Annotated in this window: 47 protein-coding genes (1 of these 47 running past the window's edge); 25 read left to right on the top strand and 22 right to left on the bottom strand. The window is 60.5% G+C overall.

Annotated elements, in window-relative coordinates; all coding sequences use genetic code 11:
* On the bottom strand, nt 1-677 hold the 5' portion of the coding sequence (locus tag BLU24_RS07655) for an iron-sulfur-binding ferredoxin reductase (RefSeq protein WP_093098890.1). 259 nt of this gene lie to the left of the window's left edge; the window shows 677 of its 936 coding nt (coding positions 1-677); its start codon is at nt 675-677; its stop codon lies beyond the left edge, outside the window.
* Nucleotides 670-1776 (bottom strand): GGDEF domain-containing protein, encoded by a 1107-nt coding sequence (locus BLU24_RS07650; RefSeq protein WP_093098887.1) that lies wholly within the window; start codon nt 1774-1776, stop codon nt 670-672. The genes BLU24_RS07655 and BLU24_RS07650 overlap by 8 nt, the downstream gene beginning before the upstream one ends.
* Nucleotides 1777-2211: 435 nt before the next feature.
* Here BLU24_RS07650 and BLU24_RS07645 point away from each other — a divergent pair, with 435 nt between their 5' ends.
* From BLU24_RS07645 to BLU24_RS07610, 8 genes are all read left to right on the top strand, one after another.
* The gene (locus BLU24_RS07645) at nt 2212-3735 is read left to right on the top strand and encodes a fumarate hydratase (RefSeq protein WP_090285728.1); all 1524 of its coding nucleotides are present in this window, start codon (nt 2212-2214) and stop codon (nt 3733-3735) included.
* A 200-nt stretch (nt 3736-3935) separates the two neighbouring features.
* Nucleotides 3936-8399 (top strand): SpvB/TcaC N-terminal domain-containing protein, encoded by a 4464-nt coding sequence (locus BLU24_RS07640; RefSeq protein ID WP_093098885.1) that lies wholly within the window; start codon nt 3936-3938, stop codon nt 8397-8399.
* Entirely contained in the window at nt 8396-11098 is a 2703-nt protein-coding gene (locus BLU24_RS07635; RefSeq protein WP_093098882.1) for an RHS repeat domain-containing protein, read from the top strand. The genes BLU24_RS07640 and BLU24_RS07635 overlap by 4 nt, the downstream gene beginning before the upstream one ends.
* A gap of 88 nt (nt 11099-11186) precedes the next feature.
* A complete protein-coding gene (locus BLU24_RS07630; protein WP_093098879.1) occupies nt 11187-12947 on the top strand; it encodes an ATP-binding protein in 1761 nt (586 codons plus the stop codon).
* Entirely contained in the window at nt 12947-14275 is a 1329-nt protein-coding gene (locus tag BLU24_RS07625) for a sigma-54-dependent transcriptional regulator (RefSeq protein WP_093098876.1), read from the top strand. Before BLU24_RS07630 ends, BLU24_RS07625 begins: the two co-directional genes overlap by 1 nt.
* 371 nt (nt 14276-14646) lie before the next feature.
* Nucleotides 14647-15966, top strand: coding sequence for an MFS transporter (locus tag BLU24_RS07620; RefSeq protein ID WP_090285740.1), 1320 nt, complete (start codon nt 14647-14649; stop codon nt 15964-15966).
* Between the two features lie 381 nt (nt 15967-16347).
* Nucleotides 16348-16581, top strand: coding sequence for a hypothetical protein (locus BLU24_RS07615; protein ID WP_093098873.1), 234 nt, complete (start codon nt 16348-16350; stop codon nt 16579-16581).
* A gap of 238 nt (nt 16582-16819) precedes the next feature.
* Nucleotides 16820-17449, top strand: coding sequence for a flavin reductase family protein (locus tag BLU24_RS07610; RefSeq protein WP_093098870.1), 630 nt, complete (start codon nt 16820-16822; stop codon nt 17447-17449).
* Nucleotides 17450-17453: 4 nt separating this feature from the next.
* On the opposite strand, the gene BLU24_RS07605 is transcribed toward BLU24_RS07610, so the two are convergent.
* A complete protein-coding gene (locus BLU24_RS07605; protein WP_016773447.1) occupies nt 17454-17696 on the bottom strand; it encodes a hypothetical protein in 243 nt (80 codons plus the stop codon).
* Nucleotides 17697-17739: 43 nt separating this feature from the next.
* On the bottom strand, nt 17740-18093 hold the full coding sequence (locus BLU24_RS07600) for an antibiotic biosynthesis monooxygenase family protein (protein WP_093098867.1): 354 nt from the start codon (nt 18091-18093) through the stop codon (nt 17740-17742).
* Nucleotides 18094-18429: 336 nt separating this feature from the next.
* On the opposite strand from BLU24_RS07600, the gene BLU24_RS07595 reads away from it, so the two are divergent.
* On the top strand, nt 18430-19359 hold the full coding sequence (locus tag BLU24_RS07595) for an AraC family transcriptional regulator (RefSeq protein WP_090285754.1): 930 nt from the start codon (nt 18430-18432) through the stop codon (nt 19357-19359).
* Between the two features lie 208 nt (nt 19360-19567).
* On the opposite strand, the gene BLU24_RS07590 is transcribed toward BLU24_RS07595, so the two are convergent.
* Nucleotides 19568-21016, bottom strand: coding sequence for an aldehyde dehydrogenase family protein (locus BLU24_RS07590; RefSeq protein WP_172833322.1), 1449 nt, complete (start codon nt 21014-21016; stop codon nt 19568-19570).
* Nucleotides 21016-22653, bottom strand: coding sequence for a 5-guanidino-2-oxopentanoate decarboxylase (locus tag BLU24_RS07585; RefSeq protein ID WP_093098860.1), 1638 nt, complete (start codon nt 22651-22653; stop codon nt 21016-21018). Before BLU24_RS07585 ends, BLU24_RS07590 begins: the two co-directional genes overlap by 1 nt.
* Nucleotides 22654-22879: 226 nt before the next feature.
* Between BLU24_RS07585 and BLU24_RS07580 the strand changes: the two genes are divergently transcribed.
* A complete protein-coding gene (locus tag BLU24_RS07580) occupies nt 22880-23761 on the top strand; it encodes a LysR substrate-binding domain-containing protein (RefSeq protein WP_093098857.1) in 882 nt (293 codons plus the stop codon).
* Between the two features lie 196 nt (nt 23762-23957).
* Here BLU24_RS07580 and BLU24_RS07575 read toward each other — a convergent pair whose 3' ends face one another.
* Nucleotides 23958-24572: an NAD(P)-dependent oxidoreductase gene (locus BLU24_RS07575; RefSeq protein WP_093098854.1), complete on the bottom strand. Its 615-nt coding sequence runs from the start codon at nt 24570-24572 to the stop codon at nt 23958-23960.
* Between the two features lie 45 nt (nt 24573-24617).
* On the bottom strand, nt 24618-25496 hold the full coding sequence (locus BLU24_RS07570; protein WP_093098851.1) for an MBL fold metallo-hydrolase: 879 nt from the start codon (nt 25494-25496) through the stop codon (nt 24618-24620).
* Nucleotides 25497-25610: 114 nt separating this feature from the next.
* Here BLU24_RS07570 and BLU24_RS07565 point away from each other — a divergent pair, with 114 nt between their 5' ends.
* A complete protein-coding gene (locus BLU24_RS07565; protein ID WP_231990199.1) occupies nt 25611-26516 on the top strand; it encodes a LysR family transcriptional regulator in 906 nt (301 codons plus the stop codon).
* Nucleotides 26517-26734: 218 nt separating this feature from the next.
* Nucleotides 26735-26911 carry a hypothetical protein gene (locus tag BLU24_RS27750; RefSeq protein WP_016773438.1) on the top strand — a complete coding sequence of 59 codons (177 nt, stop codon included), beginning with the start codon at nt 26735-26737 and terminating at the stop codon, nt 26909-26911.
* Between the two features lie 136 nt (nt 26912-27047).
* Here the strand turns inward: BLU24_RS27750 and BLU24_RS07560 are convergent, their stop codons facing one another.
* Entirely contained in the window at nt 27048-27932 is an 885-nt protein-coding gene (locus BLU24_RS07560; protein ID WP_090285771.1) for a helix-turn-helix domain-containing protein, read from the bottom strand.
* A 186-nt stretch (nt 27933-28118) separates the two neighbouring features.
* Here BLU24_RS07560 and pobA point away from each other — a divergent pair, with 186 nt between their 5' ends.
* Both pobA and BLU24_RS07550 read left to right on the top strand, forming a co-directional pair.
* Entirely contained in the window at nt 28119-29303 is a 1185-nt protein-coding gene (pobA, locus tag BLU24_RS07555; RefSeq protein WP_172833321.1) for a 4-hydroxybenzoate 3-monooxygenase, read from the top strand.
* Between the two features lie 76 nt (nt 29304-29379).
* Nucleotides 29380-30897 carry an MDR family MFS transporter gene (locus tag BLU24_RS07550; RefSeq protein WP_093098842.1) on the top strand — a complete coding sequence of 506 codons (1518 nt, stop codon included), beginning with the start codon at nt 29380-29382 and terminating at the stop codon, nt 30895-30897.
* Between the two features lie 125 nt (nt 30898-31022).
* Here BLU24_RS07550 and BLU24_RS07545 read toward each other — a convergent pair whose 3' ends face one another.
* The 4 genes from BLU24_RS07545 to BLU24_RS07530 form a co-directional block, all read right to left on the bottom strand.
* Nucleotides 31023-31871 (bottom strand): cache domain-containing protein, encoded by an 849-nt coding sequence (locus tag BLU24_RS07545; protein WP_093098839.1) that lies wholly within the window; start codon nt 31869-31871, stop codon nt 31023-31025.
* Nucleotides 31872-32000: 129 nt separating this feature from the next.
* Nucleotides 32001-32858 carry an ATPase gene (locus tag BLU24_RS07540; RefSeq protein WP_093098836.1) on the bottom strand — a complete coding sequence of 286 codons (858 nt, stop codon included), beginning with the start codon at nt 32856-32858 and terminating at the stop codon, nt 32001-32003.
* A gap of 116 nt (nt 32859-32974) precedes the next feature.
* The gene (locus BLU24_RS07535; RefSeq protein ID WP_093098833.1) at nt 32975-33967 is read right to left on the bottom strand and encodes an NAD-dependent epimerase/dehydratase family protein; all 993 of its coding nucleotides are present in this window, start codon (nt 33965-33967) and stop codon (nt 32975-32977) included.
* Between the two features lie 95 nt (nt 33968-34062).
* Nucleotides 34063-34950, bottom strand: a complete 888-nt coding sequence (locus BLU24_RS07530) for a LysR family transcriptional regulator ArgP (protein WP_093098830.1) — start codon at nt 34948-34950, stop codon at nt 34063-34065.
* 96 nt (nt 34951-35046) lie between these two features.
* Here BLU24_RS07530 and BLU24_RS07525 point away from each other — a divergent pair, with 96 nt between their 5' ends.
* From BLU24_RS07525 to BLU24_RS07480, 10 genes are all read left to right on the top strand, one after another.
* Nucleotides 35047-35448, top strand: a complete 402-nt coding sequence (locus BLU24_RS07525; protein WP_093098827.1) for an ACT domain-containing protein — start codon at nt 35047-35049, stop codon at nt 35446-35448.
* A 5-nt stretch (nt 35449-35453) separates the two neighbouring features.
* The gene (locus BLU24_RS07520) at nt 35454-36056 is read left to right on the top strand and encodes a LysE/ArgO family amino acid transporter (protein WP_093098825.1); all 603 of its coding nucleotides are present in this window, start codon (nt 35454-35456) and stop codon (nt 36054-36056) included.
* Between the two features lie 187 nt (nt 36057-36243).
* The gene (locus tag BLU24_RS07515) at nt 36244-36840 is read left to right on the top strand and encodes a superoxide dismutase (RefSeq protein WP_093098823.1); all 597 of its coding nucleotides are present in this window, start codon (nt 36244-36246) and stop codon (nt 36838-36840) included.
* A gap of 328 nt (nt 36841-37168) precedes the next feature.
* Entirely contained in the window at nt 37169-39220 is a 2052-nt protein-coding gene (locus BLU24_RS07510; RefSeq protein WP_090285796.1) for a putative bifunctional diguanylate cyclase/phosphodiesterase, read from the top strand.
* A gap of 184 nt (nt 39221-39404) precedes the next feature.
* Nucleotides 39405-40757 carry an imelysin family protein gene (locus tag BLU24_RS07505; RefSeq protein ID WP_090285797.1) on the top strand — a complete coding sequence of 451 codons (1353 nt, stop codon included), beginning with the start codon at nt 39405-39407 and terminating at the stop codon, nt 40755-40757.
* A 293-nt stretch (nt 40758-41050) separates the two neighbouring features.
* Complete coding sequence (locus tag BLU24_RS07500) at nt 41051-42478, top strand: di-heme oxidoreductase family protein (protein WP_093098821.1); 1428 nt, start codon at nt 41051-41053, stop codon at nt 42476-42478.
* 28 nt (nt 42479-42506) lie between these two features.
* Entirely contained in the window at nt 42507-43571 is a 1065-nt protein-coding gene (locus tag BLU24_RS07495) for an imelysin family protein (protein WP_093098819.1), read from the top strand.
* A 14-nt stretch (nt 43572-43585) separates the two neighbouring features.
* On the top strand, nt 43586-44686 hold the full coding sequence (locus BLU24_RS07490; protein WP_093098816.1) for a DUF1513 domain-containing protein: 1101 nt from the start codon (nt 43586-43588) through the stop codon (nt 44684-44686).
* A gap of 156 nt (nt 44687-44842) precedes the next feature.
* Nucleotides 44843-45991, top strand: coding sequence for an efflux RND transporter periplasmic adaptor subunit (locus BLU24_RS07485; protein ID WP_093098814.1), 1149 nt, complete (start codon nt 44843-44845; stop codon nt 45989-45991).
* A 13-nt stretch (nt 45992-46004) separates the two neighbouring features.
* Nucleotides 46005-49040, top strand: coding sequence for a multidrug efflux RND transporter permease subunit (locus BLU24_RS07480; RefSeq protein ID WP_093098811.1), 3036 nt, complete (start codon nt 46005-46007; stop codon nt 49038-49040).
* A gap of 156 nt (nt 49041-49196) precedes the next feature.
* Here BLU24_RS07480 and BLU24_RS07475 read toward each other — a convergent pair whose 3' ends face one another.
* The 5 genes from BLU24_RS07475 to colR form a co-directional block, all read right to left on the bottom strand.
* On the bottom strand, nt 49197-49424 hold the full coding sequence (locus BLU24_RS07475; protein ID WP_090285811.1) for a hypothetical protein: 228 nt from the start codon (nt 49422-49424) through the stop codon (nt 49197-49199).
* Between the two features lie 2 nt (nt 49425-49426).
* Entirely contained in the window at nt 49427-50143 is a 717-nt protein-coding gene (locus BLU24_RS07470) for a lipopolysaccharide kinase InaA family protein (RefSeq protein WP_093098808.1), read from the bottom strand.
* A 3-nt stretch (nt 50144-50146) separates the two neighbouring features.
* On the bottom strand, nt 50147-50815 hold the full coding sequence (locus BLU24_RS07465; protein ID WP_090285815.1) for a class I SAM-dependent methyltransferase: 669 nt from the start codon (nt 50813-50815) through the stop codon (nt 50147-50149).
* 152 nt (nt 50816-50967) lie between these two features.
* Nucleotides 50968-52251, bottom strand: a complete 1284-nt coding sequence (locus BLU24_RS07460) for a sensor histidine kinase (RefSeq protein ID WP_090285818.1) — start codon at nt 52249-52251, stop codon at nt 50968-50970.
* A complete protein-coding gene (colR, locus tag BLU24_RS07455; protein ID WP_064119015.1) occupies nt 52251-52922 on the bottom strand; it encodes a two-component system response regulator ColR in 672 nt (223 codons plus the stop codon). Before colR ends, BLU24_RS07460 begins: the two co-directional genes overlap by 1 nt.
* Nucleotides 52923-53143: 221 nt before the next feature.
* Here colR and BLU24_RS07450 point away from each other — a divergent pair, with 221 nt between their 5' ends.
* Nucleotides 53144-53887: a phosphatase PAP2 family protein gene (locus BLU24_RS07450; RefSeq protein ID WP_093098805.1), complete on the top strand. Its 744-nt coding sequence runs from the start codon at nt 53144-53146 to the stop codon at nt 53885-53887.
* A 201-nt stretch (nt 53888-54088) separates the two neighbouring features.
* Here BLU24_RS07450 and groL read toward each other — a convergent pair whose 3' ends face one another.
* The 4 genes from groL to BLU24_RS07430 form a co-directional block, all read right to left on the bottom strand.
* Nucleotides 54089-55735, bottom strand: a complete 1647-nt coding sequence (groL, locus tag BLU24_RS07445) for a chaperonin GroEL (RefSeq protein ID WP_090285825.1) — start codon at nt 55733-55735, stop codon at nt 54089-54091.
* Nucleotides 55736-55785: 50 nt separating this feature from the next.
* On the bottom strand, nt 55786-56079 hold the full coding sequence (locus BLU24_RS07440; protein WP_007916610.1) for a co-chaperone GroES: 294 nt from the start codon (nt 56077-56079) through the stop codon (nt 55786-55788).
* A gap of 259 nt (nt 56080-56338) precedes the next feature.
* Nucleotides 56339-56815 (bottom strand): FxsA family protein, encoded by a 477-nt coding sequence (locus BLU24_RS07435; RefSeq protein ID WP_090285827.1) that lies wholly within the window; start codon nt 56813-56815, stop codon nt 56339-56341.
* A gap of 72 nt (nt 56816-56887) precedes the next feature.
* Complete coding sequence (locus BLU24_RS07430) at nt 56888-57613, bottom strand: HugZ family pyridoxamine 5'-phosphate oxidase (RefSeq protein WP_093098802.1); 726 nt, start codon at nt 57611-57613, stop codon at nt 56888-56890.
* Nucleotides 57614-57671 lie beyond the last annotated feature (58 nt).

The raw sequence follows: 57671 nt of genomic DNA, 5'->3' as shown, positions 1-57671 counted from the left end.
TGAATGACGCGGATGGCGCCTTGGTGATCCTGCCGCAAGGCTTCGCGCAGCACACCGAACAACGGGCCCAGACCGGTGCCGGCGGCCAGCAGCCACAAAGGTCGGTCGTGCCAGTCCGGGTCGTAGTGCAAGGCGCCGCCGCGCAATTCGCCGAGGCGAAGCGGGTCGCCGATCTGAAGCTTTCGTGCAGCATCACTGAACTCGCCGGGCTGGCGGCAATCGAGGTGGAACTCGAGAAAACGGTCTTCCTGCGGCAGGCTGGCCAGCGAATAGGGCCGCGCAATCTGCCCGATCCACAACACCAGATGTTGCCCGGCGTTATAGCGCAGTGGCTGTTGCGCGGTCAGGCGCAGCCGCAGGACGCTATCGCTGAGCCAGTCCAGCGCTTCGACCTCGGCCGGGCGACCGTCGGTAATCGGGTCGAAGGTGTGTACCTCCATGTCCTCGATCACCTGACACTGGCAGGCCAGGCGCCAACCATCCTGACGCTGCTCGGCGCTCAAGGCGTCCGGGCGGTTATCGGCGGGCAGGCCTTGCACGCATTGCACCAGACAGGCGTGGCAACTGCCGGCGCGACAACTATAGGGCACGGCGACGCCGTTCTGGTTGAGCGCATCGAGCAGGTTGCTGCCCGCCGCCACCGACCAGTGCCGCTCACCGACGCGAAGTTCAGGCATCGACGTTCTCCCACGCTGCCGCACAGCGATTGCGCCCGTCGCGCTTGGCTCGGTAAAGCGCCTGATCGGCGCGCTGCAAGGCGTCGTCCAGATCATCGCCGAGGCCGAGCAGGGTCATGCCGGCCGACAGACTCAGATTGCGCACATTCAAGCCCACCAGTTCCACATCGGTAAAGGCGATACGCAGACGCTCGCAGCACGCGGTCAGCCGCTCGGCGTCACAATCGGGCAGCAACACGACGAATTCCTCACCACCATAACGCGCCAGCACATCGCCGTCGCGCAGACACGCCTGGGCGACACCGGCGAAGGCCTGCAGCACCTGATCGCCCGCTGCGTGGCCGTGCAGGTCGTTGATGCGTTTGAAATGGTCAAGGTCGATCAGCGCCAGGCCATGCACGACATCGCTGTCCATTGCATTAAGTTCGCGCGAGGCCAGGCGCAGGAAGTGCCGACGGTTGAACAGCCCGGTCAGCTCATCGGTGGCGACCAGATCCTCAAGCTGGCGCATCATCCCGCGCAGGGTGTCCTGATGCGCCTGCAAGGCAAACCGGCGCTGGCGCTGGCGTTGCCGCGAAACCTGAACGAAGCGCGCATACAGCACCAGCCACGCCAGCACCAGCGCCAGCACGCACACCTGCAACGCAGCAAGCGCCGGCTCGCGCAGGCGCAACTGGTAGCCGTCCCACAGGGTGATCGCACTGAAACTGAAGAACACCAGCAAGGCACAACGGACGAACGCTCGTCGACTGAGGTGGAACAGCCCGAACAACAGGATCATCACGTAAAACACCAGAAAGACGCCGCGCGCTTCGTCCAGATGGGCGATCAGCCAGGTCTGCCAGCCGAGCCCGAGCAGCACTTGCGCTTCGGTCAGGCTGGGGTCGGCGAAACGCAGGTTGCGCCCGCTCCAGAACAAGGCGAACAGCACCGCCTGGCTGATGACCACCAGGGCGCTGCCGATGCTCACGGCGTTGAGGGATTGCTCGTAGTGACCAGTAAAAAACGCCAGCCACAGCAGCAGTAAAGCCAATCCGTAGGTGGCTGCAGCGAGGGCGAAGCGTTTGAGCAAAAGACGTTGAATGGCGTTATGGGTCAATCGTTGACTCACCGTGCGATAAGAAGCTGACCGAGTGTCCTACTCTACAGACCGGTTGCCACTTTAGAGGCCCGGTCGCTAAATGACCACCGATTTTCGGGCCGGGAAAATGGCGTCAAAAGTGTGGCCCGCCTGGCCCAGACGGGCAGCTACAAGCCGCGAGCTTCAAGCGGCAAGCTAAAGCTGTCCGCGGACTGCTTCGACTTGCTGCTTGACGCTTGAAGCTTGAAGCTGCCGCCGAGAATGACCGCCGACGCGTGTACGCCCCTTTGATGCGCGGTATACTGCCGCGCCTTTTTAGCGTCGCGCCACAAAGGGACAGCTACAAGCCGCAAGCCTGAAGCGGCAAGCTCAAGCTGTCCGCGTAATGCTTAACTTGCCGCTCGAAGCTAGAAGCTTGTAGCTGCCCCATCGTGTTTTAGAGGAGCGCGACTCATGACCGTGATCAAGCAAGACGACCTGATTCAGAGCGTTGCCGACGCCCTGCAGTTCATTTCCTATTACCACCCCGTGGATTTCATCCAGGCGATGCACGAAGCCTACCTGCGCGAAGAATCGCCAGCGGCCCGTGATTCGATGGCGCAGATCCTGATCAACTCGCGCATGTGCGCCACCGGCCACCGCCCGATCTGCCAGGACACCGGTATCGTCACCGTGTTCGTCCGTGTCGGCATGGACGTGCGTTGGGATGGCGCCACCATGGGCCTGGACGACATGATCAACGAAGGCGTGCGTCGCGCCTACAACCTGCCGGAAAACGTCCTGCGCGCTTCGATCCTCGCTGACCCGGCAGGCGCGCGCAAGAACACCAGGGACAACACCCCGGCCGTGATTCACTACTCCATCGTCCCGGGCAACACCGTGGAAGTGGACGTGGCGGCCAAGGGCGGCGGTTCCGAGAACAAGTCGAAAATGGCCATGCTCAACCCGTCCGACTCGATCGTCGACTGGGTGCTCAAGACCGTTCCGACCATGGGCGCCGGCTGGTGCCCGCCGGGCATGCTCGGCATCGGCATCGGCGGCACCGCCGAGAAAGCCGCGGTGATGGCCAAGGAAGTGTTGATGGAATCCATCGACATTCATGAGCTGAAGGCCCGTGGCCCGCAGAACCGCATCGAAGAAATGCGTCTGGAGCTGTTCGAGAAGGTCAATCAGTTGGGTATCGGCGCCCAGGGCCTCGGTGGCCTGACCACCGTGCTCGACGTGAAGATCATGGATTACCCGACCCACGCCGCCTCCTTGCCGGTGTGCATGATCCCCAACTGCGCCGCCACCCGTCACGCGCACTTTGTGCTCGACGGTTCCGGCCCGGCCTCGCTGGAGGCGCCACCACTCGACGCCTACCCGGAAATCGTCTGGGAAGCCGGCCCGTCAGCCCGTCGCGTCAACCTCGACACCCTGACCCCGGAAGACGTGCAAAGCTGGAAACCGGGCGAAACCGTGCTGCTCAACGGCAAGATGCTCACCGGTCGCGATGCGGCGCACAAGCGCATGGTCGAGATGCTCAACAAAGGTGAAACCCTGCCGGTGGATCTCAAAGGTCGCTTCATCTACTACGTCGGCCCGGTCGATCCGGTCGGTGACGAAGTGGTCGGCCCGGCTGGCCCGACCACCGCGACGCGGATGGACAAGTTCACCCGCCAGATCCTCGAGCAGACCGGCCTGTTGGGCATGATCGGCAAATCCGAGCGCGGCCCGACCGCAATCGAGGCGATCAAGGACAACAAAGCCGTGTACCTGATGGCTGTCGGCGGCGCCGCTTACCTGGTCGCCCAAGCGATCAAGAAGTCGAAGGTGTTGGCGTTTGCCGAGCTGGGCATGGAGGCGATCTACGAGTTCGAGGTCAAGGACATGCCGGTCACCGTCGCGGTTGACAGCAAAGGCGAGTCGGTACACATCACCGGTCCTGCGATCTGGCAACAGAAGATCAGCGAAAGTCTGGCAGTCGAAGTGCAATAAGCGCTTTGCCTGAATGAAAACGGCCGGTTCATCCACAGTGATGACCCGGCCGTTTTTGCTTGTGTTTGCATTTGGCGATAAAAACGTGGGCCAAGCATACAAAACAGTCTTGCGCACCTGTCAGATCTGACAGGTCCGTTTACCGCTCACTCCTGTTAGCGTCTATCCATACGTCCTACCTAGCGCGAATGGATTCGACCATGGCCGATCAAGACCTCGAGATCACTGCTCCTTCCATCGCCCGAAGCTCATCGATCGCCACCATCGGCAAGAGCTGGAGCGCCGTTGGCCCGACCGGCACCACAGGTATCGAATTGCCCGTTCCGGCGTCGGCCGGGCGCGGGTGTGATCCGCACCTGACACTGTCGGGCAGCAGCCAGAGCGGTAACAGCGCATTTGGCCTCGGTTGGAATCTGGCGGGCCTGAGCCAGATCAGCCGACGCACCAACAGGGGCGTACCGCGCTACACCGGGCACGATGAAATCATCGGTCATGACGGTGAAGTCTGGATGCCGGAGCTGGATGACAACGGCAACCTGAAGTGGCGCAGCGAAAACAGTTACCTCGGCGTCCCTGTTGCCGAGCACAATGTGCTGTCTTACCGGGCGCAGATTGAGAGTGATTTCTCCCTGCGCGAATGCTGGCATCCGGTTGACGGGGGAGCGCCCTTCTGGCTGGTGCATGTGGCCGACGGCACGTTGCATGTCTACGGCAAAACCACCGCCTCACGCCGTACCGACCCCGACGACGAATCGCGCATCAGTAGCTGGCTGCTGTGTGAAAGCATGAACGCCCATGGCGAACACATCTGCTACGAGTACAAGCCGGACGATCAGCCTGACGAGCAAGACCCCATTCACGACTACCGCGCCCAGCGTTATCTGCGCCGGGTGTGTTACGGCAATGCCACGGCGAGCGACCGCCTCTATTGCTGGGACACCGAGCGGCCGACGGATCTGCCATGGCATTTTCAACTGGTGTTCGATTACGGCGAGCGCAGCACTTCGCTGACGGAGGTTCCGAGCTACGATGAAGTGAACCGCTGGCAGCTGCGACCTGATCCGTTTTTCACCTATGGTCAGGGTTTTGAATTGAGCACTCGCAGGCTGTGCCAGCAAGTGTTGATGTTTCATCACTTCCCCGAGGGCCTGGCGGCAGAGGCGAAACTTGCCCGTCGCCTGCTGCTGGAATATCGACCAATCCAAAAAATTGCGCAGAGCACCTACAGCCAGATCACCGCGGCGCTCTATCAGGCCTTCGATGCGCAAGGCAATGTCGAGCAATCACCGCCGGTAGAGTTCGAATACTCGCCCTTCGAGATCAACAAGACACCTGCACGCCTGTTGGAAAACGAGACTCAACCGGGCATCGAAGACAACGGGTTCTACCAATGCGTCGATCTGTATGGGGAGGGCGTGCCGGGCTTTCTCTGCCGCTACGACAACGCCTGGTACTACCGTGAACCGCTGCGCGCAGCGCCTGGCACTGAACTGATCGGTTACGGCCCCTGGGCTTTGCTGGACAAGATCCCGGTGGCAGATCGTAACCGCGCCGTGGCACAACTGCTTGATCTGACCGGCGACGGACGCCTGGACCTGATCACCGCCCGATCGGGTTACTGCGGGTTCCATGCGCTGAATGCGCAGCGACAATTCGAACTGTTCAGCGCGTTCGATAAGTATTCCGTGGAACACCAGAATCTGGGCTTGATCATGGGCGATTTTTGCGGCGACGGCCTGATGTCAGCGGCCACCATCAGCCCCGACCGTGTGCGTCTCTATGCCAGCCTGCGGGAAAAAGGCTTCGCTGCCGCACAAGAAATACCCCATGAATACGATGACGACCGTCTGCCGGTTTTCAGCAACTCGCAAACCGAACTGGTGCTTCTGGGTAACCTGCTCGGCAGCGACATGCCTGAGCTGTGCCGCATCCGCCATGACGAGGTCCGCTGCTGGCCGAATCTTGGTCACGGTAAATTCGGTAAAGGTCGCAAGATCAGTGCCCTGCCATTCACCTATGAAGAATTCGACGCCTCGCGAGTGCGTCTGGCCGACCTCAATGGTTCCGGCGCGCCGGCGTTGATCTATCTGCAATCCGAAGGATTCGACATTTACCTGAACCACGGCGGCAATGGTCTGCAACAGACTCCCGTCAGCGTTCCGTGGCCCGAAGAGGTGCGCTATGACCGTTCGTGCCAGGTCAGTTTCGCCGATCTGCAAGGCCTTGGTTGCGCCAGCCTGATTCTGACGGTACCGCATATCAAGCCTCGGCATTGGCGCTACGATTTTGTTGCAGCCAAGCCCTATCTGCTGGTCAACAGTAACAACAACATGGGTTGCTCCAGCAGCGTGACTTATCGCAGCTCGGCTCAGGAATGGCTGGATGAAAAGGAGCGGCTGCTGGCGCTTGAGCGTGCACCGGTATGTCATCTGCCGTTTCCGCTGGCCGTAGTAAAAAAGCAGGAGCAGTACGACGAGATCACCGGCAACCGCTTGACCCAGTCATTTACCTGGTGCGAAGGGTTTTACGACGGCATCGGACGGGAATTTCGCGGGTTCGGCTATTCACAGCGACTTGACTGCGAGATTGGAACCGATCCTTCAGAGCCTGGCTTCAACGAGCCGATGCAAACATGCACCTGGTTTCACAACGGGCAGGAAATGAATCGCTCCGGCGACGATTATTTCAGCGCGGACGTGGACGCCTGCCCGTTGGGCGAAACCCTGTTCAGTCGTTACCACCCCGAAGGTGAAATCGATGAGCCCGTCACTCCCGAAGACTCCGAGACTCGCTATCGAATTGCGCAGGCATTGGTCGGCTCGGTTGCCCGAACAGAGACCTTTGCCTACCGGCCAGATGCACAAGTCTCTGATGCAGCCGCCCTCTACTCGGTAGAGGAAAAGCGCTATCTGATTCGCGAGGTGCGGCCGAAGGGCCAATATGCAGCAGCTGTTCTGCTGCCCTTTCAGGTCGAAGCAATCAGTTATCAGTACGATGGTTTTATCAATGACCCGCTGTGCCGCCACGATGTCACCCTGCGCTGGGATGCTTATGGCGCCGCGACTCACGCATTTACCGTGAACTATGCGCGCAGGTTGACCGCCCAGAGCCCGCCCCCCTTCTCCGAAGACCATCTGAATCAGTGGTGGCGCGACGCCCAAGACGAGGAGCAGCATTACTTTTGTCTGCGTGAAACCTGTACGCGTCCGATCAACCTGACTGAGCCACAGCAATGGCGATTGGGCTCGCCGTATCAGGAACGGACCAATGCGTTTAAATTGGCCAAAGGTACGCGCCCCGGCGAGCTGACCCCGGCACAGGTATCTTTCGAATCGTTGAGAGAGCTTGAGGATTCGCCAGAATGGGCCATCGAACGCGTACTGACTTCCCAATCGATACAGCGCTACGTGGACACAGAGGGTATTGAACTGGAGGACGGCGTCGCCGGATTCGAAGCTCTGTTGCATTCTTTGGAACTTGCCTTACTGGACAAGACCGCGCTGGACGCTTACAGCATTGTGCCGGATCTGGACATCCGCGAGGCCCTCCGCGCAATTGGTTACTCACCCATGCCGCTGCTGTTCGAAGCGATGCTGCGCGAGGAACAAAACCTTTGGTCGTCGCGGTTCAATCTGGCTCGGTACGGCGATTTGCAAGCGTTCTACAAAGTGCTCGATTTCAACGAAACGCCAAGCCATGGCGTGACCAAAGCCGAATACGATCCACACTACCTGACCGTCGTGCGCATGGAATTGCCCGACGGTTGTGCCGTCCAGGTCGCAGAGTTCGATTACCACGCCCTCAAACCCAAGCGGATCACGGACGCCAATGACAACACTGAAGAAGTCATCTACGAGCCTTCCGGTCAGCCGCTGGTCATCAGCTTTCACGGTACCGAGAATGGCAAACCTGCCGGCTTCGACAAGCTGACCGATGACTGGACCTTGCCGGCCCCCAGTCCGGAACACGCCATTCTGTATCCGGAAGATACCGTAGGACACGCAGCGAGTACCCTGCACAAAAACCTGTTCAGCTGGATGGGCCTGATACCTGCCTCCACGCTTCAGGCCCGGGCGATCAAGCAAGGCGACCTTTTGCCTGGCGGGCAAATCCGTGCCAGCGCACGTCGCCGGCTTGGGCAAAACCACGTCCTGACGCCTGAAGACCAGCAATTGCGCGCAGCCATTGAACTGGCTTACCGAGAACCGGTACACATCGTGATGCTCACCGCCGACCGCTACCCCTACGACACCGTCAAGGCACAGATCCAGATCGTCAAAACCTGCTTCGATGGCTTTGCTCGGGTATTGCAAACCCAGCAAAAGGTCGGCCCGGGGCTGGCTTATGTGGTGGCTGAGGATGGTGAACTGCTCATCGAAGAAGGTGAGCAACCGACGCAGACACGATGGCGTATCAGTGAACGCGTCGAATACAACAACAAAGGTCTGCCGCAGCGCCAATACCGGCCGTTTTTCGCCAACACCCACCGCTACGTCAATGATCAATCGCTGCGCCAGCTCGGGTTGTTCGATCAATTGTTCCATGACGCGCTGGGGCGCCCGGTCAAGCTGGTCAACGCCAAAGGCTACTTTTACCGCCAGACTCGTCACCCTTGGTATCTCATCAGTGAGGATTTCAACGACACCGCGGAAGAACTGTCATGAACAGTCACGTCCATCATCGTACGCCAACCCTGACAGCCACCGACAGTCGTGGGCTGACTGTGCGGCGGGTCGACTACTGGCGCAAGAATGCCGATGACCTGCCAATGACCCGGATCACGCGCATGAAACAGGATCTGGCCGGACGCAGCGTTGCCCAATGGGATCCACGTCTTGCCGGCCCCTGTCTGGCGACTGTCTACTCATTGGCGGATCAGCCATTGAGAACAGACAGCGTCGATGCCGGTATGCGTTTGAGCCTGCCGGGGCTGGCAGGTCAGACCTTGCAGCGCTGGGATGATCGCGGTGCGGTCTGGCTCATGACTTACGACCGGCAACTGCGCCTGCTGAGTGTAAACAACACAGCCACCCCCCAGGACGATGAAGTATTCGAATATGCCGATGCCTCGGCGGATGCCGGCAACAACCTGCGCGGACGACATCAGCGACTGACTGATCCCTCAGGCTGCATGGAAGTGCACAGTTACAGCCTCGCCGGACACTCCCAGCGAGAAACCCGAACCTTTCACGATGAGAAATCGTTCACCAGCCAACGCACCTTTGATCCGCTGGGTGCGGTCACAGTGCTGACGGATGCCGGCCAGCATCAACAGACGATGCTTTATGATCTGGCCGGGCAACTCAAAGCCACCTCTCTGATCCTGAAAAACGGGCTCGAACGGGGGGTGCTTATCGACGCGCAATACAACGCCGGCGGACAGCTTGTCACGCAACAAAATGGCAACGGCGTCAGCGTTCATTGGGATTACGACCCGGCCAATGCCCTCCTCGTCAGGCAATGGGCACGCAAAGGCAGCGAACCGTTCATTCAGGACCTTGAGTACAGCTACGATCCGATGGGAATGATCACCCGGATCTTCGATGCCGCCGTCAAGCCGGTTTTTTTCGCCAATCAGCGCTGCGACGGCACGCGTACCTTCACCTACGATTCGCTGTATCAACTGAGCAGCGCTACCGGTTGCAGTGCCGCCGCACTGCCACAACCGGTCCGTGCGCAATCCTGCGACCCCGCAGACCTGCGTAACTACCTCCAGAACTACGAATATGACCACGGCGGCAATCTGATCAAAATCATTCAAGTGCGCGAGGGGGCAAGCCATACCCGACATATCGTGATCGATCCCCACAGCAATCGAGGCATATCGCAGGAAGCCGACGATCCCCCTCCGGACTTCAGCCGGTTGTTTGATCCGCACGGCAACCTGCTGGAACGATTGCCAGGCCAGCCGTTGCGGTGGAACAGCCGCGATGAGTTGCAATCGGTGGTCATGATCTCGCGTTCCGACGATCGGGAAGACGCGGAGAAATGCTGGTACAGCGAGGGCATGAGAGTGTGCAAACGCTACGAACACTACGGCAACAACACCAGCCACTTTCACCAGGTACGTTACCTGCCGGGGCTGGATATCTCCAGCAAGGACAATGGTGAAGAGCTGCATGCCATCACCGTCACCACCGGGGCGGGCACTGTGCGCTGTCTTTACTGGGAAAACGATCCGGCAAGCATTGGCACTACGCAATTGCGATACGGCCTGAACGATCACCTGAATTCATGCCTGATCGAACTTGATCAACTCGGGCAGATGATCAGCCACGAGCAATTCTTTCCATTCGGCGCGACTGCCTGTTTCCTGTCGCTCACCGATATAGAGGTCGATTACAAAACCATCCGCTACAGCGGCAAGGAACTGGATCGCAGCGGGCTCTACTATTATGGCGAGCGCTATTATGCGCCGTGGCTGGGTCGCTGGACGCAACCGGACCGACACGGAATCGCAGATGGCTTGAATCTGTATTGCATGACCCATAACAACCCGATCAACTTTGTCGACCAACAAGGGGCGACCACGACGCAGGCACAAACCAGCAGTGCTTCACAAACCAGCATTGCCATCTCCACTCCCGGCTCCTCGCGCCGATCGTCTTCGGCAGGAGTCGGAACACCAGGCCTGGTACCCGATCCCCAGGCCAATCCCCCCGGGCGCCTTCCCCCTGACCCCGAACTTACATGGAGCGAGCGGGCCAAGGCGGCAGCGCTGTCATTCGCCAACTCCAGGGTTGGGCTAACGCTGGTGCCTGCGGGCGGAATGTCCGTACCCAACGCATTGATTATCAGCTCCGTTTTGGCTATCACCGTGGAAATCGTACGAGACGCCACAATGTTCAACCCCAACTGGTCTCCCCCCGCCACATGGGACCCAGGTAGCGATGGACAATTGCCGCCCCGCGATGTAACGCAGGCTGCCCACAGCTTTTACAGCATTGTCACCAACGTCGCCAATTTGGTAGCGGTCGCTGCCGGCACGATTCTAGGGCCAGTGGTGGGCGGATACATTGATGAGTGGAGAAGCCCCAAGCTCCAGGCAGAAAATGAAAAGCGGGGTGGGAAATTGATGAACGCCGCAGAACACCGGATCAACGATTACCAGCTAAAGGCCAACCCGACGACAAAGGCACTGGACGCTTTGCGTACGCAGGTACTGGAGGCGGAAGAGCTGGCCGGGGTCACCTGGCGAAGCATGGGCATGCTCGAAAAAATTGGGCGGATGCGGCCACCACCCGTAGATAGTCCCAACTCGTCCCCCAGAAGTTCGACGTCTTCCGGTAGTACACCGTCCAGCGTGCGTAGGCGAAACAATGTCGTTCGTAGCCGCTCGAATTCGCGGGCAGCGTCCGTTTAGAAAGAGGTAACGCGCTACGGTGCTTATCGTTTCAGGCCGGGGCCATGCTATGGTCTCGGCCTGACTTTCCTGACCGTTTGCGCCCAGCATGCTGCCGACTTCCCGTACCCTGCGTCTGTCGTTGTATTCCCTGTTGATCATCACTGGCACGGTCGTGGCCGCGACCTTTGCGATGCGCCATGCCGAGCGTCAGGCACTGGAAGAAGACGCCGCGCGCGCCAACCAGCAACTGGGGTTGTACGCCAACTCACTGCACACCCTGATCGATCGCTATCGCGCCCTGCCCGCCGTGCTGGCGCTGGACCCGCAACTGCGTGCGGCACTGGCCGGCCCGGTCGATGCCGACGAACAAGCAGCGCTGAACCTGAAACTGGAAAAGATCAACGGTGCGGCACAATCCTCGACCCTGGAATTGCTCGATCGCAGCGGTCTGGCTGTGGCGGCGAGCAACTGGCGGTTGCCCAGCAGTTACGTCGGCCATAACTACGGTTTTCGCCCGTACTTCAGCCAGACCCGTACCCAAGGCAGCGGGCGGTTTTATGCGGTGGGCGTGACCAGCGGGATTCCCGGATATTTTCTCTCCAGCGCGGTGCTAGGCGAGAAGGACGAGTTTCTCGGCGCAATGGTGGTCAAGCTGGAATTCCCCGAGCTGGAGCGCGAGTGGCGCCAGGGCAGCGACACGCTGTTGGTCAGCGATGCACGCGGGATCATTTTCATCGCCAATCAGCCGGGCTGGCGCTATCGCGCGCTGCGACCGTTGAGTGCCAGCGACATGGCCGAAATCAAGGCCACGCGGCAGTACGACAAACAGACGTTGCTGCCGCTGACACACCTGGCGCTGCGCCGTTTCGATGACAACAGCGACCTGCGCCGCGTCGAAGGCCCGGATGGCACGGCCGATTATCTGTGGGAGTCGCTGCCGCTGACCGCCGAAGGCTGGACCCTGCACTTGCTGCGCCGTCCGCAAGTGGCGTTCGAAGATCTGCGCAATGCCGGGCTGGCCGCTGCCGGGGTGTGGCTGGCGGTGGTGTTTCTGTTGCTGTTCCTCAATCAGCGCTGGCGGCTGTCGAAAGTCCGCCAGCGCAACCGCGAAGAACTGGAACGGTTGGTGGAGGAGCGCACCCGCGATCTGCGCACCGCCCAGGAAGGTCTGGTGCAATCGGCCAAACTCGCCGCGCTCGGGCAGATGTCCGCAGCACTCGCCCATGAAATCAATCAACCGCTTACCGCTCAGCGCATGCAACTGGCGACGCTGCGCCTGCTGCTCGAACATGGTCGCGTCGACGATGCCTACAAAGCGCTGAAACCGGTGGACGACATGCTCACGCGCATGGCCGCGCTCACCGGCCACCTCAAGACGTTCGCGCGCAAGAGCCCCAGCGGCTTACGCGAACGTCTCGACCTGGCGACGGTGGTCGATCAAGCCTTGCAATTGCTCGATGCGCGGCTGCGAGACGAACAGGTCAGCCTGGTGCTGCACCTGACCCGCCCGGCGTGGGTGCGCGGTGATGCGATTCGCCTCGAACAGGTGTTGATCAATTTGCTGCGCAACGCACTGGATGCGATGCACGGCAAACCCTGCAAGCGACTGGAAATCCGTCTGCAGGCCGATGAGCAACTCTGGCACCTGAGCGTCAGCGACAATGGCGGCGGGATTGCCGAAGAACATCTGGCGCAGATATTCGACCCGTTCTTCACCACCAAACCTGTAGGTGATGGCCTGGGCCTTGGCCTGGCGGTATCGTTCGCCATCGTGCATGAATCCGGCGGGCGCCTGAGCGCCGAGAATGGCGACGCTGGCGCGGTGTTCAGCCTGACCTTACCGATCGATCAGGAGGCACACATCTGATGCTCAATTCGGTGATGGTGGTCGACGATGAAAGCAGCATTCGCAGCGCCGTCAAACAGTGGCTGAGCCTGTCCGGGTTCGAGGTGCAGCTGTTCAGCCGCGCCGAAGAATGCCTCGCCGCCCTGCCCGCGCATTTTGCCGGGGTGATCCTCAGCGACGTGCGCATGCCCGGCATGGGTGGCTTGGCGTTATTGGCCGACGTTCAGAAACGCGATGCCGATCTGCCGGTGATTCTGCTCACTGGCCACGGCGATGTGCCGATGGCCGTCGAGGCCATGCGCGACGGTGCCTATGACTTTCTGGAAAAACCCTTCAGCCCGGAGAGCCTGCTGGGCAGCTTGCGCCGTGCGCTGGACAAACGCCGTCTGGTACTGGAGAACCGCGCCCTGCATACGCAGGCCGACAATCGCGCCAGACTCGATGCGACCTTGCTCGGTGTCTCCCGTGGTTTGCAGACCTTGCGCCGGCAAGTGCTGGATCTGGCGGCGCTGCCGGTCAATGTGCTGATCCGTGGCGAAACCGGCAGCGGCAAGGAACTGGTTGCGCGCTGCCTGCATGATTTCGGCCCGCGCGCCGGCAAACCTTTCGTGGCGCTGAACTGCGCGGCGATTCCCGAGCAACTGTTCGAAGCCGAGTTGTTCGGCCATGAGAGCGGCGCCTTCACCGGTGCGTCCGGCAAGCGCATCGGCAAACTCGAATATGCCGATGGCGGCACGCTGTTTCTCGACGAGATCGAAAGCATGCCCCTGGCCCAGCAGGTGAAGCTGCTGCGGGTGTTGCAGGAGCAGAAGCTGGAACGGCTCGGCTCGAACCAGAGCATCCGCGTTGATTTGCGTATCGTCGCGGCGACCAAACCCGATCTGCTCGACGAGGCCCGTGCCGGGCGCTTTCGCGAAGATCTGGCCTATCGCCTGAACGTTGCCGAACTGCGCTTGCCGCCCTTGCGCGAGCGCCGCGAAGACATTCCGCTGCTGTTCGACACCTTCGCCCGCCAAGCCGCCGAGCGCCTTGGTCGCACCTTTGCGCCGTTGAGCGGCGCGCAGCTGAGTCACCTGCTCAGCCATGACTGGCCGGGTAACGTGCGCGAACTGGCCAACGTTGCCGAACGGCAAGTGCTGGGGCTGGACGAGCCGGTGCCGGGCGTCGAGCCGGGGCAATCGCTGGCGGCCCAGCAGGAAGCGTTCGAGGCGCAGTGCCTGCGAGCGGCACTGACGCGGCACAAAGGTGACGTGAAAGCGGTGCTTGAAGAGCTGCAACTGCCGCGCCGCACGTTCAATGAAAAGATGCAGCGACATGGGCTGAGTCGGGAGATGTTTCTGGCCGAATGATTTTCTGTGGGGCTGAGAACCATTCCCCTCACCCCAGCCCTCTCTCCCAAGGGGGCGAGGGGAAAGGGAGCCGATCTCCATGCTATTCAGAATATGTATTCCACTCGGTATCTCAGGTCGAAACACTTCAAATAAGCCACTCGGTCGGTCCCCTCTCCCTCAGGGAGAGGGCTAGGGTGAGGGGTTCTTGATCTTTACGCCGATAAGCGGAAATCCGCTCATCGATTCGAATTATTCGGCAACATCCCGCTCACCCGCTCCCGCCACCCCCTCTAATCCGGCCCTCGCCCCGTTGGCACAGCTCCTGCTATAGCCCCGGCAGGCTGCGTTTCGACGCGCTCCACAAAAACAATTAAACGAAGGATCCTTCAATGGATAACTCCAACGCCCTGCCACTTGGGTCGGCGGCTGCGCCGGTCAAAACGAGAACCACCGCCAGCCGGATCAAATCGATCTTCAGCGGTTCCGTCGGCAACATGGTCGAGTGGTACGACTGGTACGTGTATGCCGCCTTCTCGCTGTACTTCGCGAAAACCTTCTTTCCCGCCGGTTCCACCACTGCGCAATTGATGAACACTGCAGCGATCTTCGCCGTCGGCTTTCTGATGCGTCCGATCGGTGGCTGGCTGATGGGCATGTACGCCGATAAGGTCGGCCGCAAGAAGGCCCTGATGGCCTCGGTGTACCTGATGTGCTTCGGCTCGCTGCTGATCGCGCTGAGCCCGAACTACGAAACCATCGGCATCGGCGCGCCGATCCTGCTGGTGTTCGCCCGTCTGCTGCAAGGCCTGTCGGTCGGTGGCGAATACGGCACCTCGGCCACTTACCTCTCGGAAATGGCCACCAAAGAACGTCGCGGCTTCTTCTCCAGCTTCCAGTACGTGACCCTGATCTCCGGCCAGCTCATCGCGCTGGGCGTGCTGATCGTGCTGCAAAACACGCTGACCACTGAACAGCTGTATGCGTGGGGCTGGCGCATCCCGTTCGCCATCGGCGCGTTGTGTGCCGTGGTTGCCCTCTACCTGCGTCGCGGCATGGAAGAAACCGAGTCGTTCACCAAGAAAGAGAAGTCCAAAGAAAGCGCCATGCGCACCTTGATGCGCCATCCCAAAGAGCTGTTGACCGTGGTCGGCCTGACCATGGGCGGCACCCTGGCGTTCTACACCTACACCACCTACATGCAGAAGTATCTGGTCAACACGGTGGGCATGAGCATTTCCGACTCGACCACCATTTCCGCCGCCACGCTGTTTCTGTTCATGTGCCTGCAACCGATCATCGGTGGCCTGTCGGACAAGATCGGTCGTCGTCCGATCCTGATCGCGTTTGGTGTCCTGGGGACGATCTTCACCGTGCCGATCCTGATGACCCTGCACACCATCCAGACCTGGTGGGGCGCGTTCTTCCTGATCATGGCAGCGTTGATCATCGTCAGCGGCTACACCTCGATCAACGCGGTGGTCAAAGCCGAACTGTTCCCGACCGAGATCCGCGCCCTGGGTGTCGGCCTGCCGTACGCATTGACCGTGTCGATCTTCGGCGGCACCGCCGAATACATCGCGCTGTGGTTCAAGAGCATCGGCATGGAAACCGGTTACTACTGGTACGTGACCGCGTGCATTGCCGTGTCGTTGCTGGTGTACATCACCATGAAGGACACCCAGAAGCATTCGCGCATCGTCACTGATTGATCGGCTTCACAGCGCCACTGCAACGGTGGCTTTGCTGGCCCTTCGCGAGCAGGCTCGCTCCTACACTGGATCGGTAGTCGACACCAATCCCTTGTAGGAGTGAGCCTGCTCGCGATAGGGCTCCACGATCTACAGGCTTAAGAATCAAGCTCCCCCTGAAATCGATTAATCGCTAATTAATCCCGCCACCACATCCTGCCCCTACCTGATCGATGACATGCGCGACGCTCTCTCCTGCGACGAAAGCGAAAAACATGCGCCGCTCTTAACATCAAATTAATCGATGGTTTTTAGCATTAATTTGCGCTCATCAATCAAATTAATTGTCGTAGCATAAAACCCATGCAGGACACACACGCCAACCCATCCGGAGTAACCGCCATGAAAACCCGACTGATGCTCGCCCTGACCCTGTCCGTACTGGCTGCCAACACCTTCGCTGCCGATGGTTCGGACAGAACCAAATCCGCCGACTTCATTTCCGGCGCCACCGCAGCCGTCGAAACCAGCCACTCCGGCACCTATGCCGCTGACGGTTTCGATAAAACCAACATCGGCAAAACCATCGCCGCCGATGGCTTCGACAAAACCGGTACTGCAGACGCAATCAGCTGATTATCAGCAGTTCTCACACAGCCCGGCCTCGACCGGGCTTGCTCATTTCCGGGTATTGCAAACACACCCTGTGTGCGAGCCTGCTCGCGAAAGCTATAAGCAAGCCGATGCATCTGGTGACTGATACACCGCTATCGCCAGCAGGCTAACTCCCACAGGGATTTGCATCTGGCTGGAAATCTGCGACGTGGGCTTGCACTATGTAGCGCTCGAAAAACACTTCGCAGGACCGCCCGCCATGCCCGATGACATCCACTTCTACGAACCCGCCAACGGCCACGGCCTGCCCCACGATCCGTTCAACGCCATCGTCGGTCCGCGGCCCATCGGCTGGATTTCCTCGCAGAATGCCGAAGGTCAGCTCAACCTGGCGCCGTACAGTTTCTTCAATGCGTTCAACTACATTCCGCCGATCATTGGCTTTTCCAGCGTCGGTCGCAAAGACAGCCTGAACAACATCGAGCAGACCGGCGAATTCGCCTGGAACCTCGCCACGCGTCCATTGGCCGAGCAGATGAACCAGAGCTGCGCGATGGTCGCGCCTGAGGTGAACGAGTTCGAACTGGCGGGGTTGACGACCGTAGCGTCGAAGGTGATCGCCGTGCCGCGCGTGGCGGAAAGTCCGGTGTCCTTCGAGTGCAAGGTCACGCAGATCATTCAGCTGCAGCGCGCCGATGGCGAAACGGTGCCGAGCTGGCTGATCCTCGGCGAAGTGGTCGCCGTGCACATCGCCAAGTGGTTGCTGAAAGACGGCATCTACGACACCGCCGCAGCGCAACCGATTCTGCGCGGCGGCGGGCCGGCGGACTATTTCCAGTTGGGGCCGGAGGCGCTGTTCAAAATGTGGCGTCCGGGCGCGGGCAAGTAAGCGCTTACCAGATCAACTCGGCGTCATCAGTGACGCCCTTGAGTTTGTCCAGCTCATTGATCGCGGCGTCGTCGGCGGCAATGGCACCGGGGAACACTTGCTCATCGAGCAGTTTGTGAAAGCGTGGCGCACCGCCATCGACCAGGGCCTTGACCGCGATTGCCGCGTAATAACCCTTGTTGCCGCCCAACTCGACGGGGACCACTGCGGAAACCGCTTCGAAGCGTTCGAACTCTTTACGTGCCATGTCACACATCCCGGCTCAGACAGATAAGCCGGCCATTAAACCCTCAACCGACGAGTTTGTGTACCGGCGCCGGGCACTGGCGCAGGGCTTGTGCAGCCGAGACGTCGCGGAAGGTGTGAAAATCGAGGCTGTTGACCACCAGGTCTTGCACCAGCTCGGCGAAGACTTCCATCGATGGGCTGTTGAAATAGGCGGTCATCATCGGCTGACTGCTCCAGAACCCGGACACCAGCCACAGCTCTGGATCGCACTGCGATTGTTGCAAGGAAAAACTCAGGCAACCGGGTGCCGATCGTGAGACTTCGATCAACGCGCTCAGGCGCACACCGAGTTCCGCCGAACGCCCGGCTTGAGCACGAACGAAGGCCATATGACTGACAGGCATCTGCTTGGACATGATCAACCCTCCATGAAATCGCGTAGCAGCCAGGGACGGGCTGCGACTGAAGCAAAGATTAAGCGCCGAGCCATTTGCGCCGTTAGTCGATTCCTGTCGACGAGTTGCCCAATCCTGCGTGGCCGCGCGCTGCACCTGTAACAAGCTGTAAATCCGTGTCACAGGCTTGGCATACGGTGTATCAAGCAAGTTTGCCGGGCTGCGTCCTGCTGTGGCTGGGCAGCCAGGCAAGCGCCGGCAGAATCAGGCAAGCATTTGACAGAATGTATCTACCGCTCGCGCTTGCACAAACTTATGCTCTGCTGCATTCCACCTCACCTGCCGAGGATGCCGTGCATGACGTCATTCGATCGTTTTCAAGCCGAACCCACTGCTGACATGGAAAAACAGCGCGCGGAGCTGGCGGCGATCATCCGCCGCAACACCAGCGACGATGGCAGCTACCAGACCGCCATTGGCTCGCTGTTCATGTCTCGTCACACCAAATCCCACGACTTCGCCCCGGTGCTTGCGCAACCGGCGCTGTGCATCATGGCGCAGGGGCGCAAAGAGGTGCGGCTGGCCGACGAATTCTTCAATTACGACCCGCTGAATTATCTGGTGGTATCGGTTTCGATGCCGCTGAGCGGGCGCGTGGTCAATGTCTCGCCGGACGAACCGATCCTCGCCGTGCGCCTGGATATCGACCCGACCGAAATCACCGCGCTGATCGCCGATGCCGGCCCGATGGGCGTACCGACCCGCCCGACCGGACGTGGCCTGTACGTAGAGCGCATCGACAGTTCGATGCTCGACGCGGTGCTGCGTCTGGCCCGACTGCTCGATGCACCGAAAGACATCGCCATGCTCGCGCCGCTGATTCGTCGCGAGATTCTCTACCGTCTATTGCGCAGCCCGCAGGGCCATCGCTTGTACGAAATCGCGATTGCCAACAGCCAGAGCCATCGCATCAGCCAAGCGATCAAATGGCTCAACGGCAACTTCGAGCAGCCGCTGCGCATCGATGACCTGGCCAAAGAAGTGAACCTCAGCGTCTCGACCTTGCATCACCGTTTCAAGGCGATGACGGCGATGAGTCCGTTGCAGTATCAGAAGCAGTTGCGTTTGCAGGAAGCGCGGCGCTTGATGTTGACTGAAGGGCTGGAGGCGTCGGCGGCGGGGTATCGCGTGGGCTATGAAAGCCCGTCGCAATTCAGCCGCGAGTACAGCCGACTGTTTGGCGCGCCGCCGTTGCGGGATCTGGCGCGGTTGCGGCTTTCGGTGTGAACCTTCAAAAGCCCTCATCGGAACGCCGCCCGCCTAGCCCTCTCCCAGGGGGAGAGGGGACTGATTGGGGGGTATTGCAGATGTACACCGACCTGAAAGTATTTTGGCGCATCCATAATCGACCCGGTTTTTCAGGTCGATGTATAGCGCCAGACACCTGCGTCGGCTCCCTCTCCCCCCGGGAGAGGGCTGGGGTGAGGGTAGGCTCCTACACCGCCCGGACCACGTGCTTGATCTCCTGAAACGCCGCCAACCCCCACGGTCCCAACTCCCGGCCGATGCTGCTCTGCTTGTAACCACCCCACGCCGTCTGCGGGAAAATCACCTGCGGCGCGTTGAGCCACACCAGCCCGGCCTGCAAGGCGTTGGCCACCCGTTCGGCGGCCTCGGCGTTACGCGTCACCACACTGGCGACCAAGCCGAACGGGCTGTCGTTGGCCAGCGCAATCGCCTCGTCTTCGCTGCTGAAACTGCGCACGCACAACACCGGGCCGAAAATCTCTTCGCACCACAGCGCACTGTCGAGGGGCACTTCGGTGAACACCGTCGGCTGCAAAAAAAACCCGCGCGGCAGGTGCGCCGGACGATTGCCACCGCATACCAGCTTGGCTCCGGCGCTGAGGCCGCGATCGATGTGCCCGAGCACGCGCTGGTATTGCGCCTGATTGACCAGCGCGCCCATTTCCACATCCGCCTCGAACGGGTCGGCCACGCGAATCGCTTGCGCACGCTGCTGCAAACGCTCGAGAAATTCATCGGCCAGTTCATCGGCGACCAGCACGCGACTGGTGGCCGAGCACATCTGCCCGGCATTAAAGAAACCGCCACCACAGGCCAGCTCCACCGCCAGCTCCAGATCAGCGTCTTCGAGCACCAGCAGCGAAGATTTTCCGCCCAGCTCCAGGCTCACGCCCTTCACCGTTTCCGCCGCGCGTTGCATTACCTGCACGCCGACCGCGTTGCTGCCAGTAAACGAGATTTTGGCAATGCGCGGATCCGCTGACAGCGGCGCGCCGACGGCCAGGCCGGTGCCGCAAACCAGATTGAATACGCCGTTGGGCAAGCCGGACTCGGCGATGATCGCCGCCAGCTCCAGCTCCGGCAGCGGCGTGACCTCCGAGGGTTTGAGCACCACGCAGCAACCGGCAGCCAGCGCCGGGGCGAGTTTCCAGGCGGTGGTGACCATGGGGAAATTCCACGGCACGATCAGCCCGACCACACCGCACGGCTCGCGGCGCAGACGTGCACTGAAATCATCGCTGGGCAGCGGCACATTGGTGTCGCGCTGCGCGTCGAGGCCTTCGGCCAGATCGGCGTAGTACTCGAAGGTAGCGATGACATCGTCGACGTCGATGGCTGCTTCGAACAGCGGTTTGCCGTTGTTGCTCGATTGCAGGTTCATCAAGTGTTCACGCCCGTCGCGCACGCCATTGGCAATATTGCGCAGGATCGCCGCGCGCTCGGCGCCAGTGGTTTGCGACCAGTCCTTGAATGCCGCTACCGCCGCGGTAACGGCGTGATCGACCGCGAGTTCGTCACCGCCGTTGACCGTGGTCAGCAGCGCTTCGGTTGCCGGGTTGATCACGCGTAAGTGCTCGCGGCCGGCGGACCATTGGCCGTTGATGTAGAGACCGTCGAGTGTGGTTGGAAAATTGATCATTGGGCCACCGCCTGCATCCACTGGTTCTGGTCGATTTCGATCACGGTCGGGCCTTGCCGGTCGGTAGCCGTACGCAGCGCACTGCGCAATTGCGCTACCGAGCTGATCGCTTCGGCGGCACAGCCGAGGGCTTTGGCCACCCCGATGAAGTCCGGCGTGTAGATGTCGACACCGACCGGCTCGATGGCGCGGTTGACCATGTATTTCTTGATCTCTTCGTAGCCCTGGTTATTCCACAGCAGGACGATCACCGGCGTACGCGCTTCGACGGCGCTAGCCAGTTCCGGCAGGGTGAATTGCAGACCGCCGTCGCCGATCAGACACACCACTGAGGGGCGGATGCCTTTCTCAAGTGGCCCACCGAGCCAGGCACCAATGGCCGCCGGCAAGGCGTAACCAAGAGTCCCGTAACCAGTTGACGAGTTGAACCAGCGTCGCGGGCGTTCAGGGTTGAAGGTGAGGTTGCCGGTGTATACCGGTTGCGTCGAATCGCCGACGAATACCGCGTCAGGCAATTCCTCCAGCACGGTTTCAAGGAAACGCGTCTGCGCCAGGGTCGCTGTGTCCCAGCTCGCGGCCAGATCATTACGAAGACGCGCTGCGCGGACCAGGCCCCAATCGTTGCGGCGCTCGGCCAACGCTTTGTGCGACAAGGCGCTGAGCAAAGCCTGCGCGGCATTGCGCGAGTCGGCGACCAGCGCAACGTACGGCGGATAGTTACGCACGGTCTGATCGGCATCAATGTCGATGCGCAGCAGCTTGCCGGGAATCTCGAAACCGCCGGCGAAGGTCACATCGTAATCGGTCTCGGCCAGTTCGGTGCCGATCGCCAGCACCACATCGGCATCGGCGACCAGCGCGCGGGTGGCGATCAGGCTTTGCGTCGAACCGATCAACAGCGGATGCGTTGAAGGCAGCAGGCCTTTGGCGTTGATGGTCAGCGCCACCGGTGCGTCGAGCAATTCGGCCAGCTTGCCGAGTTCGGCAGCGGCGTCGATGGCGCCGCCACCGGCCAGGATCAGCGGCCGTTGCGCCGTGGCCAGCAGCTCGGTCATGCGGCTGACGGCGGCCGGCGCGGCACCGGCGCGATCGATGTGCACCGGCGCGCTGGCGAGCAGTTCGTCGGCGTCTTCGACCAGCACGTCCAGCGGAATTTCAATGTGCACCGGACGCGGACGCCCGGCCTGGAACAAGGCGAATGCGCGCGCCAGCACCCCCGGCAATTCCGAGGCCGACATCAAGGTGTGAGAGAACGCAGCAACGCCAGCGACCAGTGCGCTCTGGTTCGGCAATTCATGCAGTTTGCCGCGTCCACCGCCCAACTGGTGGCGACTCTGCACGCTGGAGATCACCAGCATCGGGATCGAGTCGGCGTAGGCCTGGCCCATCGCCGTGGTGATGTTGGTCATGCCCGGGCCGGTGATGATGAAACACACCCCCGGTTTGCCGCTGGTGCGTGCATAGCCGTCGGCCATGAAACCGGCGCCCTGCTCATGCCGTGGGGTGACATGGTTGATGCTCGAACGGGCCAGCCCGCGATACAGCTCCACGGTATGCACGCCGGGAATGCCGAACACCTGCTCGACTCCGTAACCTTCGAGTAACTTGACCAGTATTTCGCCACACGTCGCCATGTCGATTGCCCTTGTTGTTCGCTGAAAACACGGTCCCTTGTAGGAGTGAGCCTGCTCGCGATAGCGTTGTGTCAGCTAACAACTGTGTGACGGACACACCGCTATCGCGAGCAGGCTCACTCCTACAGAAAGCCGTTACTGGGGCTCATTGAACGGTCGGCCGCTAGCGGCAACAATCGATTAAAAGTCATACTAGCCATGTCCTCACGTCATACCTTGGATCCACATGAAACGACTGCCTCCCCTGCCCGCGCTGCATACGTTTTTGATCACGGCGCAGTGCTGCAACTTCACCCGCGCCGCCGAGCAGTTGCACATTACTCAGGGTGCGGTGAGCCGGCAGATCGCCGGGCTGGAAGAACAGCTCGGTTATCCGTTGTTCATCCGTCTGGCCCGTGGGCTGACGCTGACGGCCGAAGGACGTGAATGGCTGCCGCAGGTGGAGAAAGTCTTCGGGCTCATCAGCGAAGCGACCGAGCAGATCGGGCTAAAGCATCAGACTTTGCAACTCAAGGCACCGAGCTGCGTGATGCGCTGGCTGCTGCCGCGCCTGCTGCAGTGGCAAAAAGAACGTCCGGACGTGCCGGTGAAACTGACGGCCTCGCTGCAACACGGTGTTGATTTTCAGCGCGAGCAGTTCGATGCCGCCGTGATCTATGGCCCGCCACCGGACCATTCGCCGGGCGCCCTGCACTTGTTCGACGAACAACTGACACCGGTCTGCTCGCCGCATCTGCTCAACGGTTCACCCGCGCTGAATGCACCGTCGGATCTTCAGAAGCATCTGTTGTTGCACCCCACTCACGACATTCACGACTGGTCGGTGTGGCTCGATGCGGCGGGTTTGCTGTTGAGCAACTTGGGCAGCGGCCAGCATTTCGAGACGCTGGATCAGGCGATGTCGATGGCCTCGCATGGCACGGGCGTGGCGATCGGGGACTGGTCGCTGATCGGCGATGACTTGCGTGCCGAGCGACTGGTGATGCCATTTGAGTTGAAGGTCAAGACGGGGCTGGCGTATTACGTGGTGCTGCCTGCCGGCGCGCAGCCGTCGCCGCAATTGGAAGAGTTGATGCTTTGGCTGGTTGAGCAGGCGCATTTGCGGTGAGGCCTTTTTCCCTCACCCGGGCCCTCTCCCAGAGGGAGAGGGGACTGATTGGGGGATGCTCTAAGAATACGCCGACGTGAAATTACTGTGTTGAATCCATAATCGACTCGCTCGCTCAGGTCGATGTACAACGCCAGACAACTCGGTTGGCTCCCTCTCCCTTGGGAGAGGGCTGGGGTGAGGGGAAAGGGTTCAGTCAATAACCCACAGTAAACCGCTGACGCACATGCTCCGGCGTTTCCAACTCATCGATCAACGCAATCGCATAATCGGCAAAACTGATCCAGCTACGCCCTTCGCTACTCACCAGCAAATGATCCTTGCCGACACGAAACGTGCCCGTGCGCTCACCTTCCACAAACTCCGCCGACGGCGACAGGAACGTCCAGTCCAGATCACTCTCCTGACGCAACGCCTCAAGAAATGCCGCCCCGGCGCTGGCTTCGGTTTTGTACTCGGCCGGAAACCCCGCGCTGTCGATCACCCGCGTGTCATCCGGCAACAACAGCGAACCGGCACCGCCGACCACCAGCAGGCGTTTCACCCCAGCGCTTTTCAGCGGCCCGACAATCGCAGTCGCTGGCACGGTGGCGAAATGCGCGGCAGTGATCACCGCATCGTGACCGGCCACTGCGTCCTGCAGCGCCGTCGCATCGAGCACATCGACATTCTTGCTGACCACACCGGCACGGCTGCCGATCTTCGACGTATCGCGGGCGATGGCGGTAACGCTGTGCCCACGGCGCAGGGCTTCTTCCAGCAATTGGCTGCCGGCACGGCCGGTGGCACCGATGATTGCGATTTTGCTCATGATGTTCTCCAGTTGGCTTGAGAGTGCTGCGTATGCGGATTCGGCTTACCAGGCCATTTCGCCTTTGGCGACTTTGGCGCTGAGTTCCAGCGAACTTTCTTCGCCGAGCGACGGGTAGCGTTTCTTCATCCCGGCGATCAGTGCCGCTGAGTCTTTGGCCTTGGCGGTTTCGGCATCGAATGCCTTGATGTAGTCGGCGGTGAACTTGACGCTGGCCAGCGAACGGCTGCTGTCGCCCAGGTAATGGCCCGGGATAACCGTGGCCGGTTTCAGGCTTTCGATTGAATCCAGCGTGTCCAGCCAATCAGCGTGGGATTGCGCGGTCTGGGTGTCGGCCATCCACACATGAATGTTCTCGGCGACCACCACGCCGCCGACCACCGCTTTCAACGATGGAATCCAGACGAAGCTGCGATCCGGTTGTTTGCCTTGCAGGCCGATCACCTGCAGTTTCTGCCCTTCAAGCATCAGGCTGTCGCCCTTGAGCACCCCCGGCACGATGGTTTTCGCCGGGACGTCGTCGCCCATTTTTGGGCCCCAGAAAGCCAGTTTGCCGGCGACGGTCTGGTTGATGTGATCGACGGTCGGCTGCGAGGCCAGCACCTTGGCCTGCGGGAAGGCCTGGGTCAGCGTGTCGAGGCCGAAGTAGTAATCCGGGTCGCCATGGCTGATGTAAATCGTGGTCAGTTGCTTGCCACTGGCGCGGATCTTTTCCACCACCTGTTGCGCCTGGGATTTACCGAACTGTGCGTCGACGAGAATGGCTTCTTTTTCGCCGCTGACCAGCACCGAGGTCACCGGAAAAATCGCCTGGGTGCCCGGATTGTAGACGTCGAGAGTCAGGTTGGCCGCCGCTGCGTGCGCGGCGAAACCGAGGGCTGCGGTGGCGAGTACAACGCGTTTGAGTGTGGTGAAGCCGATCATTTGTTGCTCCGCTGTGCGAATGCCGTGGCTGGCGATGGGACAGAGCTTAGTTGCCTGACTCAGTACAAAAAATGCGATGCTTGAACATAGTTTGTTTCTGAAAGCGGGCAAATCATGGATCGGCTACAAGCAATGCGGGTATTCGTCAGTGTGGTCGATCTGGGCAGCCAGTCGGCGGCGGCCGATCATCTGGACCTGTCGCGGCCGGTGGTGTCGCGCTATCTGGCGGAGCTGGAAGACTGGGTCGGCGCGCGCCTGATGCACCGCACCACGCGCAAATTGAGCCTGACCGCCGCCGGCAACGAGATCCTGCCGCGCTGTCGGCAAATGCTTGAACTGTCGAGCGACATGCAGGCCGCCGTCAGCGAACCTGACGCCGCGCCGCGCGGGCTGCTGCGGATCAGCGTGAGCACCTCGTTTGGTCAGGCGCAACTGGCCGACGCGATGGCGGTCTACGTCCAGCGCTATCCGGGGGTGAGCATCGATCTGCAAATGCTCGATCGCACGGTGAACCTCGTGGATGAGCGCATCGACCTGGCGATTCGCACCAGCAACGATCTCGACCCCAACCTCATCGCCCGGCGCCTGACTGTGTGCCGTTCGGTGGTCTGCGCGGCGCCGGCTTATCTGCAGGAGCACCCGGCGCCTGTGCAGGTCGAGGAGTTGAGTCGGCACAACTGCCTGACCCATTCGTATTTCGGCAAAAGCCTGTGGCATTTCGAAGAGGATGGCGAAGCGGTTTCGGTGCCGGTGCAAGGCAACATCAGCGCCAACGAGGCCAGCACCCTGCTGCGCGCGACACTGGCCGGCGCCGGAGTGGCGATGCTGCCGACCTATCAGGCAGGGGTGCATATTCACAGCGGCGAACTGGTGCGCCTGCTGCCCCACGCCGAACCACGGCAAATGAACATCTATGCCGTGTACGCCTCACGCAAACACATGCCGGCGGCACTGCGCAGCCTGCTGGATTTCCTGGTGGAACGCTTCCCCGAAAATCCGCAATGGGACACTGGCTTGTAAACCCGATTCCCTGTAGGAGTGAGCCTGCTCGAAATAGCGGACTGTCATCTGATGAATGAGTGACTGATTCACCGCTATCGCGAGCAGGCGAAGGCCTACAGGGGATATCAGTGTTCTGAATGACGGGGTAAAACCTCAGGCGCACTCGCTGGCAACTCCGCGCCGCTGACCTATGCTGAAAGTAATACCGCAGGGTATGTCGTTCAGAGGTCATCGCCATGAACATCAAAACAAAAAGATACGCCGCTATTTTCATCACCTGCGCCGCCACGCTGGCGCTGTACGGCACCGCGGCCTGGCGGGTCGAACAGTTGCGTCAACTGCCGCGCGAGTACGCGAGCTGCAATTACGAGCGCTGCATACCGCACAATGCGACGCTCAATGCATTGCGCTGATGGGTCGGGCTTGAATTGAGCCCCTGCGGGAGCTGGCTTGCCAGCGATTGCAGGCTGACATTCAGCATTGCAGGCGCCTGATCCGCCCCTATCGCTGGCAACCCAGCTCCCACAGGGTCTGGTGATGTTGGCAGGATTACTGCTCGGCCTTCAGCCGATCACGAAACGCTTTCGGGGATATCCCCACTCGGCGCCGGAACAGGCGTGTGAAGTTGGTCGGGTCGGAAAACCCCAACAGCTCCGACATCTCGTAAATGGTCATGCTGGTGTAGGTCAGCAAGCGTTTGGCTTCGAGTAACTGGCGCTCGTGCATGATCTGCAACGCCGGTTGCCCGGCCAGTTCGCGGCAGGTGCCGTTGAGGTGCGAGACGGAAATGCCCAGGCGATGGGCCAGATCCTCGACCTTTACATGCTGGCGATAGGTTTCCTCGACCAACTGAATAAAGCCATTGAGGTATTCGCGCTGACGTTGCGGCCGTTGACTGGCTTTGTGACGCACGATCGCCTGGCGACTGACCCAGACCATGATCACGCTGACCAGCGAATGCATGAGCATTTCCCGCGCGGGTTGATGGCTGTTGTACTCGGCCTGCAAGGCGCTGAACAGACTGTTGAGGTAGTCGCCGTCCGCACCGGCCGGGTAATGCTCGGCGCTGGCCAGCGCGTGCACCGAATCGCCCAGTTGTGCCTGCAAATGGTTAATCAGCGGTGTGGCGAGGGTAACGATGAAGCCCTCGACGTCCTCGGAAAAACGAAAGCCGTGCACCGACAGCGGTGGCAGGACCTGGATCGCCGGGGTTTGCAATTGCGTGCGCTGGCCCTCGATTTCAAGCTCTGCCTGACCTTTGAAAACGAATAGCAACTGGCACAGATCGGCGTGGCGATGGGGTTTGATTTCCCACTCGTGTTCGCGACTGCGTGAGGAAATGGTTTCACAGTGCAGCAAGTCAGGGGTCGGCCAGTCCAGGCTTTCACCGTAGAGCTTGAACACGGGAATCGAAGGCAGCTCAGGCTTGTTCATCACTTCAATCCAGGCCTCGGGGTTGTGGGCGATAATCGCACCGATTGGCAGAATGTACAGGTATCGGCTCAGTTTTCACCTTCAATTGACAGACCCGCAAGGGAAAAATGCAAGCACTCGATCCATAAAAAACCCTCACCGGCGTTTGCCGCGTGACGCTTGCGAGCCATAAAAACAATGAAAACGCTGAAAACCCAAATCGCGATCATCGGCGCCGGCCCGTCCGGTTTGCTCCTCGGCCAGTTGCTGCACAACGCTGGCATCGACACCCTTATTCTCGAACGGCAAACACCCGACTATGTGCTCGGGCGCATCCGCGCCGGCGTGCTTGAGCAAGGCATGGTAGAGCTGTTGCGTCAGGCCGGGGTGAGTCAGCGCATGGACGCCGAAGGACTGGTCCATGGCGGTTTCGAACTGGCCCTCGACGGACGCCAGGTGCACATCGACCTGCACGCTTTGACCGGTGGCAAAACCGTGATGATCTACGGCCAGACCGAAGTTACCCGCGACCTGATGGCCGCTCGTCGGGAGGCAGGCGCGCCGACGATTTATCAGGCGAGCAATGTCGTTCCGCACGGCATGAAAAGCGACGAAGCGTTCGTCACTTTTGAAAAGGATGGCGAAACCTGGCGCGTCGATTGCGACTACATCGCCGGTTGCGACGGTTTCCACGGGGTCGCCCGACAATCGATTCCGGCCGATTGCCTGAAGGTCTTCGAGCGGGTTTATCCGTTCGGCTGGCTGGGCATTCTTGCCGACACCCCGCCGGTACACGACGAGCTGGTTTACGCCCGTCACGAACGTGGTTTTGCCTTGTGCAGCATGCGTTCGCAAACGCGCACACGCTATTACGTGCAGGTACCGGCTGATGACAACGTTGAGGACTGGAGCGACGAGCGCTTCTGGGACGAGTTGAAAAGCCGCTTGCCCAGCGCACTGGCGGAGAAACTGGTGACCGGTCCGTCAATCGAAAAAAGCATCGCGCCGCTGCGCAGTTTTGTTGTCGAGCCGATGCAGTACGGGCGCATGTTTCTCGTCGGCGACGCCGCGCACATCGTCCCGCCTACTGGCGCCAAAGGCTTGAACCTGGCGGCCAGCGATGTCAGCACGCTGTTCAATATTCTGCTGAAGGTTTACCGCGACGGGCGCACCGAATTGCTGGAAAAGTACTCAGAGATCTGCCTGCGCCGCGTATGGAAGGCCGAGCGTTTTTCCTGGTGGATGACTTCGATGCTGCACCGCTTCGACGATCACGACGCGTTCAATCAGCGCATCAGCGCTGCGGAACTGGACTACTTCGTCGACTCTGAAGCCGGACGAAAAACCATCGCAGAAAATTACGTCGGGCTTGCGTACGAGGCTATCGAATAGCTTCCTACCGACTTACACTGGCGAGCATTCCCGCTCGCCATGTCCGTGCGGGTCCATCACTGCCCGCAGGTTTTCCGTGACCACTCTGAACCCGCCAGAAACACCCAAACCGGCCATTCGCAGCGTGCTGGTCGCCTTGATGATGGCGATCTTTCTCGGCGCGCTCGACCAGACCATCGTTGCCGTATCGATGCCGGCCATCTCCGCGCAATTCAAGGACGTCAGCCTGCTGGCCTGGGTGATTTCCGGTTACATGGTGGCGATGACCGTGGCGGTGCCGATCTACGGCAAGCTCGGCGATCTGTACGGGCGGCGCAAACTGATGCTGTTTGGCATGGGTTTGTTCACCCTGGCTTCATTGTTTTGCGGCATGGCGCAGAGCATGGAGCAACTGGTGCTGGCGCGCATTCTTCAGGGCATCGGCGCCGGCGGGATGATTTCGGTGAGTCAGGCGATCATCGGCGACATCGTGCCGCCGCGTGAACGGGGTCGTTATCAGGGCTATTTCAGCAGCATGTATGCAGTGGCGAGTGTTGCCGGGCCGGTGCTCGGCGGCTACATGACCGAATACCTGTCGTGGCGCTGGGTGTTTCTGATCAACCTGCCGCTGGGCCTGGGTGCCTGGTGGGTGGCACGGCGCAACCTGCGCGGTTTGCCGATACCGCAGCGCAAACCGGTGATCGACTACCTCGGTACGGTGCTGATGATCATCGGTCTGACCGCCCTGCTGCTGGGGATCACCGAGGTCGGTCAGGGGCATTCGTGGCGCAGCAGCGAAGTGCTCGGTCTGCTTGCTTGTGCGGTGTTGGTGCTGGCGGCGTTCGTCTGGCATGAACGGCGCGCGCGTGAGCCGTTGCTGCCGATGCACCTGTTCGCCAACCGCAGCGCCCTGCTGTGCTGGTGCACGATTTTTTTCACCAGTTTCCAGGCCATTTCGCTGATCGTACTGATGCCGCTGCGCTTTCAAACTGTCACCGGTGCCGGCGCCGACAGTGCCGCGCTGCACTTGTTGCCGCTGGCGATGGGGCTACCGATCGGCGCGTATTTCGCTGGCCGCCGCACCTCGATCACCGGCCGCTACAAACCGCAGATCCTGACCGGAGCGATATTGATGCCGATCTCGATACTCGGCATGGCGTTCAGCCCACCGGAAGCGACGCTGCTCAGCGGCGTGTTCATGTTGCTCAGCGGCATTGCCGGCGGCATGCAATTCCCGACCTCGCTGGTCGGCACGCAGAATTCGGTCGAACAACGCGACATCGGCGTGGCCACCAGCACCACCAACCTGTTCCGCTCCCTCGGCGGCGCGGTGGGGGTGGCGTTGATGTCGGCGCTGCTGCTGGCGCTGTTGCAACACTCGAGTTTCGCCCACCTGGCAAGCAGTTCACTGCTCAGCGAGGGGCATTCGGGCAATGTCCTGCTCGATGGCCTCAACGCTGCTCCGGGGGATGCGCAGCATGCCTTGCGCGCAGAGCTGTTGGTGACGTTCCGGCATTTGCTGTGGGTGAGTACGGCAGTGTCGTTGCTTGGGCTCGCGGCAGCGATTGCCATGCCGAACAACCTGCTGCGCGGGCGCGAACACGGCGCGAAATAACTGTCACCTGCCAAACCTGTGGGAGCGAGCCTGCTCGCGAAGACGTCGTGTCAGCCGACATCAGATTTAATGACACACCGCTTTCGCGAGCAGGCTCGCTCCCACAAGGGGGGGCGGTGTTTCGGTCAGGGGCTGTAGTAACCCACTGCGACGAGGAAATGCCCGACCTTTTTCAGGTAGGCGTGTTTGTCCTCGACCTTGCCGGTCACCGGGTTTTTCCAGCGGTATTCGTATTCGCCTTCATCCTGCTTGCCGATCAGCGCCAGAATCGGTTCGCCCACCGGTTTGCCTTCCGGGTCCTTGACCTTGGTGAAGTCGGTGTTGATCAGGCGCAGGTTGGTGCCATGCGCCACGTAGCGGCGGGTGTTGAGGTCAACCACGAACACATACAGGTCATCCTGCAGATAACCGCCCTTGAGCGAATTGACCGCGGTCAGCGTGCCCTTTTCGTCCTTGCCGAGGTCCGTCGCGGCTTTATCCAGCAGCGCTTTGGCCTGCTCGGCCGAAGCGCGCGGCAAGTAATAACCCACCGCCAGAATCCGCTGGCCGACGCGCTGATAAAACACGTGCTTGCGCTCGACCTTGCCGTCAGCCCAGTTCTGCCAACGGTACTCGGCCTGCTGGACGCCATTGCCCTCCGGGACTTTCAGGGCGTCCTTGAAGGCTTTTTGCAAATCCGGACCAAGTACTTCGCTGACGTCGCGGCCGATCAATGCCGCTGAAGGCCCGCCGCTGGCCAGCATCACACCCTTGGTATCGACCACAAAGACGTAGCGATCCTTGTCGACGAACTCACCCTGTCGGCTGAACGCGGCGAACGCCTTGTCGCCGTTGTCGTGGTAGTAAGCCAGGGCTTTTTCCAGCAGGGCGACGGCAGCCTGACTGTCATCCTTGCCACCGGTCGCGGCGCTGGCCTGGCTGAGACCGGCCAACAGCATCACGCCAAGCCAGGCCAGTTTATGCAAAAACCCCATAGCGCATCCCTCGTTCTTGTTGGTGTTTCAAGAGCGTAGACGGCCTGGGCTGATGTAGGGATATTCAGAGGGTTTCTGAACGTTACGCGGTGGCTGTGATAAGGCATGCCCCACCACAGCCATCGACTATCAAGGTCGCGCGTTGATCTGCTGTTGCAGGTTCTGGATCTGCGCCTGCAGCGTGTTGAGGTTGCGCGTCATCTGCGCGCGGAAGGCGTCGAACTCAGCGGTGTTGCCGCCACCCTGTGGGGTTGCCGGGCGATTGTCCTGCTCGCTTTTGAGCACGACGATTTCCTGCTCGAGTCGATCGATGGCGGCGCTCGGGTTGCCCTGTTTCTTCAAGGCCACGATATCGGCGCCGAGGCTCTTGAACTGCGCATCGAACGCTTTCAATTCCGCGTCGAGCTTGCTGGTGTCAGCCGGTGTGCTTTTCAGCGTGGTCAGTTCCGTGCTCAAGGTCTTCACCTGCGCCTGCAACTGGCTGTTGGCGTTCTGCAGCTCGCTGGTCTGTGCGGTCATCTGCGCCAGACGCTTGTCCAGATCGCTGGCCTGCCCGGCGACGCCTTGCTGCTGTTTGCTCTGATCGAGCAACTTGCCTTCCAGTTGCTTGATTTGCAGCTTCAGCGCTTCGCTGTCGCTGCTGACGTTGGACTGGCTGGCCACAACCTTGCCGGAAATGTCCTGCAGGCGCCCGGCCGCTTCTTCGCTGATCCGCGCGAAGCTTTCCTGAGTCGCGACCAACTGCTGCTCCATCAACGAGATCTGCTGGAAACTCCACCAGGCCAGACCGATAAAGGCAAAGAACAAGGCGCCGACCAACGCCCACAAAGGACCGGTGCTGGCTGCCTTGACCTTGACCACCGGGGGCGTGCGCGAGTGCACGGAGGTGCGGGCGGTGGTTGGAATGTCATCGTCGTCGAAGGGGTCGGCGCGCAGGCTGGGCACGTTATCGAAATCGTCGTCGTGAGCATCGTTACGCATGGACATTGAGGCAACCTTTGAGAAACGCGGTGATGGCTAAATGCTGCGAAGTATAACCGCCGCAGCCGCAGGCATTGACCCCCATCCGGGTGTGCGGTTCATTGCCAGCCGACCGAATGGTTTCAACGAATGTCCTGAGCCTTCCACCAGGCGCAGAACTCGTCGAGGGCCGACCACAGGCTGACTTTCGGATCGTAGTCCAGATAATGCCGGGCGCGGCTGATGTCGAGGGTGAAATTTTTGTTCATAACTTGCATGCCCAGCCGCGACAGCGTCGGCTCCGGACGCCCCGGCCAGAGTTTGCAGGCGCCTTCGTTAAGCGCGGCAACGCTGTAGGCCAGCGCGTAGGAGCGATACTTGCGCACCTGCGGCACGTCCATGTTGCGCATCACGTAGTTGACCACGTCCCACAGCGGCACTGGCGTGCCGTTGCTGATGTTGTAGGCCTTGCCCAGCGCCGAACCCGCCGCCAGCAAACCGCTGAGCATGGCTTCGTTAAGGTTGTGCACGCTGGTGAAATCGACCTTGTTCAGGCCATTGCCGATGATCGCCAGACGGCCCTTGCGCTGCATGTTGAGCAGGCGTGGAAAGATGCTCATGTCGCCAGCCCCGGTGACGAAACGCGGGCGCAACGCGATGGTTTCCAGGCCGAATTCCTGAGCGCCGAAGACCTTCTGCTCGGCCAGATACTTGGTCGCCGCGTACGGATGCCGAAAGCGCTTCGGCACTTGTTCTTCGGTCAGACCGAGATGGTCGCGGCCATCGAAATAGATCGACGGCGATGACAGGTGCACCAAACGCCGGACCCGCTGCTTGAGGCAGGCCTCAACGACATTTTCGGTGACCTGCACGTTGCCCTGATGGAAATCCTGATAACGCCCCCACACACCGACCGCACCGGCGCAATGGACTACGGCTTCCACATCCGCGCATAGCTCGCGGGCCAGTTCGGCATCAGTCAGATCGCCGGGCACGAACTCGGCGCCACGGCGCACCAGATGCTCGACGCTCTCGGCCCGGCGCCCGTTGACGCGCACCTCCAGGCCCTGCTCCAGGGCGAAACGCGCAAAGCGTCCGCCAATGAAGCCGCTTGCGCCGGTAACCAAAATCTTCATCAAAAACTCCACAGATACAGCTGCAAGCTACAAGCCATTAGCTGCAAGTTAAAACGCTGCGCTTGCCGCTTGCAGCTTGACGCTCGCAGCTGCTTCTAAGCCACTAGCCATTGCGGTGACGAGCGCAGTAATTGCTCGGTGAGCAGGTTGAGCAATTGCCCGCCGTTGCGCCAATGATGCCAGTACAGCGGCACATCGATGGGTTTATCTGGCAACAACTCGCGCAATACGCCGCTGCGCAACTGTTCGCGCACTTGCAACTCCGGCACCAGTCCCCAGCCGATTCCGGCTTCGGCCAGGCGAATGAAACCTTCCGAAGACGGACACAAATGGTGTTCGAAACCACCATCGACGCCCAGCGATGCGAGATAGCGATGCTGCAGAAAATCGTCCGGCCCGAACACCAGTGCCGGCGTGCGCGGCAGTTGTTCGGCGCGCACACCCTGGGGGAAATGCCGTTCGATGAAGGCCGGGCTGGCCAAAGCGCGGTAACGCATCGCCCCGAGCAACACACTGCGCGCGCCGGCCACCGGTCGCTCGCTGGCGCAAAGGCAGGCTGCCACTTCACCGGCGCGCATGCGTTTGAGGCCGACCGTCTGGTCTTCTACGATCAGGTCGAGGAGTAAATGCTGGGCAGCGCAGAAATCCCCCACCGCTTGCCCCCACCAGGTGGCGAGACTGTCGGCGTTGAGCGCGATGCGCAGACGATCCGGCAGCCCCTCTTCGTCCAGCGCCGGGACGACGCTTTGCAGGTCGCGCTCCAGCAAACGCACCTGTTGCACATGGTTGAGCAAGCGTCGGCCGATCTCGGTTGGCGCCGGCGGTGTGCCGCGAATCAGCACCGGCTGGCCGACCCGTGCTTCGAGCAGTTTGATCCGCTGCGAGATCGCCGACTGCGACAAACCCAGTACCTGCGCGGCCCGGTCAAAACCGGCCTGTTCAACCACGGCGGCCAGGGCAGACAGCAATTTATAGTCGAACATCAGTTTTCCTAATGAGCGATCAGCAATATTGGTTTTTCTTATACATCGCTCGACCGGAGAATAGCCAGCAAGCACTCTTTCCCAAGGATCACGTTCATGGCCGGCGAAACTTCACTCACCACTTTATTGCGCAGCATGAGCCCGCAACTCAACGCCGGCGAATACGTGTTCTGCACCCTGTCCGATGGCGTGCTGCCGAGCGATCTTGAGATTGTTGGCAGCTTTCGCGAGCAGGAAGGCCTGACGGTGATCGTGCAGCGTGCCCATGCCGAACAGGCCGGTTTGCACTTCGACTATGTGGCGGCGTGGATCACTCTCAACGTGCACTCCGCGCTGGAAGCGGTCGGTCTCACCGCCGCGTTCGCCACGGCGTTGGGCCAGGCCGGGATCAGTTGCAACGTGATTGCCGGCTACTACCACGACCATTTGTTCGTCGGCCAGGCCGACGCCGAACGCGCCATGCAAGTGCTGCGCGATCTCGCAGCCAACGCGGAGTAAACGTTATGTGGCAAAGCTATGTGAACGGCCTGCTGGTGGCCCTCGGGCTGATCATGGCGATCGGCACCCAGAACGCCTTCGTATTGGCGCAGAGCCTGCGCCGTGAACATCATTTGCCGGTCGCCGCACTGTGCGTGGCGTGCGATGCGCTGCTGGTGGCGGCCGGGGTGTTCGGCCTGGCGACGATTCTTGCGCAGAACCCGACGCTGCTGGCGATCGCCCGTTGGGGCGGCGCGACGTTTCTGATCTGGTATGGCAGCCAGGCGTTGCGTCGGGCCTGTTCGAAGCAAAGCCTGGATCAAGGCGCAAAGCAGACCGTGCGTTCATTGCGCGCGGTGATGCTCAGCGCGCTGGCGGTGACGCTGCTCAATCCACACGTTTATCTGGATACCGTGTTGCTGATCGGCTCGCTCGGCGCCCAACAATCGGTGCCGGGGGCTTATGTGGTCGGCGCGGCAAGCGCTTCGCTGCTGTGGTTTTTCACCCTGGCGCTCGGCGCGGCGTGGCTGGCACCGTGGCTCGCTCGCCCCAGTACCTGGCGGATTCTTGACCTGGTGGTGGCATTGATGATGTTCACGGTGGCCGGGCAGCTGATTATTGCGAACTGATTTATTCCAAACAGCCAAGAGGATGCCGTTGAACCTCTATCCCACACAGTTGTTGCGTGGTTATGCCGCAACCCCGGTGCTATGATCCAGACCCTGCGCCGCAAAGAGTAAAAACTCGCCGGTGCATTTCTGGCCGCCCGTGATCGGCCTTGCGCTCACCGCAACAGACCTGATTAGGAGAATCATCATGGCTTTCGAATTGCCGCCGCTGCCTTACGCACACGATGCCCTGCAGCCGCACATTTCCAAGGAAACCCTGGAATACCACCACGACAAGCACCACAACACCTATGTCGTGAACCTGAACAACCTGGTGCCAGGCACCGAGTTCGAAGGCAAGACCCTGGAAGAAATCGTCAAGACTTCCTCGGGCGGTATCTTCAACAACGCCGCTCAGGTCTGGAACCACACTTTCTACTGGAACTGCCTGGCGCCAAACGCCGGCGGTCAACCAACCGGTGCACTGGCTGAAGCGATCAACGCAGCCTTCGGTTCGTTCGACAAGTTCAAGGAAGAGTTCAGCAAAACCTCGATCGGCACCTTCGGTTCCGGCTGGGGCTGGCTGGTGAAAAAGGCTGACGGTTCCCTGGCGCTGGCCAGCACCATCGGCGCCGGCAACCCGATCACCAGCGGCGACACCCCGCTGCTGACCTGCGACGTCTGGGAACACGCCTACTACATCGACTACCGCAACGTGCGTCCGAAGTACGTAGAAGCGTTCTGGAACCTGGTCAACTGGAAGTTCGTGGCCGAGCAGTTCGAAGGCAAAGCCTTCACTGCTTAAGCTGCACGTCAGACAAGAAACCCGGCTATTGCCGGGTTTTTTTATGCTCGCGGATGGCGTTTTTCTCACGCTGAAAACAGCTTCGTGCCGTTTGTCGGGAGCGCACGGGAAGCTACCATCACAGAGCGCAAAAAATATCATGTGCAGGCTCAAGTTGAGGGCCGCCACTACCGACACAGTTAATTCAGAGCTAATACTCCAATTGGCAGCATTTTGACCAAGGCACGGGTGAATCTCCCTGAGCCCGATTGTCCCTTTGACTGCCACCCCGGGATTGCCAATACTCATGGCAACTTGACGCTACCCGCACGGAACAAGGAATACCCCTTTGAAGCTGGAACTCAAGAACAGCTTGTCGGTAAAGTTGCTCCGGGTCGTGCTCCTGTCGGCATTGATCGTCGGCGTGGTCTTGAGCTGTGCGCAGATCGTCTTCGATGCCTACAAGACCCGTCAGGCGGTGGCCGGCGATGCCGAGCGGATTCTCGACATGTTCCGCGACCCGTCGACTCAGGCTGTCTACAGTCTGGACCGGGAAATGGGCATGCAGGTGATCGAAGGCCTGTTCCAGGACGATGCCGTGCGTCAGGCGTCCATCGGCCATCCCAACGAAGCCATGCTCGCGCAGAAATCCCGCGAGCTGCAGCATTCCAACAGCCGCTGGCTGACCGACCTGATCCTCGGTCAGGAACGTACCTTTACCACCCAACTGGTCGGGCGCGGGCCGTACAGCGAGTATTACGGCGACCTGAGCATTACCCTCGACACCGCCACCTATGGCGAAGGTTTTCTCGTCAGTTCGGTGATCATCTTCATATCCGGGGTCTTGCGGGCGCTGGCCATGGGCCTGGTGCTGTATCTGGTTTATCACTGGCTGCTGACCAAACCGCTGTCGCGGATCATCGAGCACCTCACCGAGATCAACCCGGATCGCCCCAGCGAACACAAGATTCCGCAGCTCAAGGGCCACGAGAAAAACGAGTTGGGCGTATGGATCAACACCGCCAATCAGTTGCTGGAATCGATCGAACGCAACACCCATCTGCGTCACGAAGCGGAAAACAGCCTGCTGCGCATGGCCCAATACGATTTCCTCACTGGCCTGCCGAACCGCCAGCAGTTGCAGCAGCAACTGGACAAGATTCTGGTCGACGCCGGCAAGCTGCAACGCCGCGTCGCGGTATTGTGCGTAGGGCTGGATGATTTCAAAGGCATCAACGAGCAGTTCAGCTACCAGACCGGCGACCAGTTGCTGCTGGCGCTGGCCGACCGTTTGCGCGCCCACAGCGGTCGCCTCGGCGCCCTCGCCCGTCTTGGCGGCGATCAGTTCGCGCTGGTCCAGGCCGATATCGAACAGCCCTACGAAGCGGCGGAACTGGCGCAAAGCATCCTCGACGATCTGGAAGCGCCATTCGCCCTTGATCATCAGGAGATCCGCCTGCGCGCGACCATCGGCATCACTCTGTTTCCGGAGGATGGCGACAGCACCGAGAAGCTGTTGCAGAAAGCCGAGCAGACCATGACCCTGGCCAAGACTCGCTCGCGCAACCGCTACCAGTTCTACATCGCCAGTGTCGACAGCGAGATGCGTCGCCGCCGCGAGCTGGAAAAAGACCTGCGCGATGCGCTGATCCGCGATCAGTTCTACCTCGTCTATCAGCCGCAGATCAGCTATCGCGATCATCGCGTGGTCGGTGTCGAAGCGTTGATTCGCTGGCAGCATCCCGAGCACGGTCTGGTGCCGCCGGACCTGTTCATTCCGCTGGCCGAGCAGAACGGCACGATCATCGCCATCGGCGAATGGGTGCTCGATCAAGCCTGCAAGCAGCTACGCGACTGGCACGATCAGGGTTTTGCCGATCTGCGCATGGCGGTCAATCTGTCGACGGTGCAACTGCACCACGCCGAGCTGCCGCGAGTGGTCAACAACCTGTTGCAGATGTACCGCTTGCCGCCGCGCAGTCTGGAGCTGGAAGTGACCGAAACCGGCCTGATGGAAGACATCAGCACCGCCGCCCAGCATCTACTGAGCCTGCGCCGCTCCGGAGCGTTGATCGCCATTGACGATTTCGGCACCGGTTATTCATCGCTGAGTTATCTGAAAAGCCTGCCGCTGGACAAGATCAAAATCGACAAGAGCTTCGTGCAGGACCTGCTCGATGACGACGACGATGCGACCATCGTTCGCGCGATTATCCAGTTGGGCAAGAGTCTCGGCATGCAGGTGATCGCCGAGGGCGTGGAAACCGCCGAGCAGGAGACCTACATCATTTCCGAAGGCTGCCACGAGGGTCAGGGTTATCACTACAGCAAACCGCTGCCGGCTCGTGAGTTGAGCGCTTATCTCAAGCAGGCGCAACGCAGCAATGCCGCCATTCTATGAAATGCCATGAACGCGGCATCTCTTGCCGATCAGGATCGTGCGCTTGATCCAGCGCACCCATGTTGTAAACAAGAAATATTTCCAGCCACAACCCTTTACACATAATGCGAAAGATTTGCATTATGTCGCAGTTTTGCGCGCCCTCGGCGCCAGTCCACTCAACTACCGAAGCAGGATGTTCGCCATGATTCGTATGCCTCTGGCTACCGCCAGTCTGCTGGCCATCGCTATTTCCCTCGCCGGTTGCGGCGAAGGCAAGGACAAAGAAAAAGCCTCCGAAATGACGCCGGCTTCCAGCAGCGCTGCTCCAGCCCCTGCCGCTACGCCTGCGCCTGCTGCCGGTAAAGTCGACGATGCTGCCGCCAAGGCTGTGGTCGCGCACTACGCCGACATGGTCTTCGCCGTCTACAGCGATGCCGAATCCACCGCGAAAACCTTGCAGAGCGCGATCGACGCGTTCCTCGCCAAGCCGAACGCCGACACCCTGAAAGCCGCCAAGGCTGCCTGGGTCGCCGCCCGTGTTCCGTACCTGCAAAGTGAAGTGTTCCGCTTCGGCAACACCATCATCGATGATTGGGAAGGTCAGGTTAACGCCTGGCCGCTGGACGAAGGTCTGATCGACTACGTCGACAAATCCTACGAGCACGCCTTGGGTAACCCGGGTGCCACCGCCAACATCATCGCCAACACTGAAGTTCAGGTTGGCGAAGACAAGGTCGACGTCAAGGACATCACCGCGGAAAAACTCGCCAGTCTCAACGAGCTGGGCGGTTCCGAGGCGAACGTCGCTACCGGCTACCACGCCATCGAATTCCTGCTGTGGGGCCAGGACCTCAACGGCACCGGCCCGGGCGCTGGCAACCGTCCGGCCTCCGATTACCTGGAAGGCGCCGGCGCCACCGGCGGTCACAACGATCGTCGCCGTGCCTACCTGAAAGCCGTGACCGAGCTGCTGGTCAGCGATCTGGAAGAAATGGTCGGCAACTGGAAGCCAAACGTGGCCGACAACTACCGCGCCACGCTGGAAGCCGAGCCGGGTGAATCCGGTTTGCGCAAAATGTTGTTCGGTATGGGCAGCCTGTCCCTCGGCGAACTGGCCGGCGAGCGCATGAAAGTTTCCCTGGAAGCCAACTCCCCGGAAGACGAGCAGGATTGCTTCAGCGACAACACCCACTACTCGCATTTCTACGATGCCAAAGGCGTGCGTAACGTTTACCTGGGCGAGTACACCCGCGTCGACGGCACCAAGCTGACCGGCGCCAGCCTGTCGTCGCTGGTGGCCAAGGCTGATCCGGCTGCCGACACCGCACTGAAAGCCGATCTGGCCGCAACCGAAGCGAAGATCCAGGTCATGGTCGATCACGCCAACAAGGGCGAGCACTACGACCAGTTGATCGCGGCTGGCAACACCGCGGGCAACCAGATCGTTCGTGACGCGATCGCCGCGCTGGTCAAGCAGACCGGTTCGATCGAAGCCGCTGCCGGCAAACTGGGCATCAGCGACCTGAACCCGGACAACGCCGATCACGAGTTCTGATCAACGCGTGCGCTTCAAAAAAGGCGACCTTCGGGTCGCCTTTTTCATCTCTGCTTTTTGTGGTGATGCTGGTGGCCCCATCGCTGGCAAGCCAGCTCCCACAGGGAAGGGTTGGCGTACACAGATTTTGCAAACACTGCAAAACCTGTGGGAGCTGGCTTGCCAGCGATAGGGGCAGCACGGTCTCAAGTGAAACTCTGCCGCAAATCAAGCAAACGATAATTCCTCTTATTCAAACTCCCCGGCCCTGTTAAACTTTGCGCCTTTGTTTTCGCCCGTCTGCAGGATGTCTGATGCCCTCGCTGCCTCTTCGCTTGTCTGCACTGTTGCTGGCCCTGGGCCTGAGTGCCTGCGATGACGCCCCGCGTTTCACCAAGGCCGAGCCCGGTGAGGCGCGTTCGGGTGGTGCGGCGACAGTGCGCAAGAGCGATCAGAACGCGTTTTCCCTGCCGTCTGCCAATCTCCCACCCTCGCGACGGGTGGATTTCAGCGTCGGCAACAGCTTCTTTCGCAGCCCGTGGGTGATCGCGCCCTCGACCACTACCGCGCGCGACGGCCTCGGCCCGTTGTTCAATACCAACGCTTGCCAAAATTGCCACATCAAGGACGGTCGCGGTCATCCACCGGCGCCGGGCGCAAGCAATGCGGTGTCGATGCTGGTCAGGCTGTCGATTCCCGACTCGCCGCAATTCACCAAAGTCATCGAACAGCTTGGCGTGGTCCCGGAACCGGTCTACGGCGGCCAGTTCCAGGACATGGCCGTGCCCGGCGTTGCGCCGGAGGGCAAGGTGCGCGTCGACTACACACCGGTGCCGGTGCGGTTCGCGGATGGCACGGAGGTCGAGCTGCGCAAACCGGTCCTGCAGATTACGCAACTGGGCTACGGGCCGATGCACCCGGACACGCGGTTTTCCGCGCGGGTGGCACCGCCGATGATTGGCCTGGGTCTGCTTGAAGCGATCCCCGAAGAGGCGATTCTCGCCAACGCTGCCGCACAAGCCAAAGACAACCAGGGCATCAACGGCCGGCCGAACCGGGTCTGGGACGATGTGTTGCAGAAAACCGTCATCGGCCGTTTCGGCTGGAAAGCCGGGCAACCGAACCTCAATCAACAGAATGTGCACGCGTTTTCTGGTGACATGGGCCTGACCACCAGCCTGCGCCCGTTCGATGACTGCTCCGACGCGCAAACCGCCTGCAAGCAGGCACCGAACGGCAACGGCCCGGATGCCGAACCGGAAGTCAGCGACAACATTTTGCGACTGGTGCTGTTCTATAGCCGCAACCTCGCGGTGCCCGCGCGACGCGGCGTCAATGATGCCGAGGTGCTGGCGGGCAAGAATCTGTTTTTCCAGGCGGGTTGCCAGTCGTGCCATACACCGAAATACACCACTGCCGCCAACGCCGCCGAACCGGAACTGGCCAATCAGGTGATTCGCCCGTACAGCGATCTGCTGTTGCACGACATGGGCGACGGTCTGGCGGACAATCGCAGCGAATTCCAGGCCACCGGCCGCGACTGGCGCACCCCGCCATTGTGGGGGATCGGCCTGACGCAAGCGGTCAGCGGCCACACGCAATTTTTGCATGACGGCCGCGCGCGCAATCTGCTTGAAGCCGTGCTCTGGCATGGCGGCGAAGCGCAAGCCGCGCAGCAGCAGGTTTTGTCTTTCAATGCCGAGCAGCGCGCTGCGTTGCTGGCATTTTTGAACTCACTTTAAATACTGAAAAAAGAATCGGGAGCCCGACATGTTCCGTCCCAAGCTACTGTTCACCAGCCTTGCCGCGCTCGCCCTCGGCGCCTGCTCGCCGCAGGACCCGCAAGCGGTCACGTCGGCGGCCATCGCCAAGTCGGTGATTCTGCCGACCTATACCCGCTGGGTCGAAGCCGATAAACAACTGGCGGTCAGCGCCCTCGCCTACTGCCAGGGCAAGGAAACCCTGGAGACCGCGCGCGCCGATTTCCTTCATGCGCAAAAGGCCTGGGCCGAACTGCAACCGTTACTGATCGGCCCACTGGCCGAGGGCAATCGTTCGTGGCAGGTGCAGTTCTGGCCGGACAAGAAGAACCTTGTTGGCCGTCAGGTCGAGCAGTTGGTCGTAGCGCAGCCGCAGATCGACGCCGCCGCACTGGCCAAGTCGAGCGTGGTGGTTCAGGGCTTGTCGGCTTATGAATACATCCTCTTCGATGCCAAGCCTGATGTCGCCAATGCCGAGCAGAAAGCCAAATACTGCCCGCTGCTGATCGCCATCGGCGAACGCCAGAAACAACTGGCCGAAGAGATTCTGCAGGGTTGGAACAACACCGACGGCATGCTCGCGCAGATGAGCAAATTCCCGAATCAGCGTTATGCCGACTCCCACGAAGCGATCGCCGATCTGCTGCGTGTGCAGGTCACCGCACTGGACACCCTGAAGAAAAAGCTCGGCACGCCGATGGGCCGCCAGAGCAAGGGCGTGCCACAGCCGTTCCAGGCTGATGCATGGCGCAGCCAGTCATCGATGACCGCACTGGAAGCCAGCCTTGCAGCGGCCAAAACCGTCTGGGAAGGCGTCGACAACAAAGGCCTGCGCGGTCTGTTGCCAGCCGAGCAGAAGCCGTTGGCCGACAAGATCGACGCCGCCTACGCCGCCTCGCTGAAACTGTTCGACAGCACCCAGCGCTCGCTCGGCGAAATGCTCGAAGACGACGCCGGTCGCCAGCAACTGAACGACATTTACGACAGCCTCAACGTCGTCCATCGCCTGCACGAAGGCGAACTGGCCAAGGCGCTGGGCATTCAACTGGGCTTCAACGCCAACGACGGTGACTGATGAGGGCAAGTGCCATGCTGCGACGCCAGGCTCTGACTTTAGGTAGTGTGCTGCTGGGAGCAGTGACGCTGGGCGGCTGGACGCTGTTCAAACGCAAGGATCAGAGCCCGCTGCTGTTGTCGGCGCGCGACGACACCGACGGCAAGCATTACGCCGTCGGTTATCGGCTCGACGGTACGCGGGTGTTCGCCACGCAGGTCGGCCAGCGCTGCCACGACATCATCAACCACCCGACGCAGCCGATCGCGCTGTTTGTGGCCCGGCGTCCGGGCACTGAGAGTTATCTGATCGACCTGCGCGACGGGACCTTGCTGCAAACCGTGACCTCGCAGCCGAACCGGCATTTCTACGGGCATGCCGTGGTGCACAAGGATGGCGAGTATTTGTACGCCACCGAGAACGACACTTCCGATCCGGGCCGTGGTTTGCTCGGCGTGTATAGATTCGAAGGCGAACGGCTGGTGCACAGCGGTGAGATTTCCACCCACGGCCTCGGTCCGCACCAGGTGTCGTGGATGCCCGACGGCGAAACCCTGGTGGTGGCCAACGGCGGGATTCGAACCGAGGCGGAAAGCCGCGTCGACATGAACCTCAACGCCATGGAACCGAGCCTGGTGCTGATGCAGCGCGACGGTACGCTGCTGAGCAAGGAAACCCTCGCCCAGCAGATGAACAGCGTGCGTCACCTGGGCATCGCCAGTGACGGCACCATCGTCGCCGGTCAGCAGTTCATGGGCGCCTCTCATGAGCGCTCGGAGCTGTTGGCGATCAAGCGTCCGGGGCAACCCTTCGTGGCATTCCCGGTGCCGGAACACCAGCTGCAAGCGATGGGGCATTACACCGCCAGCGTCGCGGTGCACAGCGAGTTACGGCTGGTCGCGCTGACCGCGCCGCGGGGCAACCGTTTTTTCATCTGGGATCTGGACAGCGGCGAAGTGCGCCTCGACGCGCCGTTGCCCGATTGCGCCGGGGTCGGTGCGGTGCAGGACGGTTTTGTCGTGACCTCAGGTCAAGGCCGTTGCCGTTATTACGATTGCCGTCAGGCGCAGTTGCTGGCAAAGCCGCTGGATCTGCCCGCAGGGCTCTGGGACAACCATCTGCATCTGATGGCATAAGCCGCGCGCGGCAGCGGCTGACAGCATCTCGAGGGCGAGCGTCATTTCATGGCCCTCGCCTTTTCATCGCCTGTAATAACTGCCAGTTGGAATACCCCTTGTACTCGGAGTAATGTGCCCGCCTGTCTCACCTGATTTATCCAAGGAACTGGAAATATGCTGCGTCGCCGCATGCTGATCATGTTGGGTGTTGTGTTGCTGATCGTCCTGGTGCTGGGCGGGTACAAAGCCTTTTCGATCTACACGATGATCCAGGGTTTTTCCAAACCGAAACCGCCGATCAGCGTCGCCGTGGCCAGGGCCAGTGAACAGCCATGGCAGATGCGCCTGCCGACAGTCGGCACGCTCAAGGCGCTGCAAGGTGTCGAACTGAGCCTGGAAGTCGCCGGCACGGTGACCGAACTCAAGTTCGAATCGGGGCAGAAGGTCAAGGCCGGGCAGCCGCTGCTGCAACTCGACAGCGCCGTCGAAACCGCGCTGCTGGAAACCGCCAGGGCCGACCTCGGCCTGGCACAACTGGATTTCGGCCGCGGCAGCCAACTGGTCGACAGCCGCGCCATCTCCAAAGGCGAGTACGACCGCCTCTCCGCTGTGCTGCAAAAGAACAAGGCCACGGTCAATCAGCTCAACGCGTCGCTGGCGAAAAAACGCATTCTCGCGCCGTTCAGCGGCACCATCGGCATCCGTCAGGTCGACGTCGGCGATTACCTCGCCAGCGGCACCAGAATCGCCACGCTGCAGGATTTGAGCAGCCTCTACGCCGACTTCTACCTGCCTGAACAATCGGTGCCGAAACTGGCCATCGGTCAACCGGTCCAGATCGCCGTCGCCGCTTATCCGAAACAGAACTTCGCTGGCAAGATCAGCGCGATCAACCCGATCGTCGAAAGCAGCACGCGCAACATTCTGGTCCGCGCGACCCTGGCCAATCCCGATGGCAAACTGCTGCCGGGCATGTTCGCCAGTCTCGAAGTGCTGCTGCCGGAGCCGCAGAAACACATCGTGGTGCCGGAGAGCGCGATCACCTACACCCTCTACGGCAACTCGGTGTACGTGGTCGGGCAGAAGAAAGCCAAGGACGGCAGCGTCGAAAAAGACGACAAGGGCCAACCGGTGCTGATCGCCGAACGCCGTTTCATCGAAACCGGTGAGCGCCGCGATGGCCTGGTGATGATCAACAAGGGCGTGCAGAGCGGCGAGCAAGTGGTGACGGCCGGCCAGATCAAACTGGACAACGGTGCACACATCGCCATCAGCGACGACAAGACCCTCGGCGAGCAGAACAGTCCGCCCCGCGCCGACTGATCAAGGAATCCCCATGGCTTTTACCGACCCGTTCATCCGTCGCCCGGTGCTCGCCACCGTGGTCAGCCTGTTGATTGTGCTGCTCGGCTTTCAGGCCTGGAGCAAGTTGCCGCTGCGCCAGTACCCGCAAATGGAAAACGCGCTGATCACGGTGACCACCGCCTATCCCGGGGCCAATGCCGAAACCATTCAGGGCTACATCACCCAGCCGATGCAGCAAAGTCTGGCGAGTGCCGAGGGCATCGACTACATGACCTCGGTCAGCCGGCAGAACTTCTCGGTGATTTCGATCTATGCGCGAATCGGCGCCAACACCGATCGCCTGTTCACCGAACTGCTGGCCAAGGCCAACGAGGTAAAAAACAAGCTGCCGCAGGACGCCGAAGATCCGGTGCTGAGCAAGGAATCCGCCGACGCCTCGGCCCTGATGTACATCAGTTTCTTCAGCGAGGACCTGAGCAACCCGCAGATCACCGATTACCTGTCACGGGTGATCCAGCCAAAACTGGCGACCCTGCCGGGCATGGCCGAAGCAGAGATTCTCGGCAATCAGGTGTTTGCCATGCGCCTGTGGCTCGACCCGGTGAAACTCGCCGGTTTCGGTCTCAGCGCCGCCGATGTGACCAACGCGGTTCGCCAGTACAACTTTCTCTCCGCCGCCGGCGAAGTGAAAGGCGAGTACACCGTTACCAGCATCAACGCCAACACCGAGCTGAAGTCTGCCGAAGCCTTTGCCGCGATTCCGCTCAAGGTCGATGGCGACAGCCGCGTATTGCTCAGCGATGTCGCACGGGTGGAGATGGGCGCGGAAAACTACGACTCGATCAGCTCGTTCGGCGGCACGCCATCGGTGTACATCGGCATCAAGGCGACACCGGGGGCCAACCCGCTGGACGTGATCAAGGAAGTGCGCAAGCTGATGCCGGAGCTGGAAGCGCAGTTGCCGCCGAACCTGAAAAGCGAAATCGCCTACGACGCCACGTTGTTCATCCAGGCTTCGATCGACGAAGTGGTGAAAACCCTGTTCGAAGCGGTGCTGATCGTCATCGTCGTGGTGTTCCTTTTCCTCGGTGCGCTGCGCTCGGTGGTGATCCCGGTGGTGACCATTCCGTTGTCGATGATCGGCGTGATGTTCTTCATGCAGATGATGGGCTACTCGATGAACCTGCTGACGCTGCTGGCAATGGTCCTCGCCATCGGCCTGGTGGTCGACGATGCGATTGTCGTGGTGGAAAACATCCATCGTCACATCGAGGAAGGCAAGACACCGTTCGACGCCGCGCTGGAAGGCGCCCGCGAAATCGCCATGCCGGTGGTGTCGATGACGATCACCCTGGCGGCGGTGTATGCGCCGATCGGTTTTCTCACCGGCCTGACCGGCGCGCTGTTCAAGGAGTTCGCCCTGACTCTGGCCGGCGCGGTGGTGATTTCCGGCGTCGTGGCCCTGACCCTGTCACCGATGATGTGCGCGTTCCTGCTGCGGCATGACCAGAACCCCAGTGGCCTGGCTCATCGTCTGGACCGGATCTTCGACAGCCTCAAACGCCGCTATCAGAGCATGCTGCATGGCACGCTCAATACACGGCCGGTGGTGCTGGTGTTTGCGCTGATCGTGCTGTGCCTGATTCCGCTGTTCCTCAAGTTCACCAAGTCGGAACTGGCGCCGGACGAAGACCAGGGCATCATTTTCATGATGGCCAGTGCGCCGCAGCCGACCAACCTTGATTACCTGAGCACCTACACCGACGAATTCATCACGATCTTCAAGGAATTCCCCGAGTACTACTCCTCGTTCCAGATCAACGGCTACAACGGTGTGCAGGCGGGGATTGGCGGCTTCCTGCTGAAACCGTGGAACGAGCGCAGCCGCACGCAGATGGAAATCCTGCCGCAAGTGCAAGGCAAACTCGAAAGCATTCCGGGCTTGCAGATCTTTGGCTTCAACCTGCCCTCCCTGCCCGGCACCGGCGAAGGCTTGCCGTTCGAATTCGTGATCAACACGGCCAACGATTACGAACTGCTGCTGCAAGTCGCCGACCGAATCAAGAAACGTGCGATGGAGTCGGGCAAGTTTGCCTTCGTCGACCTTGATCTGGCGTTTGACAAACCGGAAGTGGTGGTCGATATCGATCGCGCCAAGGCCGCGCAGATGGGCGTGTCCATGCAGGACCTCGGCGGCACCCTGGCGACATTGTTGGGCGAGGCCGAGATCAACCGTTTCACCATTGAGGGACGCAGCTACAAGGTGATCGCGCAGGTCGAACGCGCCTACCGCGACAACCCGGACTGGCTGAACAACTACTACGTGAAGAACACCCAGGGCGAACTGTTGCCGTTGTCGACGTTGATCAAGGTCAGCGACCGTGCGCGACCGCGTCAGCTCAACCAGTTCCAGCAACTCAACGCGGCGAAGATTTCCGGTTTCCCGCTGGTGAGCATGGGTGAAGCCATCGACACGGTGTTGCAGATCGCTCGCGAGGAAGCACCCGCTGGCTTTGCTTTTGACTATGGCGGCGCCTCCCGCCAGTTCGTCCAGGAAGGCAGCGCCTTGTGGGTCACCTTCGCCCTGGCGCTGGCGATCATCTTTCTGGTGCTGGCGGCACAGTTCGAAAGCTTCCGCGATCCGCTGGTGATTCTGGTGACGGTGCCGTTATCGATCTGCGGGGCGCTGATTCCGCTGTTTCTCGGCTGGTCGAGCATGAACATCTACACCCAGGTCGGGCTGGTGACGCTGATCGGCCTGATCAGCAAGCACGGGATCCTGATCGTCGAGTTCGCCAACCAGTTGCGCAAGGACAAAGGCCTGACCGCGCGTGAAGCGGTTGAAGAAGCCGCGGCGATTCGCTTGCGCCCGGTGCTGATGACCACGGCGGCGATGGTGTTCGGCATGGTGCCGCTGATTCTCGCGACGGGCGCGGGGGCGGTCAGCCGCTTTGATATCGGCATGGTGATTGCCACGGGCATGTCCATCGGCACGCTGTTCACGCTGTTCGTGTTGCCGTGCGTTTATACCCTGCTGGCGAAACCCGATCCCAAACCCACCACTTAGCCCCTTGCAGGAGTGAGCCTGCTCGCGATGGCGGTATGTCAGTTTCCATAATGTTGACTGACACACCGCTATCGCGAGCAGGCTCACTCCTACAAGGGGGAGCGGTGTGTAAAAAAAGGCCTCGCATCTGCGAGGCCTTTTACGTGGGCATCAATTTCAACTGGCTGGCCTCATCCCTTGAGATAGCCCGAACATGAACAACAGCAGATCATGATCGGGTTTGGTCGCCACGGAGGCTTTCGCTACTCGTGGCAGTGTGCAATGAGCGTCCGTCGTGGACGCTCCGATGACCTGCATGCGGGGCTGCTCCCAGGCAGCCACCGCCAATGAAGCGACTGCCAAGGCTCCGACCAGAAACAAACCTCGTGCAATTTCTAGTTTCATCGCTATAAACCTTTGATAGCGCTGCCAAACGCCGTCTCATAAAAATAGACGAGTTTTTTCCAGTCGGCATCGCGGAACGACGAATGGCGACGCAGTTGCTTCATGTCGTGCTGCGCGGCGCGATAGGCGGTCAGGCGCTGGCGGCATTTTTCCAGATCGATCAACGCTACTTCGACCTTGGCCGACTCACCCTCGCCGGTCACCCGCACGAATACGTGCTTGATGTAGATGCAGCTGTGCTGCCAGCGACCCTTGTGCATGCGCGCGAGATTTTCCGCCAAGTCCTTGAGCACGCGCTCATAGACCACGTCGCCACATTGATCGCGACCGCCGGCAGCGGCCAGCCAATGCTCCAGTTCCTGGAAACCGTCCAGGGATTGGGTCACCAGCAGTGCGCGCCATTTGTGCTGCGGATCAGGCTGAGCGCCACAGAAAACGATTTTCGGTACGCGTACACCGAGCTTGCTTACGCCGGTCAGCGCATCGAGTTCGCGCAATACGGTAGGACGACCGAACGGATGCAACCAGCTGCGATAGATGTGTCCGGTCTGGCGCTTGGCGTACAGCAACTGACCGTCGCGACCGACGATGCGCTGTACCCCGCTTTCGCCACCGCGGCGTACGTTGGGTTCTTCAACCCATTCGCCACGCTGGGCCCAGTAATAATCGAAACCATCTTGCGAAGCGACGTTCGCTTCAACTGCTGCTTGCACTGCCATCCCTTACCTCTTGCGTAATACGTAAACCCGCCACATCGCATAGAGCGGTATAAAGTCCAGTTGTTCCTGAATGCGGAACCCGGCCTGTTCAAATTCTTTCTCGATCGTCGCCGCCGGAATCAGAAAACGATTCTGGTAATCACGATTCGGCCGGTCCAGCTCGGCGCGCTTGCGCTTCCAGGCTTTGAAATTGCCGTCTACCCACAATGAAACAATCACACTGTCGCGGCTCACGCGCTCGAATTCGCGCAGGATCACCTGGCGGTGCTCGGACTCACCGATGTGGTGCAGCAGCCGCATGCAGAAAATGCTGTCGACCGAGTTGTCCGGCAAGGCAATGTCGAACGCCGAGGTGTGCAGCGGTTGGACCCGCTTGACCACATCGGCCGGTTGCCCCTGCATTGCTGTCTTGATCATCGATTCGGAGTTGTCCGCACCGATGATCACCCGGTTGGGTTTTTCCGCGAGCATTGGCCAGAAACGCCCGGCGCCGCAGGGCAAATCCAGCACCAGACCGGGATCGCCTGCAAGTGACAAGGCCTTGCGCGCCAACTGTTCATCGCGCCAATGCGACAGGCGACGGCCCATACTTTCCTTGTGCTTGCGCAGATATCTCTGCGCATGCTGGTCGTCGTACTTTTCCGAAAAATCGAGCTTGATCGGGTCGGCCATGATCTGGACTCCTGAATGTCTGATGACGCCACCTTAGTCAGCGGCGTGTCAGCGTCAGGTCATCCAATTGTGAAAAAAATGTCAGGTAAACCGGCAAAGTATTACAACGTTATACAGGAATCAGACAGCTTGACGGGAGTAGCCTGTCGCGACTATTTGCCTGCATTCACGCCAAGATCTACCTCGAATCGGCAGCCATTGGGTTCCATCGTGCTCAAGCTCACGGTCCAGCCCTGGTTTTCGCAGATGCGCTGCACCAGCGATAAGCCAAGCCCGAGGCCGTCACCGCGTTTCTCACTGCCGCGCACGAACGGTTCGAACATCGCTTCGCGCTTTTCCTCGGGAATCCCAACGCCGGAATCCTCGACGATAAAGCCGTGAGCCGTCAGGGTCAGGCGAATGAAACCCTCCTCGGTGTAATGCAGCGCGTTGCGCAGCAGGTTGCCCATCACCGCGTTAAGTAACGTCGCGTTGTAGCGGGCGTCCGATGGGCTGCCCGGCTCGAACACCAGCCTCAGGCCCTTGCGCTCGATCGGCTCGCGCCACAGGCACAGCAGGCTTTGCGCCACTTGCGTAAGGTTGTGTTGCGGCGCCGCTCCGGGCTCTTCGTTTTGCGCGCGCGCCAGCATCAGGAACGTCTGCACCAATTCGCGCATCTCCTCACTGGCACGAGCGATACGCTCGACCTGCGAGCGACCGCGCTGATCGATGCCCGGATTCTCCAACAGCAGCTCGCAGGAACTGGCCAGCACCATCAGCGGCGTACGCAATTCATGACTGACGTCGCTGGTGAACAAGCGCTCGCGGGTCAGCGCCTGACGCAGGCGCCCCAACGTCGCGTCGAACGCCACCGCCAGTTCACCGACTTCATCCGCCGCATAATCCGGAGCCAGCGGCGGTGCCAGCCCGAGCAACTGATCGCGATGACGGACCTGCCGCGCCAGCCGTACCACCGGCGCCATCACCTTGCGCGCCAGCACCCAGCCGAGGAACACCGCCAGCGCCAGGCTGAGTACGAAACCCACCAGCACCACGGCAAACAGAACGCGTTCGCGCTCTTCGAAATCGCTTTGATCCTGCAACAGAACGTACCGGCGGCCATCGACGATCTCGACCATCGCGTGATACGACAGCTGCTCGCGGAACACTTCATGAAAACCGGCATCGAGATGGCGCAGGTCCTTGGGCAGATCGAAATCGCCTGGCCCGCCGCTGAAATAGAACAGCTGATCCGGTTCGGGGCGGTGGCTCCAGTCGGAAACGTTGTCCATCAGCAACAAGCGCTGCAAGTCGCCGCCCAGCCCCGCCGAAATCAGTTTTTCCTCGACCAGATGCACCGTCGCGACAATGCCCATGGCGAACGCGCCGGCCACCAGTGCACTCATCAAGGCAAAGGCAATGATGATCCGCTGCGAAAGGCTTTGCCTGAACTCCATTACACGTCGGCCAAGCGGTAACCCACCCCGTGCACGGTGTGCAGCAGTGGCTTGGCGAATGGCTTGTCGATCACCTGGCGCAACTGGTGCACGTGGCTGCGCAGGCTGTCGCTGTCCGGGCAGTCATCGCCCCACAGGGCTTCTTCGAGAATTTCCCGGCGCAACACATGCGGGCTCTTCTGCATCAGTACGGCCAGCAGCTTCAGGCCGACCGGGTTGAGCTTGAGCAGTTTGCCGTCGCGCGTCACTTCCAGGGTGTCGAGGTCATAGCTCAGGTCGGCGACCTGCAAGGCGCGCCGGCCACCGCCCTGAGCGCGACGCATCACAGCTTCGACCCGCGCCGCGAGTTCGGACAAGGCAAACGGTTTGATCAAATAATCGTCGGCACCCGACTTGAAGCCCTGCAAGCGGTCGTCCAGTTGGTCACGCGCGGTGAGCATGATCACCGGTGTGTCACGCCGTGCATCTTCGCGCAGGCGTTTGCACAGGGTATAGCCGTCGATCCCCGGCAACATGATGTCGAGGACGATCAGGTCGTAATGCTCGGTCGCGGCCAGGTGCAGGCCCGACAAACCGTCCTGCGCGCAATCGACGGTGTAGCCCTTGAGGCCCAGGTAATCGGCCAGATTGGCCAGGATGTCGCGGTTGTCTTCGACCAACAGAATTCGCATGGGCACCTCCTCCGAACGGGGTTACGGCCGTCTTGGCCCGCGCAGCTTACGGCCAAGTGTGGCTCACGGCTAGGCGTGTGTAGGGTTGTTTGGCGATAAAAATGCTGATGCCGCCCGCCAACGTTTTTTTCACTTTCGATTAACGAATCGGCAACGCCCGTACGCGCAGACTCCGCGCGATTGCGCTCCCCTGAACATACTTGCCGACCAAGGAATTGCCCATGGCGTTGACCTCTGCCCGTCCCGTTTCCCGGCCGCTGAATCTGTGGTTATGCCTGGGCATACCCGCGGTCGCGGCGATCATTCTGGTGTTGCTCGAACTGACCGATCTGGACATGGATCTGGCCCGACTGTTCTATGACCCGGTCGCCGGCGACTTCATCGGACGGCACAGCTATTTTCTCGAAGACATCCTGCATGACCGCGCCAAACAAGTGGTCATCGCCTTCTCGGTGTTCGCGATCCTGGGTTTCATCGCCTCGTTTTTCCTCGCCCGACTTAAACCGTTCAAGCGTGAGCTGGGCTGCCTGGTGCTGTCGCTGGGCCTGGCCACTTCGTTCGTAACCCCGGTCAAAGCCGTGACGGCGGTGCAATGCCCGTGGAGCCTTGAGCAGTTCGGTGGGCATGAAACGTACAGCAAACTGATGGAACATCGTCCCGCCACTGACAAGCCGGGGCGTTGCTGGCCCGGCGGGCATGCGGCGACAGGTTTCACCTTGTTTGCGCTGTTCTTTGTTCTGCGCGATCGTCGCCCACGGCTGGCGCGGCAGGCGTTTGTTTTTGCCTTTGCGCTGGGCTCGGTGTTTTCGATCAGCCGGATGATGCAGGGCGCGCACTTCTTTTCGCATAACGTGTGGACGGCGATTTTCTGCTGGCTGATTTGTCTGGGGGCTTATTACTGGGTGCTGTATCGCCCGGCGGGCAAGGCTGCGGCGGTTGTCAAAGCACGCCCCGTCAGCGCTTGATCGGACGCCATCGCTGGCAAGCCAGCTCCCACAGGGACTGAGAGTGTTCACACACTATGTGCCTGACCTTGGACTCCTGTGGGAGCTGGCTTGCCAGCGATGGCCACACCTCGGTCTGTAGCCCACCCCAGAATTCGGGCAATAAAAAACCCCGCTGGCTTGCGCCGGCGGGGTTTTTCGTTACGGGGGGGTAAGGCTGGCTTACATCATGCCGCCCATGCCACCCATGCCGCCCATGTCTGGCATACCGCCGCCAGCCGAGCCTTCTTTCTTCGGTGCGTCAGCAACAGCTGCTTCGGTGGTCAGGATCAGACCGCCGATCGAGGCTGCGGCTTGCAGAGCCGAACGGGTTACCTTGGTTGGGTCCAGGATGCCCATTTCGATCATGTCGCCGTATTCGCCGGAAGCAGCGTTGTAACCGAAGTTACCTTTGCCGTTCTTCACTTCGTTGACGACTACGCTTGGCTCATCACCGGAGTTGGCAGCGATCTGACGCAGCGGCGCTTCAACAGCGCGACGCAGCACAGCGATACCGACGTTCTGGTCAGCGTTGTCGCCGGTCAGTTCGGTCAGGGCTTCCAGAGCACGGATCAGCGCTACGCCACCGCCAGGTACCACGCCTTCTTCAACGGCTGCACGGGTTGCGTGCAGGGCATCTTCCACGCGGGCCTTCTTCTCTTTCATTTCAACTTCGGAACCAGCGCCAACCTTGATCACTGCAACGCCGCCGGACAGCTTGGCCAGACGCTCTTGCAGTTTTTCACGGTCGTAGTCGGAGGAAGTTTCGGCAACCTGGGCACGGATCTGAGCGATACGGCCTTCGATGTCTGCCTGCACGCCAGCACCGTCAACGATGATGGTGTTTTCCTTGGACAGGGTCACGCGCTTGGCGTTACCCAGGTGCTCCAGGGTGGTGCTTTCCAGGCTCAGACCGATCTCTTCGGAGATCACGGTACCGCCGGTCAGAACAGCGATGTCCTGCAGCATGGCCTTGCGACGATCGCCGAAGCCTGGTGCCTTGACGGCAGCGACTTTAACGATACCGCGCATGTTGTTCACAACCAGAGTCGCCAGGGCTTCGCCTTCAACGTCTTCGGCAACGATCAGCAGCGGACGGCCGGCTTTGGCAACCGCTTCCAGAACAGGCAGCATTTCGCGGATGTTCGAGATCTTCTTGTCGACCAGCAGGATCAGCGGGCCGTCGAGCTCGGCAACCATGGTGTCCGGCTTGTTGACGAAGTACGGCGACAGGTAGCCACGGTCGAACTGCATGCCTTCTACAACCGACAGTTCGTTTTCCAGGCCCGAGCCTTCTTCAACGGTGATCACGCCTTCTTTACCGACCTTTTCCATGGCTTCGGCAATGATGTCGCCGATGGAGTTGTCGGAGTTGGCCGAGATGGTGCCGACCTGAGCGATGGCCTTGAAGTCAGCGCATGGCTTGGACAGGGCTTTCAGCTCTTTGACAATGGCGATGGTTGCCTTGTCGATGCCGCGTTTCAGGTCCATCGGGTTCATGCCGGCAGCGACGGCTTTCAGGCCTTCGTTGACGATCGACTGAGCCAGAACGGTGGCAGTGGTAGTACCGTCACCGGCGTCATCGTTGGCACGGGAGGCAACGTCTTTGACCAGCTGCGCGCCCATGTTTTCGAAGCGATCTTCGAGTTCGATTTCTTTGGCGACGGATACGCCGTCCTTGGTGATGGTCGGAGCGCCGAAGCTCTTCTCAAGGATCACGTTACGGCCTTTCGGGCCCAGGGTCGCTTTTACCGCGTCAGCCAGAACGTTGACGCCTTTGAGCATCTTGGAGCGGGCGGCATCGCCGAACTTAACTTCTTTAGCAGCCATGATCGATATTCCTTAAATACTTTGTAGTAACGGGAAAATGAACGGGAGTATCAGCCTTCGATAACCGCGAGGATTTCGTTCTCGCTCATTACCAGCAGGTCTTCGCCATCGACTTTCACAGTGTTGCTGCCGGAGTAAGGACCGAACACAACCTTGTCGCCTTCCTTCACGGACAGTGCACGCACTTCGCCGTTTTCCAGAGCTTTGCCCGGGCCTACAGCGAGAATCACACCGTGGTTGGCTTTTTCAGCAGCCGAACCTGGCAGGACGATACCGCCAGCGGTTTTCTTTTCTTCTTCGCTGCGACGGATGACGACGCGGTCATGCAGAGGACGAAGCTTCATTGTCGATCTCTCCTAATTGTGGTTTTCATCGGCCGGTGTAGTCCCGGCGGGTTTAACAAATCCGGCCTGTGCCGGGTGCGGCTCGTCGAGCGAACCGCGCAAGTCTGTCCGGTGTAATCACCGGAAACCTTTCGGTGACCGATACATAGGGGCGTACAAGCTGATTACAAGGGCTGGGGCAAAAAAAATTTTGACGCCGTCCGGCGATTTGGCCCCATAAACGAGCACGGCACCCGAAGGTGCCGTGTCGATGTTGACGTTACTTGTGGTCGCGATGTTCGAACTCGCCTTCGATCACATTCGGCTCACGGCCCAACGGCTCGCGTGGTGCCGGACCGCCACGGGGTTGCAGGTCATCGGCGAAGGCGCGCTGGCGCATGGCCTGGTCTTCGGCACGCTGGCGCATTTTGTTCGCCAGCAGACGCCGGGTGAACGGCAGCAGCATGACCAGACCGACCACGTCGCTGATAAAGCCTGGAATGATCAGCAAACCGCCGGCCAGGGCCAGCATCAGCCCTTCGAGCATGGTTTGTGCCGGCAGTTCGCCGCGGTTCAGGCTTTCACGGGCACGCAGCGCCGTGGCCAGGCCGGCGATGCGCAGCACAAACACGCCGAACATCGAGCCGACGATAATCAGCAGCAGGGCCGGGAAAAACCCGATTGCCCCTGCCACTTTGACGAATACGAACAGCTCCAGCACTGGAAACAGCAGAAAGAGCAACAGAAAAGGGCGCATCAAAATTGTCCTCAACGCAAGAAATGCCTTGCAGTAAGCCTTAGATGACGTCGCCTTTGCGTGAATTCAACCTTAAGAAGGCGTATTTTTTGGCCAGACCTCAGCGTGAGCCAATGAAACCAGGGCTTCGCGCACTTGTGTCGGAGTATTGCAAGGGCTTGGGAAGCCTAGCCAGTACAATGCCTGACCGATGCGCAAGTGCATGCCTTCGCTGTCGATCCCGGCCAGTTGCGCCGGCACGCTGTTCGGCAAACCGGCGAGCTCGACGTAATGGGCGACGGCCTTGGCATGGTCGCTGTTCATGTGCTCGACCATGCTGATCTCGGCCTTGCCGGCGAACGGGTTGGCCAGGGTCAACTGATCGATCCAGTGAATCGCACCGAAACCGCCGATGTAGCGGTGGCGTACCGGATCCAGTACCCAGAAGTCGAAATCGTGAGCCTTGTGGTAGTTCTGCGAATCCGGGAAGTAGCGGTAGTAACGTTCGGCGGCGGCTTCGATGGCGGCAGGGTCTTCGAGCTTTTGCGCTTGTGCAAGATAAGTAAGGCGCCCCACCGCTTGCACGTCATCGGCCTCGCGCTCGCCCACCAGCATCGAGCATTTCGGGTCTTTTTGCAGATTGTGGGTGTGCTGGGCGATGCGGCTGATCAGGATCAGCGGCCGGCCCTGCTCGTCCAGGCAATACGGGACCACGGAGCCGAACGGAAAACCGGGCATCGATCTGGAGTGGGTCGAGAGCACTCCACGGTATTCCTTGAGAAGCAATTCTCGGGCATTCTTCGCCACTTCAACGCTCAATTTATGACTCCTTGAATAGATTCCGTCGAAAAAACGGACGGGCGCGCGAAAACAGGTT

Origin of the sequence: Pseudomonas sp. Z003-0.4C(8344-21) (assembly GCF_900104975.1) — a bacterium.
Classification (GTDB): domain Bacteria; phylum Pseudomonadota; class Gammaproteobacteria; order Pseudomonadales; family Pseudomonadaceae; genus Aquipseudomonas; species Aquipseudomonas granadensis.
This window is presented reverse-complemented; position numbering and strand designations above follow the sequence as displayed.

Coding starts and splice junctions, on each gene's coding strand:
- BLU24_RS07645 (WP_090285728.1), top strand. CDS start 2,212: ATGACCGTGATCAAGCAAGACGACCTGATTCAGAGCGTTGCCGACGCC.
- BLU24_RS07640 (WP_093098885.1), top strand. CDS start 3,936: ATGGCCGATCAAGACCTCGAGATCACTGCTCCTTCCATCGCCCGAAGC.
- BLU24_RS07635 (WP_093098882.1), top strand. CDS start 8,396: ATGAACAGTCACGTCCATCATCGTACGCCAACCCTGACAGCCACCGAC.
- BLU24_RS07630 (WP_093098879.1), top strand. CDS start 11,187: ATGCTGCCGACTTCCCGTACCCTGCGTCTGTCGTTGTATTCCCTGTTG.
- BLU24_RS07625 (WP_093098876.1), top strand. CDS start 12,947: ATGCTCAATTCGGTGATGGTGGTCGACGATGAAAGCAGCATTCGCAGC.
- BLU24_RS07620 (WP_090285740.1), top strand. CDS start 14,647: ATGGATAACTCCAACGCCCTGCCACTTGGGTCGGCGGCTGCGCCGGTC.
- BLU24_RS07615 (WP_093098873.1), top strand. CDS start 16,348: ATGAAAACCCGACTGATGCTCGCCCTGACCCTGTCCGTACTGGCTGCC.
- BLU24_RS07610 (WP_093098870.1), top strand. CDS start 16,820: ATGCCCGATGACATCCACTTCTACGAACCCGCCAACGGCCACGGCCTG.
- BLU24_RS07605 (WP_016773447.1), bottom strand. CDS start 17,696: ATGGCACGTAAAGAGTTCGAACGCTTCGAAGCGGTTTCCGCAGTGGTC.
- BLU24_RS07600 (WP_093098867.1), bottom strand. CDS start 18,093: ATGTCCAAGCAGATGCCTGTCAGTCATATGGCCTTCGTTCGTGCTCAA.
- BLU24_RS07595 (WP_090285754.1), top strand. CDS start 18,430: ATGACGTCATTCGATCGTTTTCAAGCCGAACCCACTGCTGACATGGAA.
- BLU24_RS07585 (WP_093098860.1), bottom strand. CDS start 22,653: ATGGCGACGTGTGGCGAAATACTGGTCAAGTTACTCGAAGGTTACGGA.
- BLU24_RS07580 (WP_093098857.1), top strand. CDS start 22,880: ATGAAACGACTGCCTCCCCTGCCCGCGCTGCATACGTTTTTGATCACG.
- BLU24_RS07575 (WP_093098854.1), bottom strand. CDS start 24,572: ATGAGCAAAATCGCAATCATCGGTGCCACCGGCCGTGCCGGCAGCCAA.
- BLU24_RS07570 (WP_093098851.1), bottom strand. CDS start 25,496: ATGATCGGCTTCACCACACTCAAACGCGTTGTACTCGCCACCGCAGCC.
- BLU24_RS07565 (WP_231990199.1), top strand. CDS start 25,611: ATGGATCGGCTACAAGCAATGCGGGTATTCGTCAGTGTGGTCGATCTG.
- BLU24_RS27750 (WP_016773438.1), top strand. CDS start 26,735: ATGAACATCAAAACAAAAAGATACGCCGCTATTTTCATCACCTGCGCC.
- BLU24_RS07560 (WP_090285771.1), bottom strand. CDS start 27,932: ATGAACAAGCCTGAGCTGCCTTCGATTCCCGTGTTCAAGCTCTACGGT.
- BLU24_RS07545 (WP_093098839.1), bottom strand. CDS start 31,871: ATGGGGTTTTTGCATAAACTGGCCTGGCTTGGCGTGATGCTGTTGGCC.
- BLU24_RS07540 (WP_093098836.1), bottom strand. CDS start 32,858: ATGTCCATGCGTAACGATGCTCACGACGACGATTTCGATAACGTGCCC.
- BLU24_RS07535 (WP_093098833.1), bottom strand. CDS start 33,967: ATGAAGATTTTGGTTACCGGCGCAAGCGGCTTCATTGGCGGACGCTTT.
- BLU24_RS07530 (WP_093098830.1), bottom strand. CDS start 34,950: ATGTTCGACTATAAATTGCTGTCTGCCCTGGCCGCCGTGGTTGAACAG.
- BLU24_RS07525 (WP_093098827.1), top strand. CDS start 35,047: ATGGCCGGCGAAACTTCACTCACCACTTTATTGCGCAGCATGAGCCCG.
- BLU24_RS07520 (WP_093098825.1), top strand. CDS start 35,454: ATGTGGCAAAGCTATGTGAACGGCCTGCTGGTGGCCCTCGGGCTGATC.
- BLU24_RS07515 (WP_093098823.1), top strand. CDS start 36,244: ATGGCTTTCGAATTGCCGCCGCTGCCTTACGCACACGATGCCCTGCAG.
- BLU24_RS07505 (WP_090285797.1), top strand. CDS start 39,405: ATGATTCGTATGCCTCTGGCTACCGCCAGTCTGCTGGCCATCGCTATT.
- BLU24_RS07500 (WP_093098821.1), top strand. CDS start 41,051: ATGCCCTCGCTGCCTCTTCGCTTGTCTGCACTGTTGCTGGCCCTGGGC.
- BLU24_RS07495 (WP_093098819.1), top strand. CDS start 42,507: ATGTTCCGTCCCAAGCTACTGTTCACCAGCCTTGCCGCGCTCGCCCTC.
- BLU24_RS07490 (WP_093098816.1), top strand. CDS start 43,586: ATGCTGCGACGCCAGGCTCTGACTTTAGGTAGTGTGCTGCTGGGAGCA.
- BLU24_RS07485 (WP_093098814.1), top strand. CDS start 44,843: ATGCTGCGTCGCCGCATGCTGATCATGTTGGGTGTTGTGTTGCTGATC.
- BLU24_RS07480 (WP_093098811.1), top strand. CDS start 46,005: ATGGCTTTTACCGACCCGTTCATCCGTCGCCCGGTGCTCGCCACCGTG.
- BLU24_RS07475 (WP_090285811.1), bottom strand. CDS start 49,424: ATGAAACTAGAAATTGCACGAGGTTTGTTTCTGGTCGGAGCCTTGGCA.
- BLU24_RS07470 (WP_093098808.1), bottom strand. CDS start 50,143: ATGGCAGTGCAAGCAGCAGTTGAAGCGAACGTCGCTTCGCAAGATGGT.
- BLU24_RS07465 (WP_090285815.1), bottom strand. CDS start 50,815: ATGGCCGACCCGATCAAGCTCGATTTTTCGGAAAAGTACGACGACCAG.
- BLU24_RS07460 (WP_090285818.1), bottom strand. CDS start 52,251: ATGGAGTTCAGGCAAAGCCTTTCGCAGCGGATCATCATTGCCTTTGCC.
- colR (WP_064119015.1), bottom strand. CDS start 52,922: ATGCGAATTCTGTTGGTCGAAGACAACCGCGACATCCTGGCCAATCTG.
- BLU24_RS07450 (WP_093098805.1), top strand. CDS start 53,144: ATGGCGTTGACCTCTGCCCGTCCCGTTTCCCGGCCGCTGAATCTGTGG.
- groL (WP_090285825.1), bottom strand. CDS start 55,735: ATGGCTGCTAAAGAAGTTAAGTTCGGCGATGCCGCCCGCTCCAAGATG.
- BLU24_RS07440 (WP_007916610.1), bottom strand. CDS start 56,079: ATGAAGCTTCGTCCTCTGCATGACCGCGTCGTCATCCGTCGCAGCGAA.
- BLU24_RS07435 (WP_090285827.1), bottom strand. CDS start 56,815: ATGCGCCCTTTTCTGTTGCTCTTTCTGCTGTTTCCAGTGCTGGAGCTG.